Annotated in this window: 44 protein-coding genes, 2 tRNA genes and 1 pseudogene; 22 read left to right on the top strand and 25 right to left on the bottom strand. The window is 43.1% G+C overall.

The window, feature by feature from the left end; all coding sequences use genetic code 11:
- The 3 genes from PN457_RS08430 to PN457_RS08420 form a co-directional block, all read left to right on the top strand.
- The coding region (locus PN457_RS08430) for a type ISP restriction/modification enzyme (protein WP_334310754.1) at window positions 1-1,039 on the top strand (1,039 nt) is incomplete at its 5' end.
- 148 nt (window positions 1,040-1,187) lie between these two features.
- Window positions 1,188-1,412, top strand: a complete 225-nt coding sequence (locus PN457_RS08425; RefSeq protein ID WP_271732614.1) for a ribbon-helix-helix domain-containing protein — start codon at window positions 1,188-1,190, stop codon at window positions 1,410-1,412.
- On the top strand, window positions 1,387-1,629 hold the full coding sequence (locus PN457_RS08420; protein ID WP_271732613.1) for a type II toxin-antitoxin system PemK/MazF family toxin: 243 nt from the start codon (window positions 1,387-1,389) through the stop codon (window positions 1,627-1,629). The genes PN457_RS08425 and PN457_RS08420 overlap by 26 nt, the downstream gene beginning before the upstream one ends.
- Before the next feature lie 79 nt (window positions 1,630-1,708).
- Here PN457_RS08420 and PN457_RS08415 read toward each other — a convergent pair.
- Window positions 1,709-1,939, bottom strand: a pseudogene (locus PN457_RS08415) (Uma2 family endonuclease); the annotation flags it as partial.
- A 226-nt stretch (window positions 1,940-2,165) separates the two neighbouring features.
- On the opposite strand from PN457_RS08415, the gene PN457_RS08410 reads away from it, so the two are divergent.
- From PN457_RS08410 to PN457_RS08400, 3 genes are all read left to right on the top strand, one after another.
- Window positions 2,166-2,366, top strand: a complete 201-nt coding sequence (locus PN457_RS08410) for a hypothetical protein (protein ID WP_271732611.1) — start codon at window positions 2,166-2,168, stop codon at window positions 2,364-2,366.
- Between the two features lie 51 nt (window positions 2,367-2,417).
- Window positions 2,418-3,107, top strand: coding sequence for a HEPN domain-containing protein (locus PN457_RS08405; protein WP_271732610.1), 690 nt, complete (start codon window positions 2,418-2,420; stop codon window positions 3,105-3,107).
- A 280-nt stretch (window positions 3,108-3,387) separates the two neighbouring features.
- Window positions 3,388-3,978: a thioredoxin family protein gene (locus tag PN457_RS08400; RefSeq protein ID WP_271732608.1), complete on the top strand. Its 591-nt coding sequence runs from the start codon at window positions 3,388-3,390 to the stop codon at window positions 3,976-3,978.
- A 3-nt stretch (window positions 3,979-3,981) separates the two neighbouring features.
- Here the strand turns inward: PN457_RS08400 and hisD are convergent, their stop codons facing one another.
- Window positions 3,982-5,262 (bottom strand): histidinol dehydrogenase, encoded by a 1,281-nt coding sequence (gene hisD, locus PN457_RS08395; RefSeq protein WP_271732607.1) that lies wholly within the window; start codon window positions 5,260-5,262, stop codon window positions 3,982-3,984.
- A 164-nt stretch (window positions 5,263-5,426) separates the two neighbouring features.
- Between hisD and PN457_RS08390 the strand changes: the two genes are divergently transcribed.
- The 4 genes from PN457_RS08390 to PN457_RS08375 all read left to right on the top strand — a co-directional run bounded on the left by PN457_RS08390 (window position 5,427) and on the right by PN457_RS08375 (window position 8,599).
- A complete protein-coding gene (locus PN457_RS08390; RefSeq protein ID WP_271732605.1) occupies window positions 5,427-5,984 on the top strand; it encodes an RDD family protein in 558 nt (185 codons plus the stop codon).
- Between the two features lie 44 nt (window positions 5,985-6,028).
- Window positions 6,029-6,223: a 50S ribosomal protein L33 gene (gene rpmG, locus PN457_RS08385; RefSeq protein ID WP_271732604.1), complete on the top strand. Its 195-nt coding sequence runs from the start codon at window positions 6,029-6,031 to the stop codon at window positions 6,221-6,223.
- Between the two features lie 2 nt (window positions 6,224-6,225).
- Window positions 6,226-6,441, top strand: coding sequence for a 30S ribosomal protein S18 (gene rpsR, locus PN457_RS08380; RefSeq protein WP_271732602.1), 216 nt, complete (start codon window positions 6,226-6,228; stop codon window positions 6,439-6,441).
- A 97-nt stretch (window positions 6,442-6,538) separates the two neighbouring features.
- On the top strand, window positions 6,539-8,599 hold the full coding sequence (locus PN457_RS08375; RefSeq protein WP_271732601.1) for a ribonuclease catalytic domain-containing protein: 2,061 nt from the start codon (window positions 6,539-6,541) through the stop codon (window positions 8,597-8,599).
- An 81-nt stretch (window positions 8,600-8,680) separates the two neighbouring features.
- Here PN457_RS08375 and PN457_RS08370 read toward each other — a convergent pair whose 3' ends face one another.
- From PN457_RS08370 to hemE, 3 genes are all read right to left on the bottom strand, one after another.
- Window positions 8,681-10,267 carry a B12-binding domain-containing radical SAM protein gene (locus PN457_RS08370; protein ID WP_271732600.1) on the bottom strand — a complete coding sequence of 529 codons (1,587 nt, stop codon included), beginning with the start codon at window positions 10,265-10,267 and terminating at the stop codon, window positions 8,681-8,683.
- A gap of 236 nt (window positions 10,268-10,503) precedes the next feature.
- A complete protein-coding gene (locus PN457_RS08365) occupies window positions 10,504-11,463 on the bottom strand; it encodes an NAD-dependent epimerase/dehydratase family protein (RefSeq protein ID WP_271732599.1) in 960 nt (319 codons plus the stop codon).
- A gap of 158 nt (window positions 11,464-11,621) precedes the next feature.
- Complete coding sequence (gene hemE / locus PN457_RS08360) at window positions 11,622-12,677, bottom strand: uroporphyrinogen decarboxylase (protein WP_271732598.1); 1,056 nt, start codon at window positions 12,675-12,677, stop codon at window positions 11,622-11,624.
- A gap of 124 nt (window positions 12,678-12,801) precedes the next feature.
- On the opposite strand from hemE, the gene PN457_RS08355 reads away from it, so the two are divergent.
- Together PN457_RS08355 and PN457_RS08350 are read left to right on the top strand one after the other, a co-directional pair.
- Entirely contained in the window at window positions 12,802-13,485 is a 684-nt protein-coding gene (locus tag PN457_RS08355; protein WP_271732596.1) for a hypothetical protein, read from the top strand.
- Between the two features lie 32 nt (window positions 13,486-13,517).
- The gene (locus PN457_RS08350; protein WP_271732594.1) at window positions 13,518-15,584 is read left to right on the top strand and encodes a S9 family peptidase; all 2,067 of its coding nucleotides are present in this window, start codon (window positions 13,518-13,520) and stop codon (window positions 15,582-15,584) included.
- 2 nt (window positions 15,585-15,586) lie between these two features.
- Here PN457_RS08350 and rsmG read toward each other — a convergent pair whose 3' ends face one another.
- Window positions 15,587-16,324, bottom strand: coding sequence for a 16S rRNA (guanine(527)-N(7))-methyltransferase RsmG (gene rsmG, locus PN457_RS08345; RefSeq protein WP_271732593.1), 738 nt, complete (start codon window positions 16,322-16,324; stop codon window positions 15,587-15,589).
- A 19-nt stretch (window positions 16,325-16,343) separates the two neighbouring features.
- Window positions 16,344-17,018, bottom strand: a complete 675-nt coding sequence (locus PN457_RS08340) for an ABC transporter ATP-binding protein (protein WP_271732592.1) — start codon at window positions 17,016-17,018, stop codon at window positions 16,344-16,346.
- 255 nt (window positions 17,019-17,273) lie between these two features.
- Between PN457_RS08340 and PN457_RS08335 the strand changes: the two genes are divergently transcribed.
- Window positions 17,274-18,188, top strand: coding sequence for a Sll0314/Alr1548 family TPR repeat-containing protein (locus PN457_RS08335; protein ID WP_271732591.1), 915 nt, complete (start codon window positions 17,274-17,276; stop codon window positions 18,186-18,188).
- Between the two features lie 101 nt (window positions 18,189-18,289).
- Window positions 18,290-18,742: a DUF3531 family protein gene (locus tag PN457_RS08330; RefSeq protein ID WP_271732589.1), complete on the top strand. Its 453-nt coding sequence runs from the start codon at window positions 18,290-18,292 to the stop codon at window positions 18,740-18,742.
- Between the two features lie 164 nt (window positions 18,743-18,906).
- On the opposite strand, the gene PN457_RS08325 is transcribed toward PN457_RS08330, so the two are convergent.
- From PN457_RS08325 to grpE, 7 genes are all read right to left on the bottom strand, one after another.
- On the bottom strand, window positions 18,907-19,239 hold the full coding sequence (locus PN457_RS08325; RefSeq protein WP_271732588.1) for a hypothetical protein: 333 nt from the start codon (window positions 19,237-19,239) through the stop codon (window positions 18,907-18,909).
- Entirely contained in the window at window positions 19,239-19,625 is a 387-nt protein-coding gene (locus PN457_RS08320) for a hypothetical protein (protein WP_271732586.1), read from the bottom strand. The genes PN457_RS08325 and PN457_RS08320 overlap by 1 nt, the downstream gene beginning before the upstream one ends.
- A 559-nt stretch (window positions 19,626-20,184) precedes the next feature.
- On the bottom strand, window positions 20,185-21,774 hold the full coding sequence (locus tag PN457_RS08315) for a glycoside hydrolase family 57 protein (protein ID WP_271732584.1): 1,590 nt from the start codon (window positions 21,772-21,774) through the stop codon (window positions 20,185-20,187).
- A 157-nt stretch (window positions 21,775-21,931) separates the two neighbouring features.
- Window positions 21,932-23,014 (bottom strand): small ribosomal subunit biogenesis GTPase RsgA, encoded by a 1,083-nt coding sequence (gene rsgA, locus PN457_RS08310; protein ID WP_271732582.1) that lies wholly within the window; start codon window positions 23,012-23,014, stop codon window positions 21,932-21,934.
- On the bottom strand, window positions 23,011-23,271 hold the full coding sequence (locus PN457_RS08305) for a sulfurtransferase TusA family protein (RefSeq protein WP_271732580.1): 261 nt from the start codon (window positions 23,269-23,271) through the stop codon (window positions 23,011-23,013). Before PN457_RS08305 ends, rsgA begins: the two co-directional genes overlap by 4 nt.
- Window positions 23,271-24,398, bottom strand: coding sequence for a molecular chaperone DnaJ (gene dnaJ, locus PN457_RS08300; protein WP_271732579.1), 1,128 nt, complete (start codon window positions 24,396-24,398; stop codon window positions 23,271-23,273). Before dnaJ ends, PN457_RS08305 begins: the two co-directional genes overlap by 1 nt.
- Before the next feature lie 669 nt (window positions 24,399-25,067).
- Window positions 25,068-25,808, bottom strand: coding sequence for a nucleotide exchange factor GrpE (gene grpE, locus PN457_RS08295; RefSeq protein WP_271732616.1), 741 nt, complete (start codon window positions 25,806-25,808; stop codon window positions 25,068-25,070).
- 270 nt (window positions 25,809-26,078) lie between these two features.
- On the opposite strand from grpE, the gene PN457_RS08290 reads away from it, so the two are divergent.
- From PN457_RS08290 to PN457_RS08280, 3 genes are all read left to right on the top strand, one after another.
- Window positions 26,079-26,164, top strand: a tRNA-Tyr gene (locus tag PN457_RS08290).
- Between the two features lie 82 nt (window positions 26,165-26,246).
- Window positions 26,247-26,318 (top strand) — tRNA-Thr (locus PN457_RS08285).
- A gap of 568 nt (window positions 26,319-26,886) precedes the next feature.
- Window positions 26,887-28,266 carry a PrsW family glutamic-type intramembrane protease gene (locus PN457_RS08280; RefSeq protein ID WP_271732577.1) on the top strand — a complete coding sequence of 460 codons (1,380 nt, stop codon included), beginning with the start codon at window positions 26,887-26,889 and terminating at the stop codon, window positions 28,264-28,266.
- 199 nt (window positions 28,267-28,465) lie between these two features.
- On the opposite strand, the gene PN457_RS08275 is transcribed toward PN457_RS08280, so the two are convergent.
- The 11 genes from PN457_RS08275 to PN457_RS08225 form a co-directional block, all read right to left on the bottom strand.
- Entirely contained in the window at window positions 28,466-30,412 is a 1,947-nt protein-coding gene (locus PN457_RS08275) for a protein phosphatase 2C domain-containing protein (protein WP_271732576.1), read from the bottom strand.
- A 401-nt stretch (window positions 30,413-30,813) separates the two neighbouring features.
- Complete coding sequence (locus tag PN457_RS08270) at window positions 30,814-31,761, bottom strand: F0F1 ATP synthase subunit gamma (protein WP_271732574.1); 948 nt, start codon at window positions 31,759-31,761, stop codon at window positions 30,814-30,816.
- Window positions 31,762-31,840: 79 nt separating this feature from the next.
- On the bottom strand, window positions 31,841-33,361 hold the full coding sequence (gene atpA / locus PN457_RS08265) for a F0F1 ATP synthase subunit alpha (RefSeq protein WP_271732573.1): 1,521 nt from the start codon (window positions 33,359-33,361) through the stop codon (window positions 31,841-31,843).
- A 95-nt stretch (window positions 33,362-33,456) separates the two neighbouring features.
- Entirely contained in the window at window positions 33,457-34,011 is a 555-nt protein-coding gene (atpH, locus tag PN457_RS08260) for an ATP synthase F1 subunit delta (protein WP_271732571.1), read from the bottom strand.
- A complete protein-coding gene (locus PN457_RS08255) occupies window positions 34,008-34,571 on the bottom strand; it encodes a F0F1 ATP synthase subunit B (protein WP_271732569.1) in 564 nt (187 codons plus the stop codon). Before PN457_RS08255 ends, atpH begins: the two co-directional genes overlap by 4 nt.
- Window positions 34,572-34,702: 131 nt before the next feature.
- Window positions 34,703-35,194: a F0F1 ATP synthase subunit B' gene (locus PN457_RS08250; protein ID WP_271732567.1), complete on the bottom strand. Its 492-nt coding sequence runs from the start codon at window positions 35,192-35,194 to the stop codon at window positions 34,703-34,705.
- A gap of 121 nt (window positions 35,195-35,315) precedes the next feature.
- The gene (atpE, locus tag PN457_RS08245; protein WP_271732565.1) at window positions 35,316-35,561 is read right to left on the bottom strand and encodes an ATP synthase F0 subunit C; all 246 of its coding nucleotides are present in this window, start codon (window positions 35,559-35,561) and stop codon (window positions 35,316-35,318) included.
- A 99-nt stretch (window positions 35,562-35,660) separates the two neighbouring features.
- Window positions 35,661-36,413, bottom strand: a complete 753-nt coding sequence (gene atpB, locus PN457_RS08240) for a F0F1 ATP synthase subunit A (protein ID WP_271732563.1) — start codon at window positions 36,411-36,413, stop codon at window positions 35,661-35,663.
- A 102-nt stretch (window positions 36,414-36,515) separates the two neighbouring features.
- Window positions 36,516-36,956 (bottom strand): ATP synthase subunit I, encoded by a 441-nt coding sequence (locus PN457_RS08235; protein ID WP_271732561.1) that lies wholly within the window; start codon window positions 36,954-36,956, stop codon window positions 36,516-36,518.
- 209 nt (window positions 36,957-37,165) lie between these two features.
- On the bottom strand, window positions 37,166-38,359 hold the full coding sequence (locus PN457_RS08230) for a class I SAM-dependent methyltransferase (protein WP_271732559.1): 1,194 nt from the start codon (window positions 38,357-38,359) through the stop codon (window positions 37,166-37,168).
- 45 nt (window positions 38,360-38,404) lie between these two features.
- Window positions 38,405-39,154, bottom strand: a complete 750-nt coding sequence (locus PN457_RS08225; RefSeq protein ID WP_271732558.1) for a Uma2 family endonuclease — start codon at window positions 39,152-39,154, stop codon at window positions 38,405-38,407.
- Between the two features lie 44 nt (window positions 39,155-39,198).
- Between PN457_RS08225 and PN457_RS08220 the strand changes: the two genes are divergently transcribed.
- From PN457_RS08220 to PN457_RS08200, 5 genes are all read left to right on the top strand, one after another.
- Window positions 39,199-39,348, top strand: coding sequence for a hypothetical protein (locus tag PN457_RS08220; protein WP_271732557.1), 150 nt, complete (start codon window positions 39,199-39,201; stop codon window positions 39,346-39,348).
- Between the two features lie 209 nt (window positions 39,349-39,557).
- Window positions 39,558-40,211, top strand: a complete 654-nt coding sequence (locus tag PN457_RS08215) for a vWA domain-containing protein (protein WP_271732556.1) — start codon at window positions 39,558-39,560, stop codon at window positions 40,209-40,211.
- Between the two features lie 161 nt (window positions 40,212-40,372).
- Window positions 40,373-41,155: a PP2C family serine/threonine-protein phosphatase gene (locus PN457_RS08210; RefSeq protein ID WP_271732555.1), complete on the top strand. Its 783-nt coding sequence runs from the start codon at window positions 40,373-40,375 to the stop codon at window positions 41,153-41,155.
- A gap of 232 nt (window positions 41,156-41,387) precedes the next feature.
- Window positions 41,388-41,633, top strand: coding sequence for a hypothetical protein (locus tag PN457_RS08205; protein WP_200988388.1), 246 nt, complete (start codon window positions 41,388-41,390; stop codon window positions 41,631-41,633).
- 111 nt (window positions 41,634-41,744) lie between these two features.
- The coding region (locus tag PN457_RS08200) for a protein kinase domain-containing protein (protein ID WP_271732553.1) at window positions 41,745-43,379 on the top strand (1,635 nt) is incomplete at its 3' end.

Here is a 43,379-nt window from a genome sequence, read left to right as displayed (position 1 = left end):
GGGGGTAGAAACTACAAGAGATGAATGGGTTTATGATTTGAATCAATTAGATTTAATCAAGAAAATGAAAAACATGATTCAAGTGTACAACTCTTGTGTTGCTTCAAAAACTATAAATAATTATATTAAATGGAGTTCTTCCCTAACAAGTTATTTCAATAGTGGTATAAAAGTTATTTTTAATCAAGAGCTAGTAAAGTTATCTTTATATAGACCATATTTTAAGCTATATCATTACACAGAAAAAATATTTAATCATAGACTGACTCAAAATCACTATGAGATTTTTTCACAAAATTTAAATGGTCAGAATAAGGTTATAGTCATACCCGGACTTTCATCACCTAAAGATTTTCATTGTCTAGCCGTAAAAACAATTATTGATTTAAATTGCTTACCCGCAGGTTGTCAATGTCTCCCCCTGTACAGATACGACAAAGAAGGAAAGCGCATAGATAACATCACCGACTGGGGACTAGAACAAATTCACACCCATTACCAAGACACAACAATTACTAAAATAGATATCTTTCACTACACCTATGGGGTGCTACATAACCCAGAGTACCGCCAAAAATACGAACTCAATTTAAAACGAGACTTTCCCCGGTTACCTTTATATGATAACTTTCCCCAATGGGTGGACTGGGGTAAACAACTCATGGATTTACATATTAATTATGAAACCGTCACACCCTACAAACTCAGTCGGGTTGATATTCCTTTAAAGGGTAACCAAACCACACCCAAGGCCAAGTTAAAAGCTGATAAAAGCAAGGGAAGTATTATCTTAGATGATGTGACCACGTTACAAGGTGTACCCAGTATAGCATGGGAATATATGTTAGGCAATCGTTGCGCCTTGGAGTGGATTTTAGATCAATATAAAGAGAAGAAACCCAAGGACCCGACTATTGCGGAAAAGTTTAATACTTACCGGTTTGCAGACTATAAAGAACAGGTGATAGATTTGTTGATGCGGGTGTGTAGGGTGAGTGTGGAAACTATGAATATTGTTAATCAGATGTCGGGTGGTTAAGATCCCCGACTTCTTAGATCATTAGAGATTGTCTAGGATAATTTAGTTTCAGAAGTCGGGGATCTATGGGGCGATCGCCTCAGTACAGATGCAATCATCCCCCAACCATAATTAGGTTTTAGGAGAATAGTTACTAATTGGTAATATTATGCAATCTGAAAAAATTTCCATTTCTTTACCATCCTCTTTATTGCAGTTTATTGAAAATTACAAATTAAATAAAGGCTGTAAATCTCGTTCAGCAGTAATTGAATTAGCTATAGAGCTATTGCGTTATCAAGAATTAGAACGAGCTTACCGGGAAGCATCGCAGGAAATTGACCCAGAATGGGATTTAACCGTAGGGGATGGACTCAGTGATGAAAGGTGGTGAAATATACTTTGCAAATCTTAGTCCCGCAGTGGTGTCAGAAATGGATAAACGCCGTCCTGTAATGATTGTTAGCAATGATTATAATAATAATGCTTCTACTACGGTAACGATTTTACCGATTACATCTAATACCAGTCGTGTATATCCTTTTGAGGTTTTATTAAATCCAGAAGATTCGGGTTTATCTAAACCTTCTAAGGTGCAAGCGCAACAGTAATGATTAACTGGTGCATTGAGACACCACTTAGGCGCTTCGCATTAGTACAATGGCTTGCGCCACCCTAGGGTATCAGATATCATCCCCAAATTTTCCCCAAATTAACTACCAACCCAGGTAAAACATCCTCACCAGACAAGGTTAATGGCAATTTTAAAATCTCTAGTTCTTGTCCAGGGCGATAAATTTCTACTTCCTGTTTTTTCCGATTTATTAACCAACCTAAACGAAAACCATTTAATATATATTCCTGTATTTTATCCTGAAGTTTTTTCAAATTATCCGATGGTGGCATAATTTCAATAGCAAAGTAGCGAAGCGCTGCTGCAAGCAGATCGCCCCGTATCCAAGCGCCCATCACCACTTACGGGGTTGAAAATCCGGCTCATTTAAAATCACCACGTCATCACCGCACAGACCTAAGACAAATAAACCTTGACCATCTGATTGAGTATCTGATATGGTAAAGAAACCAATTAACCCAGAGTCGCATCAATATGTATGTTTAAACTCGCTAATTTCAGGAGAATTTTAGAATGAATAATGGCAATAACTTTGAAGAAAAAATTTCAGCAGAAGATAAAAAATTAGAGTCGCAATATCCTTTAAATAAGCGTGTTTGGCAAGTAATAAAAAAACTATATCCTGATACAGCTAAAACTTGTTCAAACATAGATTTTCAACCATCCTCTGAAGATGTGTCGAATGTTTTTAAAGTTTATGATTGGTATAAATAAAAATATCCAAATCAAGAAAATATTATTAATAGCTTAGGCTATAAGCCATTTTTGCTAAATGGAAAACTTTACCATATTCTCATCAAACTAGATTATGAATATGACAAACAGAAAATGCTGCACAAGCTAAAAGAACTAATTGATGATATGAATCAGGTAGAGAAAGATTCTCTTGCCGAGAATAATCTAGATTTTATTTATGAGGAATTTAAAAAGGGTGTAAGCTTCTACACCAAAATTAATTTTTTACAAACGAACATAGAAGAAAGAAGGATAGATGATGAGATTGTTCAGTTATTAGCTGCTGGTATTTTTGATATCAATATATCATTATCAGCTTTTAAAAATCCTTTTTATTTAGATTATCAGCCAATAATGTTTCATGCACATCAAGCATCTGAGAAATTTTTAAAATCATTATATGCCCAACATAAATTACATGAAATAAAGAGTTCTTGTCAAACAGTAGATACTTATGTTAAAAATAAAAATATTGGGCACAATATTATTTCCGCCGAATTAATTGCCCAATTAGAAGTAGCTGAATCTAATATAATCCAAATTCAAGACCAAATTGAAGACCTACATAGAGAAGTCCCAAATATGACGAATATTAGATATAAAGATTCCGGCAAAACTATTGAGAATGCAATTAAGTGTATTGATTTAATGATAGAAATTTGTGGCTATGTTGCTGAAAGTTTTGTGAATATCATTAGAGTGAAAACAGTACAGCTTTAAGTGTGTATTCAGTTAGTTAAAATATCATTTTTAGGGGTCACATAAATTACTTAGTAACTAAAGTGAGTGACAATAGAACAGACAATATATATCTATGGTGTTGACATCATATTTATACACACCCCTGAAAAGCTGAGTTATTACTGTATAGATTACATTATCAAGGGCGATCGCGAAACCCTGCTGTAAGCACATCGCCTGAGTACAGATGCAATCATCCCCCAATCATATTTTTATCAACTAAAAATTAAAATAGTTAATAACTGTTAATAAATTAACCATGACTACAGAATCCCCTATTAATTCTACTTCTCAGCCTCAAACCACCTCCGGAACCAGGGTGAGAAACTTCTTAATTGCCATAGTAGCGATCGCCCTGAGCGTAGCTCTAATATTAGGATTGAAAAGTCAGACAGCCTCCGCCTCTTTAGCCGACCTAGATAAAGCATCAACTCCCTTAGAAATGGCTACCAGCAACGGTAAACCGTCAATAGTCGAATTTTACGCTAACTGGTGTACTGTCTGCCAAAAAATGGCTCCTGATGTTGCTCAACTCAAACAAGAATATGGGGACAGGGTAAACTTTGTCATGTTGAATGTAGATAATAACAAGTGGCTCCCAGAGATGCTCAAATACCGAGTAGATGGTATTCCCCACTTTGTCTTTTTAGGTAAAGAGGGGGAAACCATCGCCCAAAGTATTGGAGATCAACCCCGTACGGTCATGGCCAGTAACTTAGAAGCCTTAGTTACCGGGTCATCTTTACCTTATGCGCCAACTAGCGGGGAGGTGTCCGAATTTCGCGCCCCAGTAGCACCGGTTAATAATCAAGATGACCCCCGCAGTCATGGGAGTCAGGTGATTAACTGAGGGTCACTGTAGGCGGATAGATACGCTACCGCCATGGGCTGGTAAACCTTCAGTTTCTGCTAGAGTTACAGCGGCTTTACCTATTTTTTGCAGTGCTTCTTGATTACACTCTAAATAGGTAATTCGCTTGAGAAAGTCATAGACACTCAAACCGGAGGCAAAACGGGCTGACCGGGCGGTGGGAAGTACATGGTTAGGTCCGCCTAGGTAATCCCCAATGGCTTCTGGGGTGTAACGTCCTAAAAACATACTCCCCGCACATTTAATCTGATCAGCAAATTCTTGGGGGTTATCTATGCACAGTTCCACGTGTTCGGGAGCTAACTGATTTAATAGTGGTATACTGTCGGTGAGGTCTTCGACTAAAATCACCGCGCCATGTTTTTGCCAACTGGCGGTTGCTACTTCTTTGCTGGGGAGATGGGTGAGAATCTGCTCAATGGATTGGATCACATCCTGGGCAAACTGGGCAGAATCGGTAATTAAAATTGACTGGGCGCTGGGGTCGTGTTCTGCTTGGGAGAGTAAATCCCAGGCGATCCATTCTGGGTTATTTTGGCTATCTGCTACTACCAAGATTTCCGACGGTCCAGCTACACTGTCAATACCCACTGTTCCAAATACCTGGCGTTTGGCTTCGGCAACATAGGCGTTACCTGGACCGACAATTTTATCTACAGGGGCAATAGTTTCTGTACCATAGGCTAAAGCGGCGATCGCCTGGGCTCCCCCTATACTATAAATTTCTGTCACCCCGGCAATTTGGGCAGCAGCGAGGACTGCGGGGTTAATCGCACCCCCTGGCATAGGTACTGCCATAACAATCCTATCCACTCCCGCTATTTTAGCAGGTAGGGCATTCATCAGTACAGAACTCGGATAACTGGCGCGTCCTCCGGGGACATAGATACCCACCTGGGAGAGGGAAACCCAATTTAATCCTAGTTTGACTCCTGCTGTGTCGGTGTAACCAATATTTTGGGGGAGTTGTTTTTGGTGAAAAGACCCGATTCTGTCGGCTGCTAGTTGGAGAGATTCCTTGACATTTTGCGGACATTGTGCTGCTTGTTCGGCAATAAAATCGGCGCTTAAATGCAAGGATGGGGGAGTATAGTGATCAAAGCGGCTGGTATATTCTTTAACTGCCACATCGCCGCGCACTTTCACATCAGCCAGAATATTTTTCACTGTACCACTAACATCAACCGTTGCTTCCCGGCGATCGCTCACCAGTGCTTTGAATCTAACGGAAAAATCTGGAGCGGTTGTTTTAAGTAGTTGCATAGACTAAAATTCTCAAATGGTGCGGGTTTGGCGGTAATGTGACACACTCCTATACCTGTTTTCCACTAGGTCTAGGTTTCTCAGGGACTCCTGCTAGTGCCAAGGGAGATTAACTGAGCTTTAATGACTACTATAATTCAGATGGGTTCTGCACATCGTTTTTTATGACTATAGAACGAGTTCCCCAAATACACTATCCTCAAGCCGATATTTTGCGGCGAGGAATGTCTTTGGGGCTGGATTTCTTGGGAGTCTGGTTAATTAGTTCCATATTGGGAAGCGGTCAAGTTGGTATCCAGATACTGCAAATCCTCGTTTTTCTATGCTTCTGGGTAATTTTTCGGGTGGTGATAGTTTACAACAATCAAGGACAAAGTTTAGGGCGTTGGGCTTTTGACCTAAAAGTACTAGAAGTTAGCAATGGAGAAATCACCGGCAGAGTTCCTACCATGCGATCGCTCCTACAGCGAGAAGCTATAATCGGCACTGGTGCGCTTTTGGTGTCAATTGCCCTGAGTAATATCATAGCTAATCCCACGGCTATACTGCTATTGCTTCCCTTAGCAATTGACTGTGGGGCGGCTTTGTCTGACAATCAGATGCAGCAAGCTCTCCATGATCGCTATGCTGGCACTTTGATAGTTTCTTCCCGCCGGGGTTACTCCTTAGATATTAAAATTAAGCGATTAGCTGAGAAAATGCGCCGAAGTGTGATAAGATAGTAATTTGTGTTAATTCTCTTCAGGCTTGACTGTTTGTTAAGATTATGGCTAAGAGTAAAGGTGTCCGCATAATAGTTACACTCGAATGTACTGAGTGTCGTAGTAACCCAGATAAGCGATCGCCAGGTGTTTCCAGATATACTAGCACCAAGAACCGTCGCAACACGACTAACCGGTTAGAGCTGAAAAAGTTCTGTACCCATTGCAACAAACATACTGTTCATAAGGAAATTAAGTAAAGATGAGTTATTATCGTCGTCGCCTGTCTCCCATTAAGCCAGGAGAACCAATCGATTATAAAGATGTTGATTTGTTGCGCAAGTTTATTACCGAACGGGGTAAAATATTACCACGTCGGATTACAGGGCTGACCTGTAAGCAACAGCGAGATTTGACAGTGGCAATTAAACGGGCGCGGATTGTGGCTTTATTGCCATTTGTCAATGCAGAAGCGTAAAAACAAGTCATGAGTTATGAGTGATGAGTTAAGAATCAAAACTCCTAACTCAGAACTTGAAACTATTAAAAATGTTCACCAATAAATAGCGAGAGTTGTGGAGAAGGGTACGCTAGTTGAATTTAGGGTTCAAGGCGATCGCCGTTTGGGTGTAGTAGAACGCCCGGACGGTAAGACCCGTTGGTTTGTGATCGATGAACGTGGTCAATCCCACAGCCTCGCCCCCAGACAAATTAGTTATATAGTTAACGGACAAACCTATAAGTCCTCGGATATAGAGAGTTTTCAAGGGCAAGTTGAACCTTACATAGATCCCTCTAGTTTAGAAGTAGCTTGGGAATTACTGGTAGAAGATGGGGAAACAGTCACACCAGCGCAAATGGCCAACCTGCTGTTTTCCGAATCAGAACCAGCTGCTTGTTATGCCGCCCATTGTTTGTTATCAGAAGATAAACTGTATTTCAAGCAAAAGGGAGACGCTTATGAACCACGAACAGCTGTTCAGGTAGCAGAGCTAAAACACCAAATCGAAATTAAGGCACTTAAAGCCAGGGGACAGCAGGAATTTTTGGCTCGTGTAGAGCAAGCCCTGCGGGGTGAAACAGTGGATTGGCAACGTCATGACCGCCAGCGATTAGAAGCACTGGAAAAATACGCGGCTCTGCTGGCGGATGTTGTGCGGTTAGGAGTAAATTATGATAACCTAGCCCGATCATATCCTCCCCCAGCTCCAGTGTTAGAAACAATGAATATGCTCGGTCGTACTGCTACCCCCCCAGCAGCCTTGCAATTGTTAATAGATTTGGGTTGGTGGGATGCTCATGAAAACTTGTTTGTGCGTCGTTCCGCAATTCCGGTTCAGTTTCCTAGCAAGGTATTAGAAGTGGCGCAACAACGCTTAGATTCCCCCCCTACTGACTTAGATACAAATCGCCTAGATCTGTCTGGTTTAAAGGTATACACAATTGATGATGAAAGCACGACGGAGATAGACGATGGTTTAAGTTGGGAACTACTTCCAGAAGGGCGGGAACGATTGTGGGTGCATATTGCTGACCCCACCCGCTGGTTAGCGCCAGAAGATGAATTAGACCTGGAAGCCAGAAAACGGGGAAGTACAGTTTATTTGCCGACGGGTATGGTTCCCATGTTCCCAGAATTGTTGGCAACAGGCCCCATGAGCTTGGTACAGGGAAAGATATGTTGCGCCTTGAGCTTTGGGGTGGTATTAGATCAAACAGGGGGGATAGAAGATTATACCATTCATCCGAGCTTGATTAAACCTACCTATCGCCTCACCTACGAAGATGTAGATGAGATGCTGGAATTGGGAGTGCAAGCAGAACCTGAAATTGAGGCGATCGCCAACTGGGCAAAACGGCGCAAATCTTGGCGGTATAATCAAGGAGCCATCAGCATCAGTATGCCCGAGGCTATGATCAAAGTTAAAAACGATCAGATCGACATTGATATTTTAGATGATTCCTCATCGCGGCAGTTGGTAGCAGAAATGATGATTTTGGCTGGTGAAGTAGCCGCCCGTTACGGTCAACTTCACAATATACCTTTGCCATTTCGTGGTCAACCACAACCAGAATTACCCCCAGACGAGGAGCTGCTGTTACTCCCCGCCGGATTTGTCCGCGCCTGCGCCATGCGCCGTTGTATGCCCAAGAGTGAAATGAGTATCACCCCTGTACGTCATGCTGGTTTGGGTTTAAATACCTACACTCAAGCAACCTCTCCCATCCGGCGCTACAGTGACTTATTGACTCACTTTCAACTTAAAGCCCATTTGCGCGGTGATGTTCCGCCTTTTTCCGCCGAACAGCTCAAAGAAGTGATGATGACAGTCACATCTACCACCCAAGAAGTGACAATGGTAGAACGGCAAACTAATAGATATTGGGCTTTAGAATATTTGCGCCGTCATCCAGATAAAGTGTGGGATGTCACACTGTTAATGTGGCTACGAGAAGATAGCAACTTAGGACTAATCTTATTAGAAGACCTAGGGCTACAGTTCCCCATGTTCTTTAAACGTTCCGTGGGATTAGGCGAACAGCTATTAGTAAAAGTTGCTCATGCAGACCCGCAAAAAGATATGATTCAGTTTCAAGAAATCATCTATCAAGAAAGTCATTCAGGATCAACTTAACTTGTGTGAGTCCTGGGGAAAATCATCGGTAATGTAGAGACTGGCGATAGTGAGTCTCTACATTACCTGGGGAGATATCTCCTAACTAGCCACCGCCTCGGCTTTTTTCTCTACTAATACATAAGGTTCCTCTTTCCCTTGTGCTAAATACGCAGCCAACTGACTTTCTATCTGGTCGCGGACAATTTGGCGATACTCTAGAAAATGCTCGTTGTGGGCACACGCAGAGATATAGTGTTCTAAAACTCCCGGATTACGTTTGAGGATACTAAATAAATGATGCCAGAATTTCCAACGAGTTTCCCGTTTAATCCCTTGTCGCCAAATGACAATGAGTAACGCTTTCACAACTACCCATTCTGGCATCTTAGCTGGGGCTTTCCATTTTGGTAAACCCATCATCAAGAAACAGCGATAGGTGCGGTCTAAGTATTTAATCGGGTCATATAAAGTACAGAACGCGTCAATATATTCCCTGGCAATATCTTCCAGAGGACGGGTAGGGATGAAATTCATTAATGTGGTTTGGTTGATGTTACCATCTTGATTTTCCCGTAGTCGTCCTTCTTTTGTGAGACGATGCCACAATGCTGTATTGGGTAGCGCTTGTAACATGGCGAAGGTAGTAGAGGGAATCGCCGCTTGTTCGGCAAATCTGACAATGCGATCGCCAGCGCCGGCTTTTTCGCCATCAAAGCCAATAATAAACCCAGCCATAGGCCGCAGTCCAGCCTTAATAATAGTTTGCACAGCATCAGCTAGGGAACCGCGAGTATTTTGAAACTTCTTAGTTAATTGCAGACTCTCCTCATCTGGGGTTTCAATCCCCAAGAACACCGCCGAGAAACCAGACTCCACCATCAACTCCAGCATTTCTGGATCTTGTGCCAAATCCACAGAGGCCTCAGTGTCAAAGCGGAAAGGATACTGATGTTCAGCCATCCAGACTTTTAACTCTTTGAGTAACAATTTCACATTACGCTTATTACCGATAAAGTTATCATCTACCATAAACACACCCCGCCGCCAACCCAACTTATAGAGGTAATCTAACTCTGCTAATAGTTGGGCTGGGGTTTTCGTGCGGGGTTTACGGCCATAGAGTACAATAATGTCGCAGAATTCGCACTGGAAGGGACACCCACGGGAAAACTGCACCGACATCATATCATAGGCATCCAATTCTAGTAAATCAAACCGCGGGATGGGCGTAGTTGTGACATCAGGTTTTTCTGTAGCGCGGAAAACTCCAGAAGTTTCACCCCGTTGAATAGCATCAATAAACATGGGTAGGGTGATTTCCCCTTCATCGAGAATCAGAAAATCAGCACCGACATTTTGTACCTCGTGGGGTACAGAAGTGGGATAAGGACCACCCACAGCCACTAACTTACCACGTTGTTTTGCTTCTTGAATTTGCCCTAATAAATCTTGCTTTTGGACAATCATGGCCGAGAAAATTACCACATCCGCCCAATCCCATTCTGCTGCTGTCACCGGGCGAATATTGCGATCAACTAGCTTAAACTCCCATTCTTGGGGTAAAATTGCCGCCACTGTTACTAAACCCAAAGGTGGTAATAAAACTTTGCGATCGACTAATGCCAAGATTTTTTCGTAAGACCAAAAGGTTTTGGGAAATATTGGATATACCAGTAAGATTCGCATATAGTATTAATCCTCACACTGTGATAGTTATCCCAACTGTAACTTAAATCGGAGCAATTCCCCACGCAATAGGAATATCAGCGAGTTCAAAACACAACTTTTGGTAACAGGTTAACACAGATCAATTAGTGATTTATAGAAAGTGGCAGGTGATATTTTTCAGCCTCCTCAATTAATTTTTGTTCCTTTAACAGTTGAGATTAACACCCAGACCACCACGGTTAAAACTAAACCCTTCATACTTTCCCCTCCTTGACACCGCTAATTCTTAAAACATCCCTCATGGTTGCACAGTAGTTTGGCAAACCCCAAATACCAGGATTAATCACATTTTCATAACTAAAATGACGATAGTTCATACAGAATCTATCCCAATCCGCCATTTGAATACGAAATATAGTAATAATTAAATTAGCTAAAGCCAAAGATAGAGGAATACGAAAGTAAATTTTTTTATTGAGATAGGCGCAGACATCCGCCACTGCTTGGTTAGCTGTTAAAGCTGGTTGTCCTAAAACAAATTGACGGGTTTGATTTGCCTGGGGGGGGGAATCTATTAGATACTCTACCACGGTGGCAATATCTTGACCATGGATAAAATGAAAACTGCCATCTACCTGCAAAAAGCGAATTAGGTTAATATATTTAGTGACTTCTGCAATCCCCCCTGTTAGATGGGAATAGGGCTTAGTCTCATCCCCACCCAAAACTAAGGTAGGGAAAACCTTAGTAATTTTCCCGGCGATTTCTAGCTGGGACATCTTTTGCAGACAATCATATTTAGAACGAATATAGTCAGTACCAATTTCCCCCGCTTCCGGGAGGGGTTGGTTATGACGGTCTAACACACTAGCTGTGGAAAAATAAATTACCTGTTCACAGCGTTGGGGGTCGAGCATTTTGATTAACTCTAGGGTCTTAGAGACATTCACATCAAAGGTCTGCTCACCTCCCCAAGCGGTAGCGGTCAGGACTGCGGTATCAATTGTGGGTAACAAATCAGCCAATAAGTCAAGTTTTTGCATATCACCCTCAATCACATTGATACCCGATCGCACTTGAGTATCAACTTGTAATTTTGCCGGGTTTCTCACCAGTAAATATAACTCGTGACTGGTATTTTCAATTAAAGCTTCTGTGATATAATGACCTATACAACCACTGGCACCAGTGACTAAAATCCGTTTTTCTTGCATGGTATTTTCTGATAAATTAATACTTAAATTAATACTTAAATTAATACTTAAACTATATCATGGGGCAGGCAAGATGCCCACTCAACAAGATTTGTTGGGGGTATAATATAATAAGGGCGGGCAAGATGCCCACCCCACAGCCGATTGAGGAAATACAACTAAACTCCTACAGCTTTGAGTTGCTTTGCTGTTTCAAAGAAGAAAGCCACATTTTCCTCTGGTGTTTCTGGTAGCACACCATGACCGAGATTGAGGATATGACCCCAATTACCAGCCTTACGCACTGTATCAATAATGCGATCGCGGATGAAATCCTGAGAACCAAATAAAACACCGGGGTCAAGATTTCCCTGAACCTTGACCTGTTTACCCAATCTCGCCCGAGCTTCGGCCATATCCACAGCCCAATCTACGGTGACAATATCAGCACCTGATTTTGGCATTCTTTCCAACACCCCCGCACTACCGCTAACTAACAAAATTAACGGTGTATCAGGATGAGTTTGTTTAACTTGCTCAAACACCCGTTGCTGATAGGGGAGAGCAAAGGTATCATAATCTTGGGGACTGAGTTGACCGGCCCAAGAGTCGAACATCTGCACCACTTGAGCGCCGCAATCAATTTGATAGCGAGTGTAAACAGCGATCGCATCGGCCAATTTAGCCAACAGCTGATGCAACATAGTCGGGTCTGAGAAGGCCATATTTTTAATTACGGAGTAGGTTTTAGAACCCTTACCCTCCACCGCATAAGCTGCTAATGTCCACGGTGCGCCCACAAAGCCTAAAACCGTAGACTGATTACCCACTTCCTGACGTAAAGCCTGCAAGATAGTCTTAATAAAGGGTAGACATACTTCTGGTTCTAAGGGACGCAGCTGATCAATTTGTGCTTGGCTCCGTAGGGGGGAATGAATAATTGGACCCTTACCCTCTGCAATATCCATTTCAATACCTAAACCAGGTAAAGGGGTAACAATATCCGAAAATAAAATTACCCCATCTGGGCGGAATGCTTTCCAAGGTTGTAAGGAAACTTCGATCGCCACTTCGGGAATTTCCGAGCGATCGCGGAAAGAAGGATATTTTTCCCTTAAATCTCGATATGCTTTCATATATCGTCCTGCTTGTCGCATCATCCAGACGGGAGGACGATCTACTACTTCACCACGCGCAGCTCGGAGGAGATGAGGAGCCGTTAACGAAACACCCATTTAACACTTCTTCCTAAGTGATTATTTTTATGCCACTGTTTAGCTTATCATTCACTAGATAAGCTTTTTCCAGAGGGTGACCTCTCAGCATAACAGTTAATGCTGTACTTTCATCATTCAATCCATGTTGCATCTACCCCCCCACTCGAAAAATTTCTTAATACCCCCACTGGAAAGACGCAAGTTTTTTCTTCAGTTTACCTTGATCACTATCTGCGGATGGTTTGTAGCTACCATAGCCAGCATAGCTTTAGAAGGGATCATCCTGGGCAATTTAGCTGCTACCGATTCTTTCCCTTGGGTCAAAATACTCAGCAGCATGATATTTGCAGTAGTTTTTGCCGCCGATCAAGCCCTTGTTCTAGGTAGCTATATTTCCGGTAGGCTATGGACAGTAGCTACCAGTGCAGGTTGGTTGATTGCCTACACCGCTACCATGAACTGGGTAAGATATATTTTTCCTGAGTTTGCCATCACAGGACTTTTGTCAACAATTCTCTATATTTCCAGCGGTATCTGGCTAGGACTGTGCCAATGGTTAGTGTTGCGACGCTACGCCAAACCAGCCTGGTTATGGATTTTCCTGCCTTCTGTATGCTTTTTAGGTATCAGTCTTTTTACTGGGTTTCTTTCCTTAGTACGAAATTTGATGCCCCAAATACATCATACTCCTATATTGTATTGGAGTGAACAATCATTTAAAGCTATCATTCTCGGAGTAATACCAGCACTTGGCTTATGTAGTTTAAAGAGAAACTCTCATCGCCCAACTAAAATTTCTAGCTCATCTTACCTGAGGAATAGCTAGTGAGTACTTGATTGACCATAGGTTAAACATTAATGAATAAAGACCAAGTTTTAAACAAAATAGTCACACCGCCCATTGCTGAGGAACACCCCCAGGTTTTAGAATTGCATGGCGATCGCCGTCTAGATAAATACTTTTGGATGCGTGACCTAGACCACCCACAACTCATCCCCTATCTAGAAGCAGAAAACGCCTATACAGCAGCAATGATGCAGCATACAGAAGCGCTGCAAACCCAGCTTTACAATGAAATGCTCTCCCGCATTAAAGAAACAGATTTATCATTTCCATCCCGAAAAGATGAATATTATTATTATTCTCGTACTGAAGCCGGTAAATCCTATCCCATTCATTGCCGGAAAAAAGGTAGTTTAGAAGCACCAGAAGAAATCCTCTTAGATGAAAATGAATTAGCTCAAGGTCACGATTTTTTTGATTTAGGTGTATTTGCCATCAGCCCCAATCATCAAATATTAGCTTATTCTTTTGATACTACAGGCTCAGAGGAATATCTGTTGTGTTTCCTTGACCTCAACACACATCAGTTATATCCAGAAACCATTCCCAAAACTTATTTCTCCTTGGCCTGGAGTAACGATAATCAAACAGCATTTTACACTAGAATTGATGATGCTAATCGTCCCTACCAACTCCTAAAACATAAATTAGGAAATTGTCCGCAAGAAGATGTATTGATATATGAAGAAAAAGATGATATCTATCATTTACACGTTGAGAAAACCCGCAGCCAATCATATATATTCATGGTGATGCAAAGTAGCATCACCACAGAAATTCACTATTTAGATGCTAATAATCCTTATGGTAATTTTCAGATCATTCGCCCCCGGACTACAGGAGTAGAATATGATGTAGACCATCATAATAATAACTTTTATATTGTCACCAACGACGCAGCCACTAATTTTAAATTAGTCAAAACACCTGTAGATAACCCATCCCTAGAAAATTGGGAAACCATCATTCCCCACAGAGAAGATGTGCTATTATTAGGGGTCAGTCTGTTTGCCAATCACCTGGTAATTTATGAAAGAAAAGGCGGATTGCAAACTGCAAGGGTACAAAACCTATCGACAGGAGAGGAAAATAATATAATTTTCCCAGAACCAACCTATGAATTTTTTGAAGGTAGTAACCCAGAATTTAACACTCAAGTACTGCGGTTTAATTATACTTCTTTAATTACTCCCCAATCTGTTTTTGATTACAACATGGAAACAAATCAGCGGGAATTAAAAAAACAGACGGAAGTTTTGGGAGGATACAACCCCAGTCAATATGAAAGTCAATGGCTCATGGCCACCGCCACGGACGGGACAAAAGTCCCCATCTCCATTGTTTACAAACGGGGAACCAATAAAGATGGTAAAAACCCTTTGTTACTCACAGGATACGGTGCCTATGGTTCCTCTTACCCCCCATCATTTTCATCCACCAGACTAACACTATTAGATCGGGGAGTAGTATTTGCCATTGCTCATATTCGTGGTGGTGAAGAAATGGGGCGCAAGTGGTATGAACAAGGCAAATTTTTACAAAAAAAGAACACCTTTACAGATTTTATTGCCTGTGCAGAGTATTTAATTAGTCAAGGTTGGACAAGGTGCGATCGCCTAGCAATTACCGGGGGTAGTGCGGGGGGTTTATTGATGGGTGCAGTAATGAATATGCGTCCTGATTTGTTTAAAGTGGTTGTAGCTAACGTTCCCTTTGTGGATGTAGTCACCACAATTTTAGATACTTCCCTACCCCTATCAGCAATGGAATGGGAAGAATGGGGAAATCCCAACGACAAAGTTTATTATGACTACATGAAATCCTACTCACCCTATGATAACGTCGCCGCCACAGATTACCCAGATACATTGATTACCGCCGGTTTAAATGATTCCCGGGTCAAATATTGGGAACCCGCCAAATGGACAGCCAAACTCCGGGAACTGAAAACAGATGATCATCTGCTGTTGCTCAAAACCAACATGGAGTCCGGACATGGCGGACCATCTGGACGTTATGAAAGCTTGCGAGAGCTAGCTTTTGAAGACGCTTTTATTTTGGATAGATTGGGTTTAGCATAAACTCATAGGGGCTTTTGAGTCGGTATACCAACAGCGCGGGGAAAACTAGCTGCGGTAGTTGCAACTTTCCGCAAATATAAGCAATGACGCATGCTGTTAGTTAAAGGTGTGGTAAATTGATCAACTAATTCAATTACCCCACCTAATTGGCTAACAGCATTTTGCAAAGCTGTAGTTTCCTCTACAGTCCAATTACCACGATAAATTACAGCCAAACCACCCTGTTTAAGTAATGGTAGAGTATACTCCGCACAAACCGCCGCATTACCAACAGCCCTAATTAAAGCTACATCGTAGGTTTTGCGGTACTGGGGATGATGACCTATTTCCTCAGCCCTCCCAACCACAGTTTTGCTATTGCTAAGAGTTAATTTAGTCAATACATCGTCAATAAAATTAACTTTCTTTCTGGTTGAATCTACCAGAGTAATTTCACAATTAGGCAGAGCAATTGCTACGGGAACACCGGGAAAACCCGCACCTGTACCAATATCAATTACAGAAGCATTTTCTAAAACAGATGGAATCAATCCCCCTTGTGGTGCAATTCCTCGTAGTGAGTCCCAAAGATGTTTTTCCCAAAATTCTTGTGGTTCGGTAATGCGAGTTAAGTTTAATTGCCGATTACCTTCTATAATTAATTCATACAACTGCTGAAATTTGTGTTGCTGCTCTTCCTGGGGTAGCCAATTCAGGGTATGCTGCCATATATGTGCCATTTCTGGCAATGAGTTAGTCATCAGTCAGTATTTAACTGTTTTATACAGGTGTTTGGGTTTCTTTAATTTTCGCTTTGAGGATCTCCGGTTCTACTGACTGTAGTTCACCGTGGTTCAGTGTCCAACAACGATCAGCGATCGCCAGCATATCCCCAGCATCATGGGTGACAATCAACAGCATCCAATCTTCTTTGAGTTTCGCTAATAAATTAACTAATTGCTGACGCATTGACCAATCTAAACCTGCTGTGGGTTCATCCAATAATAATATATTGGGTTGACGAATCAATTGCACAGCCAAAGCCAAACGCCGCTGCTGTCCACCACTTAAAGCATGGGGTGCTGCACCAAGGGATAAATGCTCTAACCCCACGGCGCTTAATGCTTGTCTAACTCGCTGTGAACCTAATTCAGGATGTCCTAAACGCAATTCTTCTAAAATTGTACCACCGCAAAAGTGCCGCTCTGGGAACTGAAACACTAACCCAGCTAATTGTTGTAGCTGTTCGGGGATAAGTTCTTGTTCCCGCCAAAAAACTGACCCTGAAGTTGGTTCAGCTAGTCCAGATAAAATTTCTAGTAAAGTACTTTTACCTGAACCGCTCGGACCAATAATCATACCCAGCTGCTGGGGTGCTAATTCTAGATTAATCGATTTTAGAATCGCCACTGGGCTGGCTGTAGGATGATAACTGAGATTTCTAATATAGAGCATTTGTCAGGACTAATAAAAAGTTGGCGAATCACTCGTGATGATAATTTTCCATAGCTTAACCGCTGTTCTCCTTTTCTAGACTCTGACAGACTTCACCTGCAAAAAAGACAAGGGACAACGGGAACTAGCCATGACAACCACAGTCTACCTTTGTACAATATTGAGGTTGAAAGCGATAGGAATTATAGTTAATTTTCTCGGGATTTTAAGTATTACTGGCCACGATGTTAACAATATTTATTTTTTAGGGTGACCATGAATAAACGCCTTTCTCAACTCACCAAGCTAGCTCAGACAACCTTTACAGCAGTCATAGCACTTAATTTATGGGTTAATCCCTCTTTAGCCGGAGACCCATTCCGAAGCAATGAACCTCGTAATATTGGAGACAATACAGAAGCCGCTTTTAAGGCAATTTTCCAAAAAGGTGATTATCTAGCCGCCGAAAGTTACCTGGAAAAAGCGATATCCACCGAACCCAACGAACCTTTAGCTTACGCCATGAAGGCCTCTTTAGCCTACGCCAATAAAGATTTAGCCAAACTGGAGACTTATAGCCAGAAAACCCTAGAAGCCGCAGAAAAACTGATTGCTACAGACGAATTACGTGGGAATATATACACCGCTGTGGGACACTTTTTTCAAGGAGCAACAATTATTACCCGTGAAGGTACCCTCAGAGGTGCGCCACAAGCTTTAACTCGCCTGCGTCAAGTATATCAATATTTAGACAGGGCTGAGGCGATCGCCCCTCAAGATCCAGAACTGAATTTACTCAAAGGCTATATGGACTTGATGCTAGCTGTAAATTTACCCTTCGCCAATCCCGATGATGCAATTGCTAGATTAAAGGTGAATGCTGGACCTAAATACCTGGCGGATAGAGGTATAGCCGTTGCTTATCGGGATTTAAAACAGTATTCCCAGGCTTTAGAATATGTCAACAGTGCTTTAAAAACTACATCTGAACATCCAGAATTGTATTATCTCAAAGCTCAAATCCTCAGAGAACAAGGACAACAAATTAAAAGTCAGTCAATCATCCAAGAAGCTGTAGTTAACTTCGACAAAGCCTTGGCTAAAAGATCCCAACTTCCAGGGGATTTGGTCAAACAAATAGAGCGGGAACGTAATAATACCTTTAACACCCTGAATAGTTGGAATAATTAACTGAAAATGGGGAATAATCACATACAGGCGCGATTCGTCGCGTCTTCCCGTTCCCTAGCCTGATATGCTGATTTTGAAAGTAACCTAAATATTCCCCCGCGATGCAAATTCAGTTCCGTGAAATTAACCCTTTTGATGTGTGGATTTGGTTAAAGTTCAGTACAATTCCATCTGAAGGTGAAAAGCAATACGTAGAAGAAGTTTTTAACTCTTGGTTCTATCTGGGAAAATTAGGCGCATTTAATGCCGAAAATCTCCAAGTTCAAGAAACAGGACTGGAAATCAGCTATATGAATTATGACTCCCAAGGGTATGATAAAAGCTTATTGGCACTCATGCACAATATGGGCGAGTTTGAGTATGAAGGACAATGGGCCCGTTGTTGGTTTGACATGGGAACCGCAGATGCGATCGCTCTTGACATTTTAATCAACGCTCTCAAACAGTTAAATGAGGAATATGTGACTATAGAAGATTTATATATTGGTGGCGAAAATGAGGATTGGCCTGTGGAGGAGAGTGATAACCCCAATCATTTCATGTATGATAATTAACTCTATCACCTGAACTTGTCCAGATTCCCGGAGATTCTCAAATCAGTAAACTAGGCAAAATTCCAGTATTCAGTTTGATTAGCTGCAGGATTTATCCGGGATGGCGGACGTATTTTTGTTTGTAACAGCGTAGCATGGCTTAAGCTATAGGGGTTTGACAATGTTTATTCGTACCTATCTTTCTTTGACTTAATCACTTTAATCACATCATCATGTTGTTGACCTTCGATGATGTCTTTTAAATGTATTTTTCCTTCAATATATTGAATATGGATGCGCCATCCTGATATTTTATCGATGTCTGCTCTATATATAGCTTGTTTAATGCCTGTGACTTTATGGAGTCGGGTTTTAGGAAAGTTTCTGGTTCTATGACACTCATTATCCTGCAATTCCGCCAAAGCTTCCAGAAAATCAAGTTTCAAATCTTGTGGTAAAATCTTAATTGCTTCATGGATGACACCATACTCATCTAAAAGGGGCTTAATTTTTACCATTAGCAAGTAGGAACCTCAATCTCTGGATTCTCTATAGTGAAATCTTGATAAAGAGTTTCTGCAACTGAATTATATGCTTTTGCTGCATCTTCAGCCTTAACTGCTCTAAATAAAGTGATTACAGTTCTCTCAAAAATAGGATCATCATCAATCGTGAGAATAATTCTCAGATTTTCATTAATCCTCAGAGAATAGATAGAAGAATCATAATTTTCCTTGAGTCTGATATTTCTTAACTGTGCGCTATGTTTGTAAAACAGATTTTTGTCTATTGAGAGTAACTCAACATAGCTATTCAATTTTTTAATAATCTTAAATTTTTCTGTATTACTAAATTGCTCTAAATCCTGCTCAAAATCCCTTGTAGATTCAATCAGTACATCCATAGCAATAGCTCCTGGGATTAAATCACCAAATTACTTCAAACTTAACCTAAAGATGGAAAAATTGCAGCGAATAGGGAATAGGGAACTTGGTTTCTACTCCATTGGTATAAAAAAGGCTTGATCACTGAGCATACAGAACCAAAAACCCTATCAGAATATAGTGGGAGCGTGAGAACCCCTACTCTTTAGAGAGGGGATGAAACGTGACTCAAAAGGATTTATCCTGTCGTATCCTTAACACAAAAAGCTTTGACAGGCATTTACAAAGCATTTCTGTTCAGTTAAAATCAAAAAAGCATCCATAAATATGGTGAAAAACCCAAAAGATGCTCTGCCTAAGTAGCCACACAGCTAAATATAACCTTAGCCAAGGTGGGTAGGGGAGCTTTGACACTCCCAAAACAATGTGATTTATTTAATAGATTAAGTAAATCATATCGTAATCAGTTTAGAATCCCCTGTGTTTCAACCGGGGGAGATGTCAAGAAACACAAAAAACTCAAAATACTAATCCCCAACCTCTGGTGAGAAGCCAGGGAAATGGGTTTTAACAGCTATCCTATAAAGGACGGTAAACCCGATAGTTGATGTCAGGGAAAATATTATCCATTAATTCCACCTTTTCTAACCAACCACTATCAACCTTACCAATTTTCACATCTTCATAGAGCTTATTAAAACGCATCAAGTGCGATCGCGTTCTGCGTACAGCATAAGGTACCATAGTTCCTGTCCGCATAATAAAAGCCCAGTCAGAAGACTGTGCTAGTAAAAGTTCCCGCGCAGCTTGGTTGAGAGCCTTTTCTTGCAATTGGTCTTCAGCTTCCAAGCGGGATATTTCAATCATCCGTTCCGTTGCTTTGTGTAAATGTGGATAAATCCAAGCATTTGTTTCATTTAACCAATACTCATGAAAACCCTTATAACCCCAACTCGACTGGGAAGGACGACAAACCTGCTGAGTGGGTTCTGCGCGTAAATAATCAGCTAGATGAGTCATTTTATAAGTTTGTTGATCATACCATGACTTGCGGAACAGGTAATCAATAAACCAGGGTCCCTCATACCACCAGTGGCCAAATAACTCTGCATCATAGGGCGAAACGATAATTGGCGGGCGACCCATGATACCGTGTAAATGCTCAGATTGTCGTTCACGATTATACATGAAGTTCGCAGCGTGTTCTGCCGCTTTTTCCCTTGCCCAATAGGGATCATAAAGTGCCTTGTCGGAAAGACCTAAACCCCGCCCGGTAATTTTATGATACTTAATGCCGGTATTTTTGCGTTGACCATTGGGCATAATATAGGGCTTAATGTACTCATATTCGGCTTCCCAGCCCAAATCCTTGTAAAATTCCCGATATTCTGCTGCACCCGGATAACCCACCTCAGATGACCATACCTGCTGAGAAGATTCATGGTCTCGACCAAAAGCCGCCACACCAGTTTCTGTAAAAATTGGCGCATAAGTACCAAAGCGGGGGCGGGGACGGGCGTATAAAATCCCATGTCCATCCGTGAGGAAATAGCGTAAACCAGCATCCGCCAGCATTCGCTCCACACCTTCATAGTAAGCGCATTCTGGTAACCAAATACCTCTGGGGGATTGGCCAAAGGTTTGCTCATAGTGTTCACAAGCTACTTGAATTTGCGCCCACACCGCTTGGGGGTACATTTTCATCAGTGGTAGATAGCCGTGGGTAGCACCACAAGTAATAATTTCTAGGTTATTAGTATCTTGGAATTGCTTAAATGCTGTTACCAAATCACCATTGTACTTTTCCCATACCTGACGCGCTTCGTTAAACTCAGTGGCGTAGTGTTCAGCTAGGTAACGAAGATGGCCATTATTGATATTATGCTCGGCTTCTAGTTCTGTCAGTTCTTCTAATTTGGCTAAGTGTGCGTCATAGCGTTCTTGCAGTAGGGGGTCACGGAGCATGGACACCAGAGGCGGTGTCATACTCATGGTAATTTTAAAGTCGATACCGTCTCTCTTTAAGCCCTCAAATACTTTTAATAAAGGAATGTATGTTTCGGTGATGGCTTCATAAAGCCATTCTTCTTCTAATACATAGTCACTTTCTGGGTGACGAACGAAGGGTAGATGCGCGTGAAGTACGAGGGCGACGTAGCCGATAGCCATAGTTATTTAAGGGTATTACTGTAAGTTGAAGGAGGAGGGATGAGGGAAATTAACAATATTTTAGGACTTTATGGGATCGTGAGTTGAGTTTTCTGTTGACCTTTACCTTTCACAATATTTGCTCACGGCTAATGAGAAAAAACCGCCCTTTAGTCTGTTAGTCTTCCGCATCTTGATATAATTGTTCTAATGCTTGTAACTGTGTCTTCCGGGAAACGCGACGATATTTTTTACTCTCTAACTTTGGTTCATATTGCTGCTTACCTTTACCTTTGGTTTTAATTTTCAGTGTTGACTCAGGATCGGCTTGTTGTTGCAGCTGAGTTTGACGCGCGATCGCTTGTTCTAAAAATTCTAAGTAATGTTCGTACCTTTCCCAGTCACCCTGCACCACGCAATCAGGCTCGTCTCGATGCAAACAGTCACTAAATCGACAGCTAGACACTGCTAACCGCTCTCTAGCTTCTGGGAAGTAATATACTAGTTCTTGTGGACTACAATCCAAATCCGGTTGATTAAATCCGGGAGTGTCTGCGAGTAGACCACCCCCTGGCAATTCAAATAATTCTGTATGGCGCGTTGTATGGCGACCACGTGCTAGTTTACCAGAAACTTCTGCCACTCGCAGGTTAAGAGTGGGTATGAGGGTATTAATCAGGCTGGATTTACCCACCCCAGAAGGCCCAGCAATGACAGTAATTTTATGATTCAGATAGTTAGTTAATTCGTCAATATTAATACCATTTTTGACGCTGATAAATAGGGGTTTATACCCCCAACCCTCCAGGCGATCGCTAATTTCCTGTTGTACCTGTGGCGAGACTAAATCGCTTTTATTTAGACATAACAGCACATCCACATCAGTAGATTCCGCCTTGACCAGAAACCGACTTAGTTGATAAGGCTCCAGAGGTGGATCTGTGAGCGCAAATGCTAGCAGGATTTGGTCAACATTGGCGATCGCTGGACGGTCTAATTGACTTTCACGGGGGAGAACATCTGAAACTGCGCCCCTACCACCAGACCAATCTGGCTGAGAAACAATGACGCGATCGCCCACCATTACCTGTTGACCAATTTTTTTCAAGCGAGTTCTGCGGGTACAAAGCAGGATAGGGGGTGCTAGATCATCCAGAACCCCCACTTCTACATCCAGCCGCACGCGATAAAAATTAGCTTGCACGGCTAGCACCGTACCGAGTAACTGCCCATTAGTTGGCATAGTTTTGACTGTTGTCATGGGCCAGCAGCAGCGGGACGGCTTACCAACAAAGAAAAATAGCCCATGCAATCTGTAATTTGCTCAACCTGATAACCTGCCATAGTCAAGCTATCAGGGACTTGCTCAATAGGTTCTCCAGAATCTAGCCATACTTCTAGCAAACCTCCCGGCGGCATTTTTTCCAAGAATAATTTTGTGCGCACAAAATTAATCGGACAAGGAGTACCACGCAGGTCAAGTTGAGCATCGGGAGTTGAAAGGTGAGAAGATTTCATTACTTAAACAGATTCCCCAAGAAGCCTTGACCACCTTTACCAGTCCTGTCTCCCTTAATTTTAGCGAGCTTTTCGAGTAATTCCCGTTCTTCGGGGGTCACCTTGGTAGGAATGTCAATTAAGATCGTCAGCAGGTGGTCTCCGCGACTGACAGGATTGCCCAAACGAGGTACACCCCGGTTTTCCAGCTTCATGACTGTATTCGCCTGGGTACCGGCGGGGATAACCATTTCCACCGGGCCTTCTACTGTTTCTACTTCCAAACGGCAGCCTAAAATAGCTTGCAGGTAGCTAATTTTAATTTCTGAGAGAATATTAATGCCATCCCGCTGGAATAATTCATCTTCATTCACAAATAAGTAGACATACAAATCCCCCGGCGGACCGCCACGTTGACCAGCATCCCCTTCTTGGGATATCCGTAAACGGGTGCCATTGTCTACCCCTGCGGGAATGGTAATTTTTAGTTTTTTGGGTATTTGATTTGTCCCTTTACCATCACAAGCATCACATTTATCTTCAATCACTGTTCCCGTACCGTTACAGGTAGGACAAGTTGAGACTTGAGTAAAGCTACCAAAAGGTGTTCTAGTCACACGCCGGACTTGACCCGAACCGCCACAAGTGGAACAGGTACGAGGGCGAGTACCTGGTTTAGCACCCGAACCGTTACAGACACCACAGACCTCTAAATGGGAAATGCGAATTTCTTTTTCCCCACCAAATACAGCTTCGCGAAACTCTAACTTCAGGTCTAACCTTAAGTCGTCACCCCGTACTGGTCCGCTGCGCCGCCGTTGCGTTTGACCGCCCATACCGCCACCAGCGAAGCCACTGAAAATACTTTCAAAGATATCGGCAAAGCCGCCCATATCGCCCATGTCTTGGAAGCCTGCGCCTGCGCCACCGGAAATACCAGCTTCACCAAAACGGTTATATCGTTCTCGAATCTCCGGCTCAGAAAGCACTTCATAAGCGCGGTTAATTTCCTTAAACCGATCTTCGGCTCCCGGTTCTTTGTTCACATCTGGGTGATACTTCCGGGCTAAACGGCGGTAAGCTTGTTTGATGTCTTCTTTGTCGGCGTCACGAGAGACACCCAGAATTTCATAATAGTCGCGGGCCATATAGCAAAGGTAAAAGTTAGGAGGAAGAAAGCAACAAGGCAATCAACGCCACAGACACTTGCTATCCTAGGGTAAGTCATATCCTGGAGGACTCGCTACTGGTAACAGTATGCCAGTCAGGAAAATCTTTACTCCGGTTGTTGTCCTGGGGGCAAAAACTCCCTCAGGTGACTGCTTTGGATAACTTAGTGTTCTTTGAAGGGCGGCTTGCCGGAAACTAGGCAGAAATAAAAAGTTAATTTTTATTAATATTCATATTAATATATTATCGATTTTACCTTTTACCTTTCATAAAAAGATGCAGTAAATTAAAAGCAAACCACACAAATAGCCAAAGTTGGACAATAAACTGTCTCTTGTACAATTGTGCTACTTCCCAGGGTAAACCTTTGCTGATCAACTATAGGAGCTAGCCGCACAATTAGGTACGGAAAACCCCCCACCGCTGTTTGCTGACATTCTACTCTGGGGATCTCTAGTCCATGATAACCCCCCCATCTACCAGAAGCCTACACTCCCCAGAAGGGCGAGTGTAGGTAGTTGACATTGGTCTTATTACCGCCCTAGGTAGGGCAATGAGTATTTTAGATTCACTCCACCCACAAGGACATGCAGCCCGGGGATGACTGGTCATACCCCAACTTAAAATGCGACACCAGTAACTACAGTTTAACTTTTAGCTGAAGACTGATCTTGTTGTACGGGTGATGTGTCTTCCTTGGGCGCTGCTACCTTGACCATTGAATGGCGCAGCACGCGATCGCCTAAGTAGTATCCACGTACTAATTCTTCTAAAACTGTTCCTTCGGGATGTTCATCCGTTGCTTCCCGCATAACCGCTTCATGGACATTGGGGTCAAACTGTTCCCCTTCTGGACGCATTGGTGATACACCCAGGCGTTTGAGAGATTCTACTAGTTGTTTATAAACCCCTTGATAACTTTTGTGAATTGTCATCTCACCATCAGTTTGTGGCTTGAGGTGCGCTCGCGCCCGCTCAAAATTATCAACTATGGGGAGCAATTCCAAAATAGTATTCCGCTTCACTTGCAAATCCAGATCTTCTTTTTCTTTGCTGGTACGTTTGCGGTAATTTTCAAAATCTGCGGCAATCCTCATATATTGAGTACCGCGTTCTTCTAGTTGCACTTTGAGGGATTCAATTTGTTGAGTCAATTCCGCTACAGCAGCGGTTTCTAATTCAGTTGTATCAGTGGCAGGAACACCATTTTCTGGTGAAATGGTTGTATCTTCCGATAGTTTATCTGGTGTTGTCACTTGCTCAGGAAACCACCCTGCGCCAGATACGTTAGGGTTGGTAGGGGCTGGTGAGTCACTCGTCATTGATACCTCTATTGGTTCACCCAATTGCTGGCTTGTATTGTTTACCTGTTTATTTTCGTCCATGATTGTCTACTCGTCCCAAATTATTTTTATGGCATAGCGTCACCACAGCTGACAACTGAGGCTAATTTTTGGCCGATATTTTCCTGGAACTGATGTAACAGTCTTTTTATTGTGACAAATGGTGAACAAGTTAGGGTAGACACCATGGGGGCGGTATACCGAACGAGGGCTAGGTTAGGAATACCAGAATTTTCAGCAATGAGTCAAATATTTTTGGTTACCCCCTTGCAATTTCTCGAAGCCGGTGCTAATGTTAGTAATCGTGAGACAAATGGGTCGGTGTCCGAGTGGTTAATGGAGACGGACTGTAAATCCGTTGGCTAGCGCCTACGCTGGTTCAAATCCAGCCCGGCCCACCACTTCTCAAGTTGTGAGCTATAATTATTCAGTGACTGGTAATTTCACTGTTTTATAGCTCTCAACCCAAAAATCAATTTTTTTGCCCGTGTGGCTCAGTGGTAGAGCACACCCTTGGTAAGGGTGAGGTCACGAGTTCAATCCTCGTCACGGGCTTTTATCTAAACAAAAATATTCCTCAGCAAAAGGCGGTATAAAGCCTTTTTAATGCTGAAGTACACACCCATTTTTTCCCCTGTTCCCTGTTCGGTGTGTTCCCTCAAACTAAAAAACTTTGTAACTCCATGAATATAGCCTTTTTAATGCTGAAGTACACACCAATTCCCTATTCTCTATTCCCTATTCCCTCAAACTAAAAAAAATTGTACCTCACGAGCATGGGAAATGCTATAAAGTTAGAAAATGTTAGTCTCAAACAATTATTATCCGATTAAAAAAATGTTTTAAATAGTACTAAGATTTGAGGGGATTGAATTTTCTAATCTATAGAATCGATAAAGTTTAAATAATATATTTGACAAATACAGCACAGAAAATAATTTGATTAGCTAGAATGCTTGGTACTAGTGAGTTAAGCAATTTTAAATCTTAAATCAGCTTTAAAGTTTCTTAGCTGTAAGTAAAGCTATAGTGTATTTAGCAATGCTGCTGTAAGCGTCGCTGAGATTAAGTTCTCAAGCCATATTAGTTGTTATGAATTTGTTTGGAAAGACACCCTAACTAAATGACAGGCAAAAACACAAGACATAATGCATTTCTGCGGCTAGTGTCTGGTAATGCAGCAGCTCCCGCAGCAGGTTCTCGCTATTCGCTGCTCACCAGTAAAGAGGCGGTAATTGGACGCGACCCAACCTGCCAAGTTGTCTTGGATGCCATGATGTATCGGATGGTATCTCGTCGTCATGCCGTGGTTCGTCCCCTCTCCTCATCCCCAGAACACAAATTTAGCTGGGTAATTTGTGATTTAAATAGTGCTAATGGGACTTTTTTAAATGGCAAACGCCTGTCTGAGTGTCAAGAATTGCACCCTGGCGATCGCATTTCCCTGGGTTCTGATGGTCCGGAATTTATTTTTGAGTATGACTTAATTTCTCAACCTACGGTAATGACCAACGTAGTCAAACCGCTACCATCGGCTTCAAAAAGCCACCCCCATACATATTTAAAACAACCTGATTCAGTTAGCTTTACGCAACTGTTTCCGATTATTTCCACAGGTAAAGATTTAACTCGTAAAGCTTATCTAATACCGGGAATATTGACAGTAATATTTGTGGTGATGATGTTTGCCACTGTCGGTCAGCCCCAGATTAATCAGGTAATAGTCGCCACTTACATAGCATCAGCTGCTTACTATTTTGTTTACCAACTTTGCGGTAAACAGAAGTCTTGGTGGGTGCTAATGGGGACTGCATTAACGACAACCTTGATTTTACTTAGTCCCCTGTTGGATTTATTTATCTTTGTGTTTCGGGTGATTCTACCAGGTAACTTACCTTCTCCTCAAGAGTCTATCACCTTTACAGAATTGCTGATCAGGATGTTCTTCGGTGCGGGGTTGATGGAAGAATTGCTCAAAGCATTACCTTTAATCAGCGCGTATTTTATAGGTCGTAACTTACCCTCACCTTGGCGAGAACGCATTGGTATTTGGGAACCTTTAGATGGCATTCTCCTGGGAACCGCCTCCGCTGTGGGTTTTACCCTACTGGAAACTTTAGGACAATATGTACCAGATATTACCCAAAATGTGGCTCAACAGGTGGGCATAGGGGCGGCTGGGCAATTAGCTGGGTTTCAACTACTAATTCCGCGAATTTTAGGCTCCGTAGCCGGACACATGGCTTATAGTGGCTACTTGGGCTATTTTATTGGGTTGGCTGTTCTCAAACCCCGGATGAGTTGGCAGATTCTCTCTATTGGTTATCTAAGCGCATCTGCACTTCATGCTTTGTGGAATGCAACAGGATCAATCAATGGTTTATTTTTGGTAGTGGTGGGGGTATTGTCTTATGCGTTCTTGATGGCGGCGATTTTGAAAGCGCGGGTACTATCACCAACGCGATCGCAAAATTTTGCCACCCGCTTTATTGGCGATAAATAACAATATAGCATTTCCCATGCTCGTGAGGTACAATTTTTTTTAGTTGGAGGGAACAGGGAACACACCGAACAGGGAATAGGGAATAGGGAATTGGTGTGTACTTCATGAGCCTGAAAAAGGCTATAAATAATCACCTAAATAATCTTTGGTACTAACCATACCACAGATCCAATTAGGAAGATAATTTTACACTTTGAGGTTACTGGCTTTGAGGAGGTTGAGAATTACTAGGAGTTTGCGGTGTTTCAGGGGTAGGAATATTAGATCGGTATCTCGATTGCATCATCCAATATCCTAGTAAACCAGCTAAAACCAGCAACAAGGACAGCACAAGTAGGTTTAAAGGTAATTTAGCAAGCCTACTGGACTGAATTTTAGATATTACTTGAGTTTTTTGGTTATGGCTACCCTCTAATAGAGTGGGGTGTAACTCCTGAGTTCCAGAACTTGCTGCCGAGACAGAGGAAATATCCGGAATAACTGCCTTTAAAGTTAAATCTGGTGTGGCTACGCCAGACAAACTATCAGAACATTGTACTTTATAATGTATTAAAGCCAAAGTAACATTATCATGTCCATTTTTAGTATTAGCAAGTTCCACCAATTTATTCGCTACTGAAATAATATCATCTTCACCAGTCAAAATTGGTAAAATTTCCGTTTGCCAATAGTCTTCTACACGGTCAAAATCACTCAGTCCATCTGAAGTCAGTAAAAAAATCCCCTCTTCATCCAGAATAAACCGCTGGGAAGTAGGATGTAATGAGCTACTACCACTCATACCCAGAGCTTGTATCAAAGAACCAGCCCCACGGTTCCCTACAGCCTCACGATAAACAGCATACCCCAACCTCACCTCGCGGGAAGCTAGATCATCATCTAAAGTGACTTGATAACAACCCTCTCGCGTCACCCAGTAAGCACGGCTATCCCCCACATGAGTAAGGTACATTTCATGTCCCACAGGTAAAGCCATGACCAGAGTTGTACCCATACGTTGACGGGCTTGACGATGTTCACTGTCATTGCGATCGCTAATTTTGTCATTAGCCACAGCCACGGCATCATCCAGAATAGCTAAGATTCGGGACGGTTCGAGAGGATCTTCAGTGGTCGGTGAGCGGAGTCGAACCGTTAAATCAGTCACCTCCTGTAACTGTTGAGAGATGCTTTCAATGGCTAAGTTAGAAGCAATATTCCCCCCTTGGTGTCCACCGATGCCGTCACAGACTATGGCTAAAGCAGAGTCCTGTGGGGGGATAGTCACCACCGTACCACTGTTCGGGTAGCAAGCGTCTTCGTTGCGTTCACGTTTAGGACCGGTGTCAGTGAGAGTGGTCACCTGGACGGTGAGGGTTTGTGATGCGCCCAACTGTGTCAGAGCTTGATCTAAAACTGCAATTAAGACATCTGGGGAACTAATCCTCCCCTCAATCAAAAATTTACTAATCTCCCGAATAAATTCAGCCACAGGTGGTAGGGATTGGGGCAGTAGTTGTTGCCAAAATTTGCCTAATTGGCGTAAACTTGGGGATTTGTGAGCATCAAACCGCAACTGCAACAGGCGGACTAAAGGTCCCGCGACTCGGATCGCCTCAGCATCTATTAAACTACTAGCTACCCCCTGACTGTGGAAAGGTTGCCACAGATGGGCTATTTGCCATAACCAGTTAAGTTGACGCATAGAGGAAGCCTGATGCCAGGCTGTGGTTAACTGGGGATATAGCTGCACCTGGAGTGGGGAATCAACCGAGTATAAAGGCGGCTGTTCTAAAAGTAAAATTGGCTTATCTGAAGCGGCTCCATACCCAGGCAGTATGCCATATATCTGTGGTATGTTTAATCTATGGGGAAATAGTCTCAAATAAACTTTTATCTGCTCGAGAGAACTCCCATGGAGCTTCCCTAAGTCAGGCATTTGCGGTAGTATTCCTGGCTTTGTATCTAAAAGGATATTATTTTGAATAACTAAATAGCGATCGCCTAATACATCTCCAGGGCTACCCATATTCAGAACATCCCCCACAGCCCACAGATATCGTTTCGGGAGGGGTGCGGAGCATTGCTGGCAGAACTTGTGATTTAAAGGGTTAGGAGCCAGACAATCTTGATTTGGGCAGTAGAGCGTTACCGCTTCATTTTCCATAGTGTTGGGACTGATCAGCGTGACGGTTGACGGTTGACAGTTGACGGTTGGCTGTATTTTTCAGTTAACAGTGCACTGTCAACAGTGAACGCATTTGACTAATACCTTAGCTCGAAATCAAGTTTACAAACCAAACAGCCGGGGGTAGCCTCAGCCATAATACAAAGGGAACAGGGAACAGGGAACACCGGAACAGGGAACACCGGAACAGGGAACACCGGAACAGGGAACAGGGAACAGGGAACACCGGAACAGGGAACAGGGAACAGGGAACAGGGAACAGGAAACAGGAAACAGGGAACAGGAAACAGGAAAGTTGGGAATTAAGATTAATGTAGAGACATTCCCGAGAACGTCTCTACTAGTATGCCAGATTGCTGCCGGCGACAATTAGAAACCCGTTAACTTAATGCCTCGGCACCACCGACAACTTCTAAAAGCTCTTGGGTAATAGCCGCTTGTCTAGCTTTGTTGTAGGACAAGGAAAGAGTTTTAATCAACTCCCCGGCGTTGTCACTAGCATTATTCATCGCCGTCATCCGGGCGGCTAACTCACTAGCTGCGGACTCTTGCAGAGCGCGCAATAGCTGATTACTCAGATACAAGGGTAATAAAGAATCCAGAATTTGTACAGGGTCTTGCTCAAAAATCATATCCCGTGGTAGGGGACGAACTTGGCTAGTTACCCTTTGCCGTTCTACCTCAAACTGACCCCCACGGGTAGTGAGGCGGAAAATTTCATCATCTGGCGCTTCCAAACCTTGAGGGTCTAAAGGTAACAAAGTTTGAACCACAGGACGGGAGCTAACCAAAGAGACAAACCTGGTATAGATTAATTCTATCCTGTCAACACTTTCGGAAAGAAATAAAGAAAGCAGTTGGTCACCAATTTCTGTAGCTTCTGCTGCTGTAGGAATTTGTTCCAAGCCCGTGTAAGTCCCATCAATAGGTTGTGAGCGCCGTTGGAAATACTGAATGGCTTTACGTCCTACCAAGACATACTTGTAACTTACACCTGACCCTTGCAGTTCCTTAGCACGGTTTTCTGCCCGACGGATAATATTAGTATTGTAACCGCCACATAAACCGCGATCGCCGGCAATTACTAATAGTCCTACGGTTTTAACTTCCCGTTTTTTGAGTAGGGGTAGGTCTACGTCTTCAAACCGGAGACGGGTTTGCAAACCATACAACACCTGTGCAAGGCGGTCAGCGAAGGGACGGGTGGCGGTGACTTGTTCTTGGGCGCGACGGACTCTAGCAGCTGCTACGAGTCGCATGGCTTCTGTGATTTTTTTAGTGTTTTTGACCGACTGAATGCGATCGCGTATTGCTTTGAGATTGGGCATGTTGGTTGACGGTTGACGGTTGACGGTTGACGGGTAACTATTGACTTTTTACACAGTAAAAAGGTCAATAGTGAACCCATTACGCTGTTGCTTGGAAGGTCTTCTTATATTCAAGCAGCGCAGCTTTGAGGGCGGTTTCTTCCTCGTCACCTAGTGCCTTTTTGGTGCTGACTGCTTCAGTATACTCAGGTTTACCTGTCTTCAGGTATTCTCTGAGTCCCTTGGTAAAGCTAGTTACTTTCTCTGTGGGGATATCATCTAGATAACCATTAATACCAGCATATAGAATTGCTACCTGTTCGTATACAGACAGAGGAGCATTTTGGGGCTGTTTGAGTAGTTCCCGTAATCTTGCACCCCGTGCTAGTTGGTCTTGGGTGGCTTTGTCTAAGTCAGAAGCAAACTGAGCGAAGGCTTGGAGGTCGTCAAACTGGGCTAATTCCAATTTAACCTTACCGGCAACCTTTTTCATGGCTTTGGTTTGGGCGGCGGAACCAACGCGGGATACAGAGATACCGGGGTTAACTGCGGGACGAATCCCGGCGTTGAATAAATCTGAAGACAAGAATATCTGACCATCTGTAATAGAAATTACATTGGTGGGGATATATGCAGAAACGTCACCAGCTTGAGTTTCAATAATGGGGAGAGCAGTCATACTACCCTTACCTAACTCGTCGCTGAGTTTAGCTGCGCGTTCTAATAGGCGGGAGTGGATGTAGAATACATCACCAGGGTATGCTTCCCGTCCGGGTGGACGACGGAGCAGGAGGGACATTTGGCGATAGGCTTGGGCTTGCTTAGATAGGTCATCATAGACTACTAAGGTGGCTTTACCTTTGTACATGAAGTACTCGGCTATGGTGGCTCCTGTGTAGGGGGCGAGGTATTGCAGGGTAGCGGGGTCGCTGGCGTTGGCGGCGACGACTACGGTGTAGTCCATTGCGCCTTTTTCTTGCAGGGTTTGGACGACGTTAGCTACAGTGGAGGCTTTTTGACCGATGGCTACATAGACACAAATTACATCTTCTGATTTTTGGTTGATGATGGTGTCGATGGCGATCGCCGTTTTACCTGTTTGACGGTCACCAATGATTAATTCCCGTTGACCCCGACCCACAGGAATCATAGAGTCAATAGCGGTGATACCGGTTTGCATGGGTTCATGTACAGACCGACGGGCGATGATACCGGGGGCTGGGGATTCAATTAACCGAGTTTCGGTGGTGTTAATATCTCCCTTCCCGTCGATGGGAAGACCCAAAGCGTTGACTACGCGGCCAATCATGGCTTCACCTACGGGAACCTGAGCAATTCTCCCGGTGGCGGTCACAGAGCTACCCTCTTGGATATTCAGCCCTTGACCCATAAGCACAGCGCCCACGTTGTCTTCTTCTAAGTTTTGGGCGATACCTACGGTACCATCTTCAAATTCCAGGAGTTCCCCAGCCATGGCTTTTTCTAGTCCATAGATGCGGGCGATACCGTCACCTACTTGAAGAACTGTACCAACATTAGCAACCTTAACCTCTTGGTCGTATTGCTCGATTTGCTGCTGAATAATGCTGCTGATTTCGTCCGGTCTAATTGAAATACTCATAAGTCTATATTGTTTTGTTTGGTGGTTGGTTGACGATTGACTGTTGACTGTGTTTTGCGGTTAACGGTGAACTGTCAACGGTGAACGATGCGTGACTAATTACCAGTTAAGCGCAAAGAAAGACGGCGCAACTGACCGCGGAGGCTAGCATCAATTACTTGGGAACCGACTTTAATGATTACACCACCAATTAAGTCGCTATCTATTTTGGTTTGTAGCTCCACTTGGCGGGCGTTGGTGATGCTGAGAACTTTTTCTACTACTGCTTGCTGTTGAGCTTCACTCAGGGGAACTGCTGAGATTACTTCTGCTAGCGCTGTTTGATTTAGTTGTCGCAGTAAAACCAAGTACTGGTTTAATACTGCTTCCAGAAAGGCTATGCGGCGTTTGTCTACTAGTAACAACAGGAAGTTACGTAGGTAGGGGTTACCACTTTCGCCAAGTATTTGTCTAATCAGAACTTTTTTGTTTTCGCCTTTAATAAAGGGGTTAGCAATGAAGTTCTGTAGGTCCTGATTTTCCTGGAATAGGGCTAATAAGCTGCGTGCATCTGCGCCAATCTCTTCTGTGAAGTTTTTTGATTGGGCTAGGGATAGAAGAGCTTGGGAATAAGGGCTGGCTATTTCGTCTGTAGCTATTTTACTGGTCATGCTTCGCCTCCTAGTTGGGCAATGCTGCGGTCAATCAAGATTGTCTGCGTCTCTTGAGCTATACCGCTTTTAAGTTCTGATTCAACTTTTTGCAGTGCTTGAGCAACTACCCGTTGCTGTAACTGGGCGATCGCTTTGTTCAGGTCTGCGTTGAGGTCTGCTGCTCCTGCTGCTTGTAGGCGTTCAATATCTATAGCCGCTTGAAGCTCTATCGCCTCTGCTGCCGCTTGGGCGGTGGCTTGAGCGGCTTGTTTGATTCTTTGCGCTTCTGCTTGGGCTGCTTCTAGGTTCTGCTGTGCTTGTTTGAGTTGCTGCGCTGCTTGAGCGGCGCGTTGCTCGGCGTTTTTAATTGCTGTTTCGATGTTGTCGCGACGAGTTTTTAGGGTTGTACCTAGTACTTTGCGTCCGAAAACTAACAGCACTGTAATAATAATGGCAAGGTTAATTAGGTTTGTGTCAAATATATTAGTATTTAGACTAAAACCACTATGTTCACTTGCCTCTGTTAGGTCAGTTCCGACGGCGATCGCTTCCGCCATCAACGGTAAAAAAGTCCCCATGATTTTTCATCCACAACGGCGCTGCCAAGGTTTAAGATTACTGACATCCTTAATTAGACACCTTCAGCCTTCCGGTTTCTAAGGGCGGGGGTGTCTTTTATGTCAGTTAATGATTCCAAGTTGATTTTTCCTTAGCTGCGACTAACTAGGTCTGCTCCTAGGAGCTTTTCTAGTATTTGGCGGCTGAGGGTGTCTACTTGTTGCTCTAATGAAGCGAAGGCTTCTTGTTTTTGCTGCTCAATTTGACTGGCTGCTTGTTCTTTCTCTACTTGGGCTTGTCGTTGCACTGCCGCTATTTTCTCGGCTGCAATTTTTTGTGCCTCTGTTTGAGCATCCGCAATAATTTTCTGTGCTTCTTTTCTAGCACCCGCTAGAGCTTGTTCATATTGCTCTGCTAGTTTCTCGGTTTTAGATAAGCGTTCCTGTGCTTCTAGTTGATTGTTGCGGATGTAGTCATTCCGGCCATCAATGGCGTTACCCAGGGGCTTGTAGAGTGTTGCGTTTAGGAGTAGGGCTAGAATTAGAAATTGAATTGCCATTAAGGGAAGGGTGGCGTCTAGGTCAAACAGTCCCCCTTCTTTGGCCAGTTCTTCTACTGCTAATAATGAGATCCAGTGTGTCATGGTTGCTATTTTCTCTCTAATATATTAGTCCTGAGTCCTGAGTTGTTCAGCTGTGAGTTAAAGGTGTTTAACTTGGCTTTGACTCAGTACTCAGCACTCAGTACTTAAGATTTAGTACTGATTATGAGAAGGGGTTAGCAAACAATAGTACTAGAGCTACTACTAGTCCGTAGATGGTTAGAGCTTCCATGAATGCCAAGCTCAGTAGTAATGTGCCGCGGATTTTGCCTTCTGCTTCTGGCTGACGGGCTATACCTTCTACCGCTTGTCCAGCAGCGTTACCTTGACCAATACCAGGTCCGATTGCAGCTAAACCAACAGCGAGAGCAGCAGCTAGGACGGAAGCGGCAGCAACTAATGAATCCATGATATTTTTTTCCTTACTTTATGGGTTTGAATGGGTCTAGATGTTGTCGTCTGTTAGTTATTACAAGCAACAAACTGACAGATTGATGTTTGAGGGTTTTTAATGTCCCTCGTGTTCTTCGCCGTGGTGGTCTTCCATAGCTTCGCCGATGTAGGCGGCCGCTAGGGTGGCGAAGATGAGCGCTTGAATGGCGCTAGTGAATAGCCCCAAAGCCATTACTGGTAAGGGTACAAATAGGGGTACTAGTAGTACCAACACACCAACCACCAGTTCATCAGCCAAAATGTTACCGAATAACCGGAAGCTGAGGGACAGGGGTTTGGTGAAATCTTCGATAATTTTGAATGGCAACATGAACGATACTGGTTGTACGTAGTTGCCAAAGTACCCCAAGCCTTTTTTGCTGAATCCTGCATAAAAATATGCTAGGGATGTGAGCAGTGCTAAGGCGACTGTGGTGTTGATGTCGCTGGTGGGTGCTGTTAGTTCACCTTCTGGTAAGTGAATCAATTTGAATGGAACTAAGGCTCCTGACCAATTTGAGACGAAGATGAATAAGAACAAGGTGCCAACAAAGGGTACCCAGGGGCGATATTCTTTTTCACCTATTTGGTTTTTCGCTAGGTCTCGAATAAATTCGAGGGCGTATTCCATGAGGTTTTGGATACCGCTGGGGATTCTTTTGATGTTACTGCTTGCTGCGAGGGAGGCTAGCACCAGGACGCCAATCACAAACCATGAGGTGAGAAAAACCTGACCGTGCAGCTTGAGGTTGCCTATTTGCCAGTATAGATGTTTTCCTACTTCCAGTTCCGCGAGGGGGAAGGTGTAGGGGTTCAGAAAATTGAGCATTTTCTTTGCATATCAATGGGTTCTCCTGTCTTTGTTGGATAGGAGTAGCTTGTTTTTGCGGTGGGGATGTCCCTGACGCGGTTTGGTTTTTTGTGACTCTGGCTAGTCGGAGACAAAAGCCGTTTTGATGACGTAGATGATGAGTGTGGCTTTGTAGGTGAGAAACCCCAAGAAGATGGGGAGTATTTGGAGTTGGTTTAACCGCGATGCTAGCAAGATTAGGATGACTAGTAGTGCTAGCCGGGTTTTACTCAGGGACTGTTTTTCTCGACCTAAACGCTCAACATCTCTGGACAACATTTTCAAGTAAAGCACACCTGCGCACGCCCCTAACAAATAATTCAGGGCAATGTTAAGAGAATAGCCAATCCACACAGAGACAAAAATTATCCCCGTTAAGGCAAGTGTGATGAGCAACAGTTCCTGATAGAGTCGATAAAACTCTGCCATGGAAGAGTTGGCTGGTTCTGTGTCCTCAAAACCAGATTTCCCATCTTGTTGTGTTGTCGCAGTGGGGTCAATTGAATCTTCAGACAAGCTCACGAGACTTGAAACCAGTACAGCTAACTTGTAATGACTGCACATTCAGTCAGCTGAATCATATCACGATCAGGTAACAATACTTTAGAAAAAAACAATTAACTTCTTGTCATGATCAGACTGGGGGTAGAAGTCCCGCTATGTCTTGTTGATGTTTATTGCTTTTTTTTCACATTCATGGTACTGTAACAGGACTAAAATTACTGCTTTAATTAAAGTGGTGTTAATATAATTACCTGTTGTTCCAGGAGTGTCCTGATTTGTTTTAAGGTGATTTCCACTGTGGCTAAAATTTCCCCCACGGTTAAGTTACCATCACAGTTTTGCAGAAATTCTAACTCTGGGTCTGACAGGTTTATTACTTGATAGTTGTAATTAAATATACATTTACTTGGGAATCCATCAAGACAAGGGTTAAGTTCGGGAGTGGCTTGTAAGATTGAGTTATCCTCTGACCAGTCGGATTTGACTAGGGGGGGACGACTGAGGAAAAATTCATAATGGGTAACTTCTGGGTCTAGTAATTCTATCAGGCGGTATTTTTGGCGATCGCTCAAACTTTCCACCCGTTGGATAATATCTGGGGCTTTGGCTAGGAGTCTATCTAACTGCCAAAATCCTGGATTAGAAAAACCGGTAAACTCTAAACCACAAGCATCAATTAATTCAAACAGTGTATCAATATTGTAATCAATCTCCTGGGGATGAAGGTACATATCGGCAAAACATTCATCCTTGTGGTTCTCTAATGACCAGAGTTGTTTTTCCCGCTTGACAATTCGGTTATTTTCTGGTAAAGCGGCGAATATTTGTCGCCCCACTTGTACCCCATCACGGTAATCGCCTTTTTTCTCACCTTGAACCAGGGCGATCGCCTTTTGCATGAGTTGAATTTCCCAACGTCCCAACTCCCCATAGACAAAAATGTGCATCAGTCCACCGGGGGCGAGTTTTGTGGCTAAAGCTTGGAGACCGCGAACGGGGTCAGGTAAATGATGCAACACCCCCACACAGTTAATCAAATCAAACTCACCGGGTAACTGTGCCACATCATACAAGCTCAAGTGATGAAACTCCACCCGGTCAGCGCCGGAACTTTGACAGCGTTTTTTAGCCACTTCCAAAGTACCAGCACTTAAATCAATACCCACCACCTGAGCTTGGGGGTTGAGGTGTACTAAATATTCTGTCCCCACACCGGAACCACAACCCGCATCTAAAATGCGGATATTTTGCTTTACTGGTTTACGTCCCGTGCAGAAATTGTAAGCAGCTGACCAATTCCAGCGCCAATTATACCCAGGGGGAGGCTCATCTAATATGGGTTCTGGGGGGAAGGGATAAGTATCGTAGAGTTTAGCAACAGCAGTACTAACAGTTTGGGAGACAGTTTGGGAGTCGGACATAATCAGGAAAAACGCAGCATTTTTGAGTTTAGCTGATTGGGAGAATTATTTATCATCAGGTAAACCAATTCCTTGGGTTTGTATCAGTTGGTACAACCTAGCCAGTCGTAACTCAGCGGATTCAGCCCGTTGTTTTTCCTGTTCTGCGGGTGTCGGTATCCAATTATTATCCCGGTCATACCAACGTAACCACAATCTGGTTAACCCCTGGTATTCTCCCTCCCACAATCCTAAACCCAGTTCTGGTTCTTCTAACCATAGCCCTCCCCCATTCATAGCTAGAGGTTGATAGCGGTTCATCATTAACCCAAAACATTGCAACTCGTTAGTATAACGGTTGAAGACAAAGTAATAGGGGACTCTCAAAATTTGCTCATACACTGACCATTTATTAGGTGGTTGGTTGACCACTTGTAAACTGCGCCCTAAATCTTCTGCTTCTGTACCTGGTGATATGAGTTCAATTACCACAAAAGGATTAGTTCCCTCCTGCCAAGTCACATAACTTAACCGTAGGTCTGTTTGGTGATGAAACCGCGATACCCCCAAGACTGCAAACCAGTCTGGGCGTTTATACCATTGGCTATGTAGGGGGTGGTAGTATAAGTTTAAATCGCTGGCTGTAAAAATATTATCTTCTGGATAACTAGGGGGGCGAAAGGTGCTGCGCAGTAATTCAGATTGTAAAAGGTGAAACTCGTCTGGCAAACCCGGCTCCTCCTGATTTTCGCTTGGTAAATCATACATAGTTGGTAATGTTTCTTGCGGAGGTAAGGGCGAGTCTGTTTGATGCATCTTCATTTACTCTCCTGTGCTGCTGACGGAATTACTGAACTTGAATGATCAGGGTTAAATCATGGCTAGGCGATCGCCTGACCGAGGGAAGTGTAAATAATCTATTGGGAGAATATTTACAGGATGTTTTAAAAGTTATCATTATCATGAATAGTGTATCAAATATTGACCCCACCCTAACCCTCTGCTTGTAAGGGGAGGGGATTTGATTTTATTGTTTTGTGTGTGTTCGGTGTGTTCCCTGTTCCCTGTTCCCTATGAAAAACTTATCAAACAACCTCTTACAGAGTTTACACAGTTCTGGTAAAAAAATTTAAGTTAACTCCTACACTAAAAGCTAAAATTGTCATACAATCTTAATTAAGTATTAAGTATTGGAAGACACTACACTAGGAGTATCTCAATGGCTTTAGGAATGCCTGAATTTGCTGATAACCCAGAAAATCGCTGCCCTGTGGTACTATTACTTGATGTATCTGGCTCCATGTCAGGCAGACCCATTGAAGAGTTAAATAGAGGTCTTGCTACCTTTCAAGCCGATGTGCTTAAAGATGGACAAGCATCAATGAGTGTAGATGTGGCTATTGTCACCTTTGGACCCGTGCGGCTGACACAGGACTTTGTGAGTATTACCGGTTTTACACCCCCCCAGTTAAGAGCAGAGGGTTTAACCCCCATGGGTGAGGCCATTGAATATGGTTTGGATTTGTTGGAACAACGCAAGCAAGCATATAAAAGCCATGCTATTTCCTACTATCGCCCTTGGGTATTTTTAATTACAGACGGAGCGCCCACAGATGATTGGACCTATGCAGCACACAGGTTAAAGGATGCTGAGGTTAATCGTAAATTATCCTTTTTTGCCGTTGGTGTAGAAGGTGCTGATTTTGAGACCTTGAAACAAATTACCCCAGAGCGTCCCCCGTTGAAATTGAATGGTTTAGATTTTGGTTCCTTGTTTGTGTGGCTTTCTGCCTCTATGAAACGAATTTCTCAGAGCGAAGTGGGTGAAACTGTTGCATTACCTGCTGTGGGATGGGGTCAAATTCAAAGTTAAATAACAGTTAAATACAGCAGATTTCATCTGAGTAAGGTACAGGCGGGCAAGATGCCCACCCCACAATATTTTTACACTTAATATCTGTATTTTATCTAGGTAGAAACTGCTGTAACAGTTGAATGAAAGTTAAATAACAGTTAAATATTTGAGGGTTAATTGTGGGTTGGAAAGCAATTTCTCGGTCTGAGGTGGGAACTAGTCACAGACAAGAAAACATACCTTGTCAAGATTATGGGGATTATCGCCTTTTTGGGGATGTCATTGTAGGTGTGGTAGCTGATGGGTCGGGGAGTGCTAAATATTCTCATGTGGGTTCTAAATTAGCGGTAAATACCGTCATTGATTTGTTTGCCAGAATTTTTCACAAATCTGAGCAGAAAAAATTATCCCCCCCATCGCCGGAAGAAGAAAGCAAACAAATGTTTAGCAAAATTGTGCAGGAAGTAATTGCACAATTAGGGAAAACAGCAAAGCAAAATAATTGTGATATCAAAGATTTAGCTTGTACACTTTTGATTTTTATCGCTACTCCTAAATGGTTGGTGGCTATGCAAATTGGGGATGGGTTAATGGTGGTGCGTCCTCAAAATTCCCCAGATTATCAACTGTTGTTTAACCCCCATAAAGGTGAATTTGTCAATGAAACCACTTTTGTTACCTGTAGTCATGCACTAGAAGAAATGCAAGTCAAGGTAATACCATCCCCAGAGTTTATTGCAGCTGCTACAGATGGGCTGGAAAATGTGGCAATTACCTTGAAAGATTGCCAACCTTTTCCACGTTTTTTTCAACCATTGGAAACATACTTACAAAGCACCACAGACCCAAATCAGGAAGATGAGTATTTAGTTAACTTTCTCCAATCGGAAGCCCTAAATAGGCGCACTAGTGATGATAAAACTGTGCTGTTGTCTATTTGGCAATCATCGGAGGTAGTTTGATCAGTTGTTAAAGGTTGTTTGTCAAGTCATGATTAGTGTATTAACTATTGCTTGACCCCACCCTAACCCTCCCCTTGTAAGGGGAGGGAACTGGATTTAATCAATTAAATGGGGTGATAAATGGGGTGAAGATGTGATGAAAATTATGGCTGAAAAGTGATCAAACAACCTCTAATAGATACTTGTGATTTGATAGTTATAATAGCTTTAACACAACCTAGTACAGAAAAGTATGCCTGAATTAAAAGTTAGCATTAGTGACGCTGCTCACAAAAGTCTCTTGGCACTGGTTGACTCCTCTGGAGAGACGCTTCAAACAGTATTAGACAAAGCCATTGAAAATTATCGCAGATATGTTTTCCTAGTTCAGGCAAATGAAGCCTTCGCCGCCTTGAGGAAAAATGAGGATTTATGGCAAGAGGAAATTTCTGAAAGGCAAACATGGGAACAAACTCTCGCTGATGGAGTAGAAAGGTAGTGGCGGAAATTACCAGAGGAGAAATATGGACAGTGGACTTTAACCCAGTAAGAGGGTCAAACAAAATGCCTACAAAATTAACAGTAAATTACCAGTAAATTATGAGTTTTTATGACCCGCCTAATTTGTGCTAGTACCGGTAAATCAATTAATCTCCTGACTGAACTGGCTAATAGTGGTGAAGCTAAAGTTTGGCGGACTGATCATCACAGTGGTTATTTAGCTAAAATTTATCACCAGTCCACACCGGAACGAATGCAAAAGTTAGCGGTGATGATCGACTATCCACCCCCTGATCCAAATCGCCACATCAGTCATATTTCTTTCGCTTGGCCTCAGTCAGTCCTCAAAAATGCTCAGGGTGATTTGGTGGGGTTCTTAATGGGGGAAATTCGGGGGGGAAAAGAAATTTATGATGTGTACAACCCCACACGTCGCAACAGAATATGTAAACTACCGGCTGATTGGCGGTTTCTCCATTATACAGCCCGGAATATTGCCTCAATTATCAAGGTGTTACACCATAAAGGCTATGTATTAGGTGATATTAAGCCGCAAAATATTTTAGTTAATGATCGGGCTTTACCTTCAATTATTGATACAGATTCTTTTCAGGTGCGTCATCCTCAAACTGGTAAAGTTTACCGTTGCTTGGTGGGAACCCCTGAGTACACACCACCGGAGTTAATTGGTCAGGACTTTGCAACCATTGAGCAAACGGAAATCCATGACCGATTTCGCTTGGGGATGATTATATATCAATTATTATTCAGTGGTCAAAATCTGTATGCGGGGAAGTGGAAAGGTGCAGGGGAACCGCCAGAACCGGGTGAATATATCCGTCGGGGTATATGGCTATATTCTCACCATCAGTTACTGGAACCCGTAGATAGAACCATACCCCTAGAAATTCTCCATCCACAGGTAAAAAGTTGTTTTCTTAGATGCTTTAATGATGGGTATAAAAATCCTGATTTACGCCCCAGTGCACAGGAATGGTTGCAGGCGTTAAAAGTTGCTAGTGAAAGTTTAATACCCTGTAACCAGATTGACAGTCACTACTATAGCCAAAGTTATGGTAGCTGCTATTGGTGCGATCGCGTTAGTAAAATTAGGGTTGAGATTTTTCCAGGGAGTGTAAGAGTCCAGCCGTCCCCTCCTAATTATGCACCCCAGCGCCAACCTGTAACCAGTGCAACGACTCAAACATCCCCAGTAAAAGTTACAACCTCACCCAGTAGTAACTTTTCACCCACAACCCTCACCGGTCATTCTAGCTCGGTTGTGTCTGTAGGATTCAGCCCAGATGGTCAAACCCTAGCTAGTGGGAGTGGGGACAAGACTATCAAACTGTGGGATGTGAGGACAGGTAACCTCCGCCGCACCCTCACCGGTCATTCTAACTGGGTTAGGTCCGTAGCATTCAGCCCAGATGGTCAAACCCTAGCTAGTGGAAGTTGGGACAAGACTATCAAACTGTGGGATGTGAGGACAGGTAGAGAGCTACACACCCTCACTGGTCATTCTAACTGGGTTAGGTCTGTAGGATTCAGCCCAGATGGTCAAACCCTGGCTAGTGGGAGTGATGACAACACAATCAAACTGTGGCAAGTTGGGGCATTTTCTGCTACTTCGGTCAAGACAACTCCACCCCAGAGCCAACCTGTAACCACTCCCGCACCTAATCCCCATAGGGTAAAAATATTATTAGCTATATTAGCCACTATCATCATAGTGGGATTAATG

This window comes from Anabaenopsis arnoldii (assembly GCF_028331025.1).
Lineage (GTDB): Bacteria > Cyanobacteriota > Cyanobacteriia > Cyanobacteriales > Nostocaceae > Anabaenopsis > Anabaenopsis arnoldii.
The sequence above is the reverse complement of the archived record's forward strand: the minus strand, read 5'-3'. Positions and strand labels throughout refer to the sequence as shown.

Bases quoted from the DNA above. Each gene is read 5' to 3' on its own strand.
- PN457_RS08425 (WP_271732614.1), top strand. From the start codon at position 1,188: ATGCAATCTGAAAAAATTTCCATTTCTTTACCATCCTCTTTATTGCAG.
- PN457_RS08420 (WP_271732613.1), top strand. From the start codon at position 1,387: ATGGACTCAGTGATGAAAGGTGGTGAAATATACTTTGCAAATCTTAGT.
- PN457_RS08410 (WP_271732611.1), top strand. From the start codon at position 2,166: ATGAATAATGGCAATAACTTTGAAGAAAAAATTTCAGCAGAAGATAAA.
- PN457_RS08400 (WP_271732608.1), top strand. From the start codon at position 3,388: ATGACTACAGAATCCCCTATTAATTCTACTTCTCAGCCTCAAACCACC.
- hisD (WP_271732607.1), bottom strand. From the start codon at position 5,262: ATGCAACTACTTAAAACAACCGCTCCAGATTTTTCCGTTAGATTCAAA.
- PN457_RS08390 (WP_271732605.1), top strand. From the start codon at position 5,427: ATGACTATAGAACGAGTTCCCCAAATACACTATCCTCAAGCCGATATT.
- rpmG (WP_271732604.1), top strand. From the start codon at position 6,029: ATGGCTAAGAGTAAAGGTGTCCGCATAATAGTTACACTCGAATGTACT.
- rpsR (WP_271732602.1), top strand. From the start codon at position 6,226: ATGAGTTATTATCGTCGTCGCCTGTCTCCCATTAAGCCAGGAGAACCA.
- PN457_RS08370 (WP_271732600.1), bottom strand. From the start codon at position 10,267: ATGCGAATCTTACTGGTATATCCAATATTTCCCAAAACCTTTTGGTCT.
- PN457_RS08365 (WP_271732599.1), bottom strand. From the start codon at position 11,463: ATGCAAGAAAAACGGATTTTAGTCACTGGTGCCAGTGGTTGTATAGGT.
- hemE (WP_271732598.1), bottom strand. From the start codon at position 12,677: ATGGGTGTTTCGTTAACGGCTCCTCATCTCCTCCGAGCTGCGCGTGGT.
- PN457_RS08355 (WP_271732596.1), top strand. From the start codon at position 12,802: ATGTTGCATCTACCCCCCCACTCGAAAAATTTCTTAATACCCCCACTG.
- PN457_RS08350 (WP_271732594.1), top strand. From the start codon at position 13,518: ATGAATAAAGACCAAGTTTTAAACAAAATAGTCACACCGCCCATTGCT.
- rsmG (WP_271732593.1), bottom strand. From the start codon at position 16,324: ATGACTAACTCATTGCCAGAAATGGCACATATATGGCAGCATACCCTG.
- PN457_RS08340 (WP_271732592.1), bottom strand. From the start codon at position 17,018: ATGCTCTATATTAGAAATCTCAGTTATCATCCTACAGCCAGCCCAGTG.
- PN457_RS08335 (WP_271732591.1), top strand. From the start codon at position 17,274: ATGAATAAACGCCTTTCTCAACTCACCAAGCTAGCTCAGACAACCTTT.
- PN457_RS08330 (WP_271732589.1), top strand. From the start codon at position 18,290: ATGCAAATTCAGTTCCGTGAAATTAACCCTTTTGATGTGTGGATTTGG.
- PN457_RS08325 (WP_271732588.1), bottom strand. From the start codon at position 19,239: ATGGTAAAAATTAAGCCCCTTTTAGATGAGTATGGTGTCATCCATGAA.
- PN457_RS08320 (WP_271732586.1), bottom strand. From the start codon at position 19,625: ATGGATGTACTGATTGAATCTACAAGGGATTTTGAGCAGGATTTAGAG.
- PN457_RS08315 (WP_271732584.1), bottom strand. From the start codon at position 21,774: ATGGCTATCGGCTACGTCGCCCTCGTACTTCACGCGCATCTACCCTTC.
- rsgA (WP_271732582.1), bottom strand. From the start codon at position 23,014: ATGACAACAGTCAAAACTATGCCAACTAATGGGCAGTTACTCGGTACG.
- PN457_RS08305 (WP_271732580.1), bottom strand. From the start codon at position 23,271: ATGAAATCTTCTCACCTTTCAACTCCCGATGCTCAACTTGACCTGCGT.
- dnaJ (WP_271732579.1), bottom strand. From the start codon at position 24,398: ATGGCCCGCGACTATTATGAAATTCTGGGTGTCTCTCGTGACGCCGAC.
- PN457_RS08280 (WP_271732577.1), top strand. From the start codon at position 26,887: ATGACAGGCAAAAACACAAGACATAATGCATTTCTGCGGCTAGTGTCT.
- PN457_RS08275 (WP_271732576.1), bottom strand. From the start codon at position 30,412: ATGGAAAATGAAGCGGTAACGCTCTACTGCCCAAATCAAGATTGTCTG.
- PN457_RS08270 (WP_271732574.1), bottom strand. From the start codon at position 31,761: ATGCCCAATCTCAAAGCAATACGCGATCGCATTCAGTCGGTCAAAAAC.
- atpA (WP_271732573.1), bottom strand. From the start codon at position 33,361: ATGAGTATTTCAATTAGACCGGACGAAATCAGCAGCATTATTCAGCAG.
- atpH (WP_271732571.1), bottom strand. From the start codon at position 34,011: ATGACCAGTAAAATAGCTACAGACGAAATAGCCAGCCCTTATTCCCAA.
- PN457_RS08255 (WP_271732569.1), bottom strand. From the start codon at position 34,571: ATGGGGACTTTTTTACCGTTGATGGCGGAAGCGATCGCCGTCGGAACT.
- PN457_RS08250 (WP_271732567.1), bottom strand. From the start codon at position 35,194: ATGACACACTGGATCTCATTATTAGCAGTAGAAGAACTGGCCAAAGAA.
- atpE (WP_271732565.1), bottom strand. From the start codon at position 35,561: ATGGATTCATTAGTTGCTGCCGCTTCCGTCCTAGCTGCTGCTCTCGCT.
- atpB (WP_271732563.1), bottom strand. From the start codon at position 36,413: ATGCTCAATTTTCTGAACCCCTACACCTTCCCCCTCGCGGAACTGGAA.
- PN457_RS08230 (WP_271732559.1), bottom strand. From the start codon at position 38,359: ATGTCCGACTCCCAAACTGTCTCCCAAACTGTTAGTACTGCTGTTGCT.
- PN457_RS08225 (WP_271732558.1), bottom strand. From the start codon at position 39,154: ATGCATCAAACAGACTCGCCCTTACCTCCGCAAGAAACATTACCAACT.
- PN457_RS08220 (WP_271732557.1), top strand. From the start codon at position 39,199: ATGATCAGGGTTAAATCATGGCTAGGCGATCGCCTGACCGAGGGAAGT.
- PN457_RS08215 (WP_271732556.1), top strand. From the start codon at position 39,558: ATGGCTTTAGGAATGCCTGAATTTGCTGATAACCCAGAAAATCGCTGC.
- PN457_RS08205 (WP_200988388.1), top strand. From the start codon at position 41,388: ATGCCTGAATTAAAAGTTAGCATTAGTGACGCTGCTCACAAAAGTCTC.